This is a genomic window from Citrobacter sp. Cf072, assembly GCF_030334485.1.
In the GTDB taxonomy this organism is placed as follows: domain Bacteria; phylum Pseudomonadota; class Gammaproteobacteria; order Enterobacterales; family Enterobacteriaceae; genus Citrobacter; species Citrobacter freundii.
Map to the genome: position 1 here is coordinate 1 of NZ_JAOWDX010000020.1, position 55468 is coordinate 55468.

The window sequence follows — 55468 nt, forward strand, 5'->3', positions numbered from 1 at the left end:
TTGCAGAGAACCATACGTCCCGAACAATGCAGGGAAAAGTACGTTGTATAAAAAGCAGCTTAAATTCAGAAAACGTTTAGATTACTTTCCATTTCAGAGTGGAATTTATCAAATTACATACACATGCCTAATCATTACAGATAAAAAAAGGTGCGCCAGGAGACGCACCAGTTGTTGCAAAATCAGCACTGCGGGGAGACGTTTACCCCTTGCCTTTTACACTGCTGATAAAGGTGGATCGGGCAGATTTGGATCCCAGACGTTCAGCTTCATCAAGCAGCTTCAGCGCTTTATCGACATCGCCTTTCGCCACGGCATCCTTAATGCCCTGGTTAAAATAACTTTCCGTGTCATTTAACATCGGCTCACTTTTCTTCACCGGTTGTGGCGCTGGAGCAGCAACGGCTGCTGCCGGGGCCGCGTAGACCACCGCAGGCGCGGCGGTATTGCCAACCGTGACAGGGCCAGGGCCGGATGAGCCAAACAGCGGCCCTACCAGCACGCTGGAGGAGGAACTGGTTTTGACTTTCAGCTTCAGCAGACCGTCGGTGGTATGACGGGCGATCGGGTCAGGAATATCCGGAACAGCGTTACCTACACCCTTGGCATAGGCTTTTGCCGGGTCAAGCAGGGTCGTGGTCTGCTGGAGATCTTTATCTGTGGTAAAGACCAGAACATAGAGCTTTTGCTGGCCCAGCGCTGGCGTCAGACGCATTACGCCTTCCAGACGATCGGCACTCATCACGCCGGGTTCCTGGTAGGTGAAATAGCTGCTGGGGAAGAACGCAGATGGCGTCATGTTCTGATCAAGAATTAAAACGTTTGGTGCAAATACACTGGTTTGTTTGTTGACTTCACTGGTCAGCGTCAGAGTTAACTCACCAATATTCGCGGGTACGCTGTACGCAGCGACTGGGCCAGTAATACCAGCAACATCAAGACGCTGACCCGCTGTCGCTAGCTGTGTCGACTGGGTTTTGGATTGATCAACCGGCGTCCAGGTTAACTGTTGTAGCGCAGCAGTGGGGATAGTTGGAGCCGCGGTGGTGTTTTGCGGAACAATATTTACATCGGCCAGGCTGATGCCAGGCGCGCTGGCAAATAACCCTGCAGATAAACAAAGGGCAACGAGACTTTTCTTCATTTTCATTGTTATCACCTCAGATAGCATGGGTTCAGCGGTGGCCAGGCAATAGCGCGCTAAACCGTAATCAAGAGGGGCTGGCGCCCCTCTTTCGGTCTTTACGTCAGGTTAGTGCTGAATTACCACCAGATTTCCATCTGGGCACCGAAGGACCACTCATCGCTGTCGCCACGGCTGGTTGTGCTGATACCAGAGTTGGTTGCAGCGGCGTATTTGGTTACGTCGTTACCATTTTTAACGTAGCCCCACTCTTCATCCCATTTGGCATAGGTTGCAAAGACACGAATTGCCGGGCGGGACCAGATGCTGTCGCCAGCCTGCCACTGTTGCGCCAGGGTGATTTTGTACTGGCTGTTGCGATCGCCAGTCTGCTGAGATTTGACGTTGTCGTAACCGACTTCCAGCAGGGTGCTCATGATCGGTGTCCATTTGTACATCGGACGGATACCGACGGTGTACCATTCGGTCCCCAGGTCGTTATCCATATCGAGGTTCTGGTACATACCGACGTACATCAGATCCCATTTGTCGCCCAGGGAGATTGCACCGTGGTCAAGTACGCGGAACAGGCTACCGTTGTTATTAATAACGTTATTGGCGTAATTCGTTTTACTACCGTCTGGGTTAGTAACAGTGAAGGAGGATGAACCGTAAGACCCTTGGTTCAGACCTTTACCCTGAGTGGTCATAGAATCTGTCGCGTACTGAACAACAAACTTGTTGTAGCCCTTCAGCATGCTCTGGGTATGTTCAGCGGTGAACATCCAACCGTCTTTAGATGCGCCGTCTGCCAGGTGGTAATCATCGGTGGTATTCGCGCGACCATAGTCAACGCCCAGTTCCAACATCCCATCCGGGTTAGTTGCCAACTGCGCTAAACGAACGTCAAATACGTCGTTGGCGGTGTCTTTGGTACGATCATAGATATTCTGGCTGCTGAAAGCATATGAGCCACCCGCTTCCTGTGAACGGCTCGCGGCCAGAGACAGTTTACCGAAGCCCAGATCGATGTTTTCAATACCAGCACCAGGACCTGAAATATCCCAGTAGTAGAAGTCGATCATGTGAACATCATGACGCTGATAGAAGCGCTTACCTGCCCAGATAGTGGAGCCTGGCAGCCATTCAATCAGGTTTTTACCCTGCACGTTGGCTTCACGGAAGGCCGGGTCAGTCCCTTCCCAGTCATTCTGCTGTGCGACGGAATAGGCAACGTTAGTGTCGAAGTAGAAGCTCTTATCGCCCTCTTTCCACACTTCCTGACCTAATTTAATTTCCGCATAGGTTTCACATTCGTTACCAAGACGGTATTTACTTTGGGCGCCGGTTGCCTGGAAACACTGTTGTTCACCGCCGCTACCCGTCCAGCCAATACCGGAACGTGCATAGCCATGGAAATCCACAGCCATTGCCTGAACAGACATAATGCCTGCCGCCACAGCAACCGCCAGAGGGAGTTTGCGCAGAGTAATCATCGTTCTATCTCCTGAGATCATTGCTTTTCTTTAAACGCTTCACCTTGACGGTTTTGCGCTTTTTTTTAATGGGATACCTTAAACACCCGGCTCTTGATGCAACCGACGACATGCACTGCCATCCTCACGGAACAGATGGCAACGCTCTGGCGGCAGGCCGATAGCGAATGTGGCACCCTCTTCTACCAACACCACGTCGTTCTGGCGGTAAACCAGGTTTTGACGGATGGCGGGGATCTGGATATGAATTTGTGTTTCGTGACCAAGCTGCTCGACCACCTGCACTTCACCTTCGAGGGTGACATCGGCGATATCGCTGGGCAGCAGATGTTCCGGGCGGATACCTAAAGACATGTTGGCACCAACCTGCACCGCATGGCTGTCTACCGGGAGCCATATTTGCTGGCGGTTAGGCAGTTCAACCTGCACCTGATCGATGGCCGTCCCGGTGACTTTCACCGGCAGGAAGTTCATCTTCGGCGAGCCAATAAACCCGGCAACAAAGCGGTCAGCCGGGTAGTGGTATAGCTCCAGCGGTTTACCGACCTGCGCTACGCGACCGGCATCCAGCACCACAATTTTGTCAGCCAGGGTCATCGCTTCGACCTGATCGTGGGTGACGTAAATCATCGTGCGACCAAGACGTTTATGCAGGCGGGAGATTTCAATACGCATCTGCACGCGCAGCGCGGCGTCGAGGTTTGACAGCGGTTCGTCCAGCAGGAATACTCGCGGTTCGGCGACCAGCGTACGGCCAATCGCCACACGCTGACGTTGTCCGCCGGAAAGCGCTTTTGGTTTACGCTCCAGCAGGTGTGCCAGTTGCAGAACTTCCGCAACCTGGTTCACACGCTGGTTCATCACTTCTTTTTTCGCCCCGGCCAGTTTGAGGCCGAATGACATGTTTTCCGCGACAGATAAATGGGGGTATAACGCGTAGGACTGAAAGACCATGCCCACACCGCGTTCGGCGGGCGGAATGTCGTTCATCCGGGTCTCCCCGATAAACAAGTCACCACTGGTGATGGTTTCAAGCCCGGCGATCATACGCAGCAAGGTCGACTTACCGCAGCCTGACGGTCCGACAAACACCACGAATTCCCCTTCGTGAATGTCGAGATTAATATCTTTCGATACCACCACGTCACCCCAGGCTTTTGTTACATTTCGCAGCTGTACGCTCGCCATGCCCTTCTCCCTTCGTTACAACCTGTCATCGACAGCAACATTCATGATGGGCTGACTATGCGCGATCACTTGACTGCGTGAATCCTCCACCCCCCGGCTTTTTTATGGGGGAGGAGGCGGGAGGATGAGAGAGCAGCGTCTGAGACCCGGGCTACCCGCCGCAGAGGAATTTCGTGATGCAGCCTGCAAAAATCGGTGGGTTTTTATGTGCGCCAGTACGCAATACTCACATTTATGTAACACAGATCACATAAAGAGCGGGTGGGGCGTAGGGGTAAGGAGGATGGAAAGAGGTTGTCGTATAAAGAAACTAGTAACCGTTAAGCCACCTCTGCAAAATCACCAAACAGGATGGGAACTATGAAAATCAAAACTGGCGCACGCATCCTCGCATTGTCTGCATTAACGACGATGATGTTTTCCGCCTCGGCTCTCGCCAAGATTGAAGAAGGTAAGCTGGTTATCTGGATTAACGGCGACAAAGGCTATAACGGCCTCGCTGAAGTGGGCAAAAAATTCGAGAAAGACACCGGGATCAAAGTCACTATTGAGCACCCGGACAAACTGGAAGAGAAATTCCCGCAGGTTGCCGCGACCGGCGACGGCCCGGACATCATCTTCTGGGCTCATGACCGTTTTGGCGGTTACGCTCAGTCTGGCCTGCTGGCTGAAATCACGCCTGACAAAGCGTTCCAGGACAAACTCTATCCGTTCACCTGGGATGCCGTACGCTATAACGGCAAACTGATTGCCTACCCGATCGCGGTTGAAGCGCTATCGCTGATTTACAACAAAGACCTCGTGCCAAACCCACCGAAAACCTGGGAAGAAATTCCTGCACTGGATAAAGAACTGAAGGCGAAAGGTAAATCCGCGCTGATGTTCAACCTGCAAGAGCCGTACTTCACCTGGCCGCTGATTGCCGCCGACGGCGGTTACGCATTCAAGTTTGAAAACGGCAAGTACGATGTGAAAGACGTGGGCGTGGATAACGCCGGCGCGAAAGCGGGCCTGACCTTCCTGGTTGACCTGATCAAGAACAAACACATGAACGCGGATACCGATTACTCCATCGCCGAAGCGGCCTTTAACAAGGGCGATACCGCGATGACCATCAACGGTCCGTGGGCGTGGTCCAATATCGACAAGAGCAAAATCAACTACGGCGTCACGCTGCTGCCAACCTTCAAAGGCAAAGCGTCTAAACCATTTGTTGGCGTTCTGAGCGCCGGTATCAACGCCGCCAGCCCGAACAAAGAACTGGCGAAAGAGTTCCTCGAAAACTACCTGCTGACCGATCAGGGTCTGGATGAAGTGAACAAGGACAAGCCGCTGGGCGCCGTTGCGCTGAAATCCTTCCAGGATCAGTTAGCAAAAGACCCACGCATCGCCGCCACCATGGATAACGCCCAGAAAGGCGAAATCATGCCGAACATCCCACAGATGTCCGCATTCTGGTATGCCGTTCGTACCGCAGTGATCAACGCAGCCAGCGGCCGTCAGACCGTCGATGCCGCGCTGAAAGATGCACAAGGTCGTATCACCAAGTAATGCTGTAGCACACGTGCCGGATGGCGGCATAAATGCCTTATCCGGCCTACAACACACCGTAGGCCTGATAAGCGCAGCGCCATCAGGCACGCTGACCAACAGGTTTTCATTGTTGTTGAGGATTGAACCCCATGGATGTCATTAAAAAGAAACACTGGTGGCAAAGCGACACGCTGAAATGGTCAGTGATGGGTCTGCTTGGGCTGCTGGTCGGTTACCTTGTTGTTTTGATGTACGCTCAGGGGGAGTACCTGTTTGCCATCATGACGCTGATTTTAAGCTCTGCTGGCCTGTATATTTTCGCTAACCGTAAAGCCTATGCCTGGCGCTATGTTTACCCGGGCGTTGCCGGTATGGGGCTGTTTGTCCTGTTTCCGCTGATTTGTACGATCGCCATTGCCTTTACCAACTACAGCAGTACCAACCAACTGACCTTTGAACGCGCTCAGGAAGTCCTGATGGATCGTTCGTATCAGGCTGGGAAAACCTACAACTTTGGCCTGTATCCGGCGGGTGATGAGTGGCAACTGGCTCTCACCGACGGTGAAACCGGCAAGAATTATCTCTCCGACGCCTTTAAATTTGGCGGCGAACAGAAACTGCAGTTGAAAGAAGCCGAAGCGCTGCCAGCGGGCGAGCGTGCAACGCTGCGCATCATCACGCAAAATCGCCAGGCATTAACCCAATTGACCGCCATCCTGCCGGATGAAAGCAAAGTGATTATGAGTTCACTGCGCCAGTTTTCCGGCACGCAGCCACTTTATACACTCGCTGATGACGGTACGCTCACCAACAGCCAGAGCGGCGTAAAATACCGCGCCAATAACGATATTGGTTATTATCAGGCGATTAACGCTGACGGTAACTGGGGTAGCGAAAAACTCAGTCCAGGCTATACCGTTGCCATCGGCTGGGATAACTTCACTCGCGTGTTTACCGACGAAGGCATCCAGAAACCGTTCTTCGCCATCTTTGTCTGGACGGTGGTCTTCTCCGTTCTGACTGTGATCCTCACCGTTGCTGTGGGGATGGTGCTGGCCTGTCTCGTACAGTGGGAGTCACTCAAAGGCAAAGCGATTTACCGTGTGCTGTTGATTCTTCCGTATGCCGTACCGTCGTTTATCTCGATTCTGATTTTTAAGGGCTTATTCAACCAGAGCTTTGGTGAAATCAACATGATGCTGAGCGCACTGTTTGGTGTCAAACCGGCCTGGTTCAGCGACCCAACCACCGCGCGTTCGATGATTATTATCGTCAACACCTGGCTCGGTTATCCATACATGATGATCCTGTGCATGGGTCTGCTGAAAGCGATTCCTGACGATCTGTATGAAGCCTCGGCGATGGATGGTGCAGGTCCGTTCCAGAACTTCTTTAAGATAACGCTACCGCTGCTGATTAAGCCGCTGACACCGCTGATGATCGCCAGCTTCGCCTTTAACTTTAACAACTTCGTGCTGATTCAGCTGTTGACCAACGGTGGCCCGGACCGACTCGGCACCACCACGCCAGCCGGTTATACCGACCTGCTCGTGAGCTACACCTACCGTATCGCCTTTGAAGGCGGCGGTGGTCAGGACTTCGGTCTGGCGGCGGCGATTGCCACGCTGATCTTCCTGCTGGTGGGTGCGCTGGCGATTGTGAACCTGAAAGCCACACGTATGAAGTTTGATTAAGGGAGACAACGAACATGGCTATGGTACAACCCAAATCTCAGAAACTGCGTCTCTTAACAACGCACCTGCTGCTGCTGATTTTCATCGCGGCGATCATGTTCCCGTTGCTGATGGTTATCGCTATCTCGCTGCGCGAAGGTAACTTTGCCACCGGCAGTTTGATCCCGGAAAACATCTCCTGGGAACACTGGAAACTGGCACTGGGCTTTAGCGTTGAACACGCGGATGGCCGCGTGACGCCACCGCCATTCCCGGTATTGTTATGGCTGTGGAACTCGGTGAAAGTGGCCAGCATTACCGCGATCGGTATCGTGACGCTTTCCACCACCTGTGCTTACGCCTTTGCCCGTATGCGTTTCCCGGGCAAAGCAACCCTGCTGAAAGGGATGCTGATTTTCCAGATGTTCCCGGCGGTGCTGTCTCTGGTCGCGTTGTATGCTTTGTTTGACCGCCTGGGTCAGTACATTCCGTTTATCGGCCTGAACACGCACGGCGGCGTGATCTTCGCCTATCTTGGCGGTATTGCGCTGCATGTATGGACGATTAAGGGTTATTTCGAAACCATCGACGGTTCGCTGGAAGAAGCGGCCGCGCTGGATGGCGCAACGCCGTGGCAGGCATTCCGCCTGGTGCTGCTACCACTTTCCGTTCCGATTCTGGCGGTCGTGTTTATTTTGTCTTTCATTGCCGCTATTACCGAAGTACCGGTCGCGTCACTGCTGCTGCGTGATGTGAACAGCTATACCCTCGCGGTAGGTATGCAGCAGTACCTCAATCCACAGAACTATTTGTGGGGCGACTTTGCCGCCGCAGCTGTACTTTCAGCCATTCCGATCACTCTGGTGTTCTTGCTGGCGCAGCGCTGGCTGGTCAACGGACTGACGGCAGGTGGTGTGAAAGGTTAAGTTTTACCGAAGTAACTGCCCGGCAACGGGCAATGCCACTGCAACCCTCAACTTATGTTATCCCAACCTGTGACTGTTATTCGGCGCTCTACGGAGCGCCCTTTTTTTATGTAAATTACAGGCGGTTAAGCGATGTAAAACGTTTACACTCGCCGGATTATTTTTATTGACAGATAGTTAACATCTTTGTGATAAGCATCACATATGCAAATTTTCATAATGACGAAAACAAAATACAGAATAACACTTCCACCCTCGAAATATTACATTACTCTAAAGATGAAATCGGGCGAGTAACAAATATGAAAGTTTATAATTTTGATAAAGTTATTTCACGCGACGGAACCTATAGCGCTAAATATAATAACAAGGGGCGTGAAATCATCCCTCTATCTGTAGCTGATATGGATATCCCGGTAGCTGATTTTATGGTTTCTGAATTATCAGTCGCAAATCAGAAAGGTATCTACGGTTATACATTATTAAGTGATGACTGGCAGCAAGTGACAGCACAGTGGTATCAACGCCATTACTCGTGGAAGGTCAACCCTGAACACATTGTTTTTTGCCCACGAGTGGTACAAGCCGTTTCATTATATATCCAGAATTTTACCCAACCGTGAGATGCTATTGTCAGCCTGGCACCAGCCTATCATCCTATTAGCCATGCAGTTGAAGTCAACCATAGAGTATTGCTGGAAAGTGCGTTGCTTTATCGTGACCGCTCCTATGAAATAGACTTTGCGGATCTCGAAGATAAGTTTAAAACGGCTTGTTGTTTCATTCTAATATCGCCGCATAATCCAACAGGAACAATCTGGTCAGAAGATAATCTAAGAAAAATAGCTTCATTAGCAGAGAAATACAACGTTTTTATTATTTCTGATGATGTTCATGCAGACTTCAATTTCATCAAAAAACAACATCAAACAATTTCTTCGATAAGTTCATACGTTGCACAAAACTCGTTTATTTGTACATCTCCGGCAAAAACATTCAATATGGCCGGACTTGAAATCGCCAATATTGTTATTGCTAATAATAAGTATCGAGAAAAGTTTAAATCAGCTCTTATTGCAGCAGGTATCCATAATCCTGGTTATTTCTCTGTTCCTGCATTTCTCTGTGCTTACCGCCATGGTGATTCTTGGTTAGCAGCATTAAAAGATTATTTAGCCGAAAACAGGAGTTGGGTTCAATCCTTTTGCCAGACTCATTTTCCAGACTGGGTTTTAGCCTCTGGTGGCGGAACTTACATGTTGTGGATTGACTACCGAGCGATGAACATCAGCGAAGAGCAGCTACGCCATTGGTTTGTTTCGCTCGCAGGTGTTGAGATGAGTTGGGGATCAGATTTTGGCGATGAAGGACTTGGTTTTTTCCGTGTGAACATTGCCACGCCGAGAACCATTCTTAAAGAAGCATTTGAACGGATTTATCAGAGCATACCCTACACTAAAGGAGTTTCCCTCCATGAATAATAACAATACTCCAAGAACACCAACTCTGGTGGAATCAATGTTACCGATACTGGCGATGGTCTTATTGCTGGGGGTTGGTTATGCGGCTTTCGATCTACCACCTGAGCCATTAATGGTCCTTTCGACCGTCATTGCGGCACTATTGGTTAAGCGTTTGGGGTACGGCTACAACGCAATCCTTGAATCAATTTCGCAGAAAATCGCCAAAACGATGCCCGCTCTCTTAATTTTGATCAGCGTGGGTCTACTGATTGGGACATGGATGATAGGCGGTACTATTCCGCTGATGATTTATTACGGCCTTAATCTGATAAACCCTTCAATGATCTATGTGACAGCCCTGCTTGTCACTGCAGTCGTCTCTGTGTGCACAGGAACATCCTGGGGCTCAGCGGGCACAGTCGGTGTAGCGTTTATGGGCGTGGCCATCGGAATGGAGGCTAATCTGGCAGCAACTGCTGGCGCTATTGTGGCGGGAGCTTACTTCGGGGACAAACTGTCTCCCCTTTCTGGTGACACTAACCTGGCAGCGATGGCCGCCCAGATAGATCTCTATGAACATATCGCTCATTTACTTTACACAACCCTTCCTTCCTTGATCCTTTCTGCTGTTGTCATGACCCTCTATGGTATGAATGGCGATCTCGGCGGCTCAACCGTTCCCGATAAAGTTCAGTTAATTACAGAGGGATTAAAGGGAATTTACCATTTTAATTTGTTGTTACTGTTACCCATTGCTATTGTCCTGTACGGCTCGATTACCAAGAAACCAACCATTCCAATTATGTTAGTTTCGGCACTGGTTGCCATGATCAACGCCAGCGTCATTCAGGGTTTCACTCTGCACGATATTGTAAAAAGCGCCGTAGACGGATTTAACGTTTCAATGCTTGCCGATAAAGATGTTAATCCCCTATTGGGTAATTTGCTTAACCGTGGTGGCATGAACTCGATGATGAGTACGCTGCTGATTTGTTTCTGCGCCCTTTCATTTGCGGGAACATTGGCTCTGAGCGGTGCTTTAGAAGTCATTGTCCACAACCTACTTAAACTAGTTCATTCCACAGGAACCATGATTCTTGCGACTATTGCCTGTGGTTTAACAATGATTAGCGTGACCTGTAATGGTCAGATCTCAATCCTGATTCCGATTGAAATGCTACGAAGCGCTTATATTGAGCGTGGGCTACACCCAAAAAATCTGGCAAGGACAGTAGAAGACTCTGCCACCATATTCGAGCCGATTCTGCCCTGGACTGCGGCGGGAGCCTACATGGCAGGTACGCTTGGTGTTGCAACATTAAGCTATCTTCCGTGGGCGATTCTCTGCTGGAGTGGCATTTTCTTTGCGACGTTATGGGGTTTCACTGGTTTTGGCATTGCTCGCTTATCCAAAGAAAAGCAGCAACAGCTCATGATGGAAGCAGCAAATGAAAGCAAGTAGTACCAGCCTGATTAAGATATTTGCCAATAATTAACTACGTCTACACGCCGCAGCCCGATTGCGGCGTGTTGTCTTTTACTCTCGCTTCAGCCGTTTGGAATTACACAGCCACAGGGTGATCACCAGCAGCAGGATCGCTGCAGAATAGATCAGCACATCCATCGGCGCTTTATGATCGACGATGATCAACCGCACAATCGCGGTGATCCCGATATAGACAAAGTAGCGCAACGGAAAGTGAAACCCTGACTGAAAGTACTTCACAATCAACGCGATAAATTCAAAGTAGAGGAAGTAAACCACCAGCCCTTCCACCAGCTCATACTTGCTGGTTTGTTCCGGCGCGAACAGCACGTCCGCCAGATGCAGCGTTTCTTTCCCGAGGAATACAACCAGGATCAGGCCCAGACTCAGCAGTCCCAGATTCAACACGGTCTGTAAAATAGTGGAGATAAACTCCACGCGCGGACGAGATAGCGACGTCATAACAGCACCTCTTACTCAGTGGCGAGGTTCCTGTATAACGCAAAAATGTGACAGAGATCTACATTTTTTGTTTATGTTTTGTGCAGCTCAATAATAATGCAACAATGCTCCTGCCTCTAATATCCTGAACGGAATACGAAATGCTTAAAGTTCAAATGGCAACCGCTGATGATGCCGCTCTGTTAAGCTCGATGGGATATACCAGCTATCGACATCATTTTGCGCATCTATGGAAAAATCCGCTCGAACTGGATGCTTATCTTGAACAGGAGTATTCCTTGCCCACGATCGCCCGGAGTTTGGCAAGTATGGAAACCTTCTGGCTTATCGCTTTTGCCGACACGCCCGTTGGCTTTGCGAAATATAGCTTGCGGCAATCCATTGAACCCGAAGGCCAACCAGGAACGCTACTCCATAAGATCTACCTGATGCCAGGAGAAACCGGTAAGCAGTATGGCGAGCAGCTATTTTCCGAGGTTGTCCGCCAGGCCAAAGCGCAAAATGAGCAACGGCTCTGGCTTGACGTACTGGCTGAAAATCCCCGTGCACGGCAGTTTTATGAGCAGCAAGGTATGATATTTGTGAAAGAAATCGCTTTCACTACCGACTCTCAAACCAGCGTCTTGTACGTCATGGAAAAACAGCTTTAAGAGAATGAATATGGTGAATACTCGACAATCTGCTATCCGCAACGTTACCTGCGGTGAGAACGTGGTGATTTATGAACCCGCCAATCTCTACGATTGCACATTGGGAGACAACGTTTTTGTCGGACCATTTGTTGAAATCCAGGGCAGCACGCAGATTGGCGCAGACAGCAAAATTCAGTCGCACACCTTCATCTGCGAATATGTCACCATCGGTTCCCGCTGTTTTATCGGGCATGGCGTGATGTTCGCCAACGATATGTTCCGCGAAGGAAAACCCAACGCCGACCGCAACAGCTGGGGACGCATTACGATTGGCGACGATGTTTCGATCGGCAGCGGGGCGACCATTCTGGCGGTCACTGTCTGCGATGGCGCGGTCATCGGCGCAGGAAGCGTAGTGACCAAATCGATCACCGAGAAAGGCGTGTACGCGGGAAACCCGGCAAAATTATTGCGTCGCCTGTAACTTCCCTGATGACGGCGTAAATACCTTATCCGGCCTGCAATACAGGCTCTTTGTAGGCCGGATAAGCGTAGCGCCATCCGGCTGGCAAACGGCTCGATTACCGAAAATTCACGCTGCGATCGCTGGTCATATCGTACAGACCAAACTTACGCCCAAGCTGCTGACCGCCATCACGTGTTAACGGCGTCCAGCCAATCGCCGCACGGCTGCGGGTCGGACCAGACGAGAACAGATCCAGCGGCACGGAAACGTACACCCCTTTAGTAAAATCACCCTCGCCATACTCATCCGGCGAGGCGTTAGTGATAGTCGCATAACCACCCACCACGACACCGCTGTCGAAGCGTTTGGCGATCTCCAACGTTCCGCCCTTATCCCCGGCCAGATACTGACCCACGCTGGCTTTCACCAGCACATCCTGGGCGAAAGAAGGATTCCAGTACGCAGTCAAATGCCCGGTCTTCACGCTGTAGTCGGTGAATTTCATCATGTCCTGCGCGCTACGCCAGTCACGCTGTTTCACGTAGTTGGCATCAACACCAAACGCCCAGTTGCTGTCCAGCGGACGATAGAGCACTTCTGCCCCCGCGCCGCCGTACATGGTCTCCAGATAGCCGCCGTACACCTGTCCGTAAAAACCGTTGCCGAGTGACTGGAAGTAGTTGGCCTGCAGGTTATTCACGTAAACATCGTTTTGCACGTAGTCACGTACATGGGTACGCACACGCGGCAAATGCGAATCCTGCGGCGGGTTGGTGTAGTTAAACTTGTCATAGTTATTGGCGAGATTGGCGAACAAACTCCCGGTGGTCAGCAGATGATCGGTCACCCACCAATCCGCCGTACCCATCACGCCCAACTGATACATATAGAAGTTTTCCGGGCCGCCCACCGACTGGTTTAACACCGGATCGATATGGAAATCGAAGCGCGACTTATCGATATACCAGCCCTGCTCGGTCGTTTTCGGCACCACCGGCTCCACGCGTTTTTGCGCCAGTTGAGTCTCATGGCCCAACGGCTCGCCTTCCAGATGGCGCTTGAGGCTGGAAACCTCTGTTTCGGTCGTCACCTGCGGCAAGTTAAGGCGATTTTCCGTAATACGGATCGTGCGGATCCCGTCAGGAAGATCGTTCATCACGATCCGGTTGGCACGCTCGATCCCCTCGCGTGAATCACGGTATTTCACCTGTTCGCCTGTTACATACAGCGTATCGCCCTGCACCTGGATTTTAGGATCAGCCAGCCCGGCATTGTATTTCAGCAGCGTTAGCTGATTCGCCACCACCGAATGTTGCAGGATGGCATCCTGCGGCTGCGGCTGATACTTCGGACGGGCGTTATCGTTATAGTTTGGGCGCAAATCGTTGAAGTTAGTCCGCAGCGTGAACCCAAACATAAAGGTGTTCCCGCGCTCATAGCTGAGGTTAACGTCGGCCCAATCGGTGACGCGATAAATAGCGCCGACGTTAAACTTGCTCTTCTGATCCAGCTTGCCCGCGAAATCCTGCTGGTAATTATTACCCTCATACTCCAGTTTCAGACGCAGCGGCTGCCAGGGTGTCTGATATTCCACGCCGCCAAACAGCGACGCCGGGCCGTGGAACATCTGGCTGCCGTCAATGGAACCCGCCTGCTTGTAGCTGTTATCGCGATGACAGAATTTATCGCTGTATGAGCAAAACGGATTGCTGACGTTGCCGCTGGTCCCGAGGTATCCCCAGCCAAGACCGAGTGAGAAATCAAACGGTCCCCAGGCTTTGTTCGCCACAATATACTCCGCATCGAACAGGCCCGTTCCGCCAATATCGCGTGCACCTACCGCCACCTGCGGCATCCAGTAGCTCTCTTCCCACAGACGTAGTTTGAGATCAAAAGCTTTATCCTTGTAAGTCTGATCGCCAGAAAACGACTCCACGCTACTGTATTGTTTGGTACGCACATCGGTATAGCGCAGGGTCGTTTCCAACCACGGGAAGAGCTGCACCGACGCAGAGTAATAGCGGTACTGATCGTTATCGCGGTAGTTAAGGCTCATTTCGCCCTCACGCGCCATGCGTGCGGTTGGGGTTTGCAGCAGCCCCACGCCGCCAAAATCGGACTGGGAAGGACCAATCGGCGCAGGATACGTTTCACCGTGACAGGCCGCACTGATACCCAGCGCCAACAGGCTGAGCAGATAAGTTTTTCTCATTATTCGGGTATCCGCTGGGTCAGGGTGCGAAGAATGTCGGCATTGATTTCATCCGGGGTGCTGCTCCAGACAGAGTCCGACAACCCGACAAAAATGATGCTGCCGGGCATCGGCTCAATGTGACGTTTGTTCCAGTAGGCGACCGGTACTTTTTGTGTGCGTCCGTCGGGATAGACAACCCAGGCGTAGCTACGATCCGCGCCGCTGAGCCGATGCTGCCCATCGAGATAGCTGGCAACATCACGTCCGGGTATAAACGGCTGTTTACCTGTGTGGCTTAGCAAACCCAACAGCGTGATATCCGTGGGCTGCGGTCCGACCCACAGTGTGTAATTACCCTGCAACGGCGGGTTGCCTGGCTCACTGGTACGCACTACATCCGGGTCGAGATTAATCGTCTGTCTACCGGCCACCTTCAGCGCCTGAATTTGCTGGCGTAATGCGTTGATAGCGCCAGCATCCTCACCGCTTGCTTCAGCGCTCAACGTCGCCAGACGAGCCAGTAATGCCTGCTGCTGACGTTGTGCCTCAGTTGTTGCCCGCTCTTCGCTGATAACCGCGCCTGGCCACCAGCTATTGCTTAACCGCGGCTGTCCAACCAGGTCGAGCAGATGTTCAGCCCCGGTCAGCATTTTTGCTTCTGTGCTACCTGTCGTAATCACTTTTACGCTGCCCGCAGCAAAAACAGATGCCGCGCACAGGCTGAATGTCAGCGCAGTAATCATTTGTTTCATCATGGTTTTGCCGCCTTAATCAGCGTGGTTTTCACCGGGAAGAAACCTGCGCCAAGATACTGTTCCGACTGGCGAATCATGCCGTCACTGTCTACCCAGTAGCGGTTATGCCAGCGCGTTTGATCGGTGGTGACCTCTTCATCAAGGATCCGTACCGGCGTGTTATCGCTGCCGACTTTGATGGTGTCTGCGCCATCCCATGTGAAAACCGAGCGCGCGGTGGCATAGCGTACCTGCTGATGTTCAGTCCAGCCCATCGTGCGGGTCCACGTTGTGCCGTCGACTATCTGATTTGGCTTGATGAGCGGGTCTGTCGCCAGATTATTCACCTCGATTAGGTTGTCCCCGCCAAGGTGCGTTTTCACAATGCGCCCATGCTGCGTGACGAGAATAGCCCGATCCTGAGTCACCCATTTCTGCTGTCCGTTTTCTGCAAACGCGAGTACCACAAACAGTTGGGGACCGCCGTTGAGCTGCATGTACTGGCTGGCGTAAGGCATGTTTTGAATTTCATCGTCCGTCATCTGTACGCCGGGAGTACCAAACACGCTATCCCACAGCGAATGACCCAGCCCTTCGGTAGTGGCTGAGCACGCCTGCAGTAGCAGGCAAACCATTATGATCGCTGGTCGCTTCACGACGTTTCTCCGCATTATTGCCGGGTGGCGCGACGCTTACCCGGCCTACAAATCCCACAGACTTTTGGCAATTCCAAAATAACCACACCGAAGTGTGGTTAGAATTAAACGTACCTTTATTACTGGGTACTGGTGGTTGTGGTTGTGGTAGTTGTGGTTCCGGTATTAGAACCATCGCCGCCGCCGGTCGCCGCCAGGGCAACCCCCACCGCAGAACTTACGGTGCTCACGCTGGTTGCGGAGGAACTTCCTGCCGAAACCGACGCGGCAGCCGACCCTGCAGCCTCACCCACCTGAACGGGGGCGGCATAGACAGAGGTCGCCGCAAGCGCAGATATAGCCCAAAGGCCATACAGAACTTTTTTCATCACAAATTCCCTTCATTGTATGAATGGAGATTTACCCAAAAGAATTTCGGGCGAGATCGAGTATACACAAGCGAAGTATGCAAATTAGGTCGAGAGGGAATTTAGGACAATTAGATAACGAGAGAAAAAATGATTAACAGCAAATAATAAAAAACAAATTAATTCAAATAGTTAAAATATAATAGTAAAAACACAATATCCGGTAAATCTGAAAATATCAGAAACAGGGTAACGTTGAATAAATTATTTTAGGATTAAGCTCAATTAAAGGGTGAAGTAAAAACGTAGATATCCTGGAGTAATCTTATAAAAAAGCCGATATTAATATCGGCTTTTTTATTTCATTAATGCCGGATGGCGGCGAAACGCCTTATCCGGCCTACAGGATATGTGCCTGTAGGCCGGATAAGCGCAGCGCCATCAGGCGCGCCAGGCTTTGTAACGGTTAATCAACCCATTAGTAGAAACATCATGGGAAGAAACAGTTTTATCATCGTTCAGCTCTGGCAGAATGCGGTTCGCCAGCTGTTTGCCCAGCTCAACGCCCCACTGGTCAAAGGTGAAGATGTTCAGGATCGCGCCCTGAGTGAAGATTTTGTGTTCGTACAGCGCAATCAGCGCACCCAGGCTGAACGGCGTGATTTCGCGCAGCAGGATGGAGTTCGTTGGACGGTTACCTTCGAACACTTTGAACGGCACAACGTGCTCAAGCGTAGCCGGATCTTTACCCTGGTCGCGATATTCCTGCTCAACCACTTCACGAGATTTACCAAAAGCCAGCGCTTCGGTTTGCGCGAAGAAGTTAGACAGCAGTTTCGGATGGTGATCCGACAGCGGGTTGTGGGTGATTGCCGGCGCGATGAAATCGCACGGCACCATTTTGGTACCCTGGTGGATCAACTGGTAGAACGCATGCTGGCCGTTAGTACCCGGCTCACCCCAGATGATTGGGCCGGTCTGGTAATCCACCGCATTGCCGTTACGGTCAACGTATTTACCGTTGGATTCCATGTTGCCCTGCTGGAAGTAGGCCGCGAAACGGTGCATATACTGGTCATACGGCAGAATCGCTTCGGTTTCGGCACCGAAGAAGTTGTTGTACCAGATACCGATCAGCGCCAGCAGCACCGGCAGGTTTTTCTCAGCCGGGGTGGTGGAGAAGTGTTTGTCCATCGCATGCGCGCCGGAGAGTAGCTCAACAAAGTTGTCGAAGCCTACGGACAGGATGATGGACAGACCGATTGCAGACCACAGGGAGTAACGACCGCCAACCCAGTCCCAGAACTCGAACATATTGGCAGTATCAATACCAAACTCGCCAACCGCTTTACCGTTAGTGGAAAGCGCTGCGAAGTGTTTGGCTACGTGCTTGTTGTCGCCAGCGGTCGCCAGGAACCAGTCGCGCGCGCTGTGGGCGTTGGTCATGGTTTCCTGGGTGGTGAAGGTTTTGGAAGCGACCAGGAACAGTGTGGTTTCCGGGTTCACTTTTTTCAGCACTTCGGCAATGTGCGTACCATCGACGTTAGACACAAAGTGCATGTTCAGGTGATTTTTATACGGACGCAGCGCTTCGGTCACCATGAACGGGCCAAGGTCAGAACCGCCGATACCGATGTTTACTACATCAGTGATGGCTTTGCCGGTATAGCCTTTCCAGCTTCCGGAGATGATCGCTTCAGAGAAAGATTTCATCTTCTCCAGTACCGCATTCACTTCCGGCATCACATCTTTGCCGTCAACGATGATCGGCGTATTGCTACGGTTACGCAGCGCCACGTGCAGCACGGCACGGTCTTCAGTACGGTTGATTTTCTCACCGGAGAACATGGACTTGATGGCACCCGCCAAATCGGTTTCTTTCGCCAGATCCTGCAGTTTAGCCAGCGTCTCTTCAGTGATGCGGTTTTTGGAGAAATCCACCAGCATCAGATCGTCAAACGTCGCGGAAAACTTAGTGAAACGATCGCTATCTTTCGCGAAAAGATCCGCGATAGTAACGTCTTTCATTTCTTCAAAGTGTTTTTGTAGTGCCTGCCAGGCTGAGGTCTGCGTTGGATTGATGTTTTTCATTAGCAATACTCTTCTGATTTTGAGAATTGTGACTGAGATCGATTGTAACGCCAGTCACAGAAAAGTGTGATTGTTTTAATGCCATTGCCAGGGCATCCGCCAAACGTGGCTAAAAAGTATAGCGGTTATCAGCGTTGTTATTAGTACCGTTACTCAACGCAGTTGCAGCATGAAAAATCCGCATAATCCCAGCGTTGACAGTGCAAGCTACACATTTTATTTATAAATACGGTATTTGCATTTGCGCCTGCACCGGTTTTCGTTCTGCCTTATGTGCCATGGTCGCTCTATTCATTCCCTGACACGAGGTAGTTATGACTGATGTAGTTGTCTCCAAGTTTGGTGGTACCAGCGTGGCGGATTTTGATGCCATGAATCGCAGCGCTGATGTAGTGCTTTCTGATGCTAACGTCCGTGTGGTGGTACTTTCCGCTTCTGCGGGAATCACCAACCTGCTGGTCGCACTGGCTGAAGGGCTGGAGCCAACCGCGCGCTTCGAAAAACTCGATGCCATTCGTCAAATTCAGTTCAATATTCTGGAACGCCTGCGTTATCCAAACGTGATCCGTGAAGAGATCGAACGTCTGCTGGAAAACATCACCACACTGGCAGAAGCGGCGTCACTGGCGACCTCAACCGCGCTGACCGACGAACTGGTCAGCCACGGTGAACTGATGTCTACCCTGCTGTTCGTCGAGATCCTGCGTGAACGCAACGTGCAAGCGCAGTGGTTTGACGTGCGTAAAGTGATGCGCACTAACGATCGTTTTGGTCGTGCAGAACCCGACGTCACGGCGCTGGCTGAACTGGCAACGCTCCAGTTGGCCCCGCGTCTGAGCGAAGGTCTGGTGATTACTCAGGGCTTTATCGGCAGTGAAGGCAAGGGCCGCACCACCACGCTGGGACGTGGCGGCAGCGATTATACCGCCGCCTTACTGGCAGAAGCCCTACACGCAACGCGCGTTGATATCTGGACCGACGTTCCCGGCATTTACACGACCGATCCGCGCGTGGTTCCGGCTGCGCAGCGTATTGATGAAATTGCCTTTGAAGAGGCCGCGGAAATGGCGACCTTTGGCGCGAAAGTACTGCATCCGGCAACCCTGTTGCCAGCCGTACGTAGCGATATTCCGGTGTTTGTGGGCTCCAGTAAGGATCCAAAAGCAGGCGGTACGCTGGTATGTAATAAAACCGCGAATCCACCGCTGTTCCGGGCGCTGGCATTACGCCGTAAGCAGACGCTGCTGACGCTGCATAGCCTGAATATGCTGCACTCTCGCGGCTTTTTGGCGGAAGTGTTCGGCATCCTGGCACGCCACAATATCTCGGTCGATTTAATCACCACATCCGAAGTCAGCGTCGCGCTGACTCTGGATACCACCGGTTCAACGTCCACCGGCGATACACTGTTAACACAGTCTCTGCTGATGGAACTGTCTGCCCTGTGTCGGGTTGAAGTGGAAGAAGGCCTGGCGCTGGTGGCGTTGATTGGCAACGACCTGTCCAAAGCCTGCGGCGTGGGTAAAGAGGTGTTCGGCGTACTGGAGCCATTCAACATTCGAATGATTTGCTACGGCGCGTCCAGCCATAACCTGTGCTTCCTGGTACCCGGTACTGAAGCCGAGCAGGTTGTACAGAAGCTACACCATAACTTGTTTGAATAAGTAGACGTCAACGCCCGATGGTTCTTAGGCCATCGGGCATTTTCAGCGCATCACCGTTTCATATAACAATCTGTCCAGCTCCCTGACATCGCCTTCCCGGCAATCCGGTAACGCCGGTGGAATCTCTCCTCTTTCCAGCTCGGCGCGGATAAACGCATGCAACAGTGGACGGCGCGGGCCGTATTCCGCTTCACCCGCACACTGCTTGCGCTCCAACAGCTCATCAATTTCATGACGCAATGGCGCATCCAGTTCACCTCCCGCCAGCAGGTCGGCAAAACGCATCGGCGGTACGCCCTTGCCCGCCTCCACCCAACGTACCGCCAGCAGCGGCCGAATGACGTAGAAGTACTTCTTCAATCGCACGTCGTCACCTTGCAGATAGCCACGGAAGTTTTTCCGCGCCATCGAGTAGTAGTGCCAGCGGGCACGTAGCGGAGAAAACCATTTGGGCACCAACGCTTTCAGCGCCGAAACGGTCACTTCATCCTGCTGATAGACAACTGGCGAATCCAGCCATTCGATAAGCGTCGGGTTTGCGCCTTTGAGTAACCCCAGCGCCTTGCGCCATTCCCAGCCGCACACGTCCAGCTCATCATCTATCGGCAGCTCGATAACATCGCGTGGCGCTTCGACCCGCAGATACCATTCAGGGGGATGAACATAGAGAAATCGCACGTCGTAGTCGCTGTCCGGCGAGGCAAATCCCCAGCCACGGCTGCCGGATTCACAGGCATACAGCACCCTGACGCCATAACGCTGCTCAACCTCTTTTAGCTGGCGCAATACCCGTTCGCGCATTGCGCCGTCCACTGTGTTGTCGCTCATTATTCTTATCCTTTTATGTTCACAAGACCGTGCAGCACCTGATCCAGGCCCCCGAACACCGAGATTTTATCGATGCGCTCAGCAACTCTTTCGAGGGTTTCCAGTTCTTTTAAGCGCAGCGCTACCGGGTTGTTTTCCATCACTTTTGCCGTATTTAACAGCGATCGCGTGGCGGCAGTCTCTTCGCGACGTCGGATCACGTTGGCCTGGGCGGATTTTTCCGCTTCAACCAGTTGCGACAAAATAGCCTTCATATCGCCGGGCAGGACAATATCCTTCACCCCCAGTGAAGCCACCTCAATACCAAACGGCGTCATGCGGGCTTTCACCTGCGCGCTCACCACTTCATCGATCACCTGCTTATCTTCCAGCAATTCGTCCAGCGTGCGCGTTCCCACCGCTTCACGCAGCGCAAACTGCAATTCACGGTAAAGGTGATCCAGCGGTTTAGTCAGTTGACCGAATGCCAGCAACACATCGCTATAACGCCAGTTCGCCGCCAGGTTTAAACGCAGGTTGACCTTATCTTTGGTCAGTATCTCCTGGCCGCCAACCTCCAGCACCTGCAAACGGGTATCCACCACTTCCGCTTCAATCAGATGGTTTACCTTCCAGTATGCTGTTACCCCCGGCAGCAACAGCGCCTGAGTTTCACCATCAATTTTCAGTACACCGACGTGCCACGCCGGGACCTGCACCGTTAAGATAGCTTCGCGACCTTTCACCGCACCGCTGCGACGTGGCTGTAACACCGCGTTCATCACGTCAACAGGAACCAAAACCTGACGTGTATCCATCCGTACCAGCTTCAGCGCTTCATCGGCCTGCCAGTACAGACGGCGCGATGCCGGTGGCAGGATCTCCTGCAAAACGCCGTTGATATACAGCGCCGCGGCTTCGGTATCCGTTGTATCCGCGACCAGGCAGAAACGCGCCACCCACTCGGGCTGAAAGCGGCGTAAATACTCCGCTAATGCCTGCGGTACTTCGCCGCCATCCCTGTTGACGATCAGCACTTCCGGGGTGTTAAACCACGGTAAACGATGCTGACCCGCTTCCAACACCTGATAGTAATCACCCTCGCGGGATAAAAGACCTAACTGCGCTTTTTGGATAGTGATTTTCTTAGCCATTTTATATTCCTTAATATCGTTCAGGCGCGGGTGCAGGGGCGAAGCGGCAGGGGAATTCCCTTTTGCCTGCCGCACGGCATCTTTACCGGCAGCCTGTTCTGGAGCGTGCTAACTGCGCATCACTCCGCTTTATTTCTATGATTAACAACCAGTTTTCATTCGGGGATGAAATTGGGAATCGAACCCACTGTGTGTCATCAGCTGACGGAACACTCCCGGAAAACAGCCTGTGCCGTTCCTGACGTGCCGGCGGGGTTTAACCCCCTGCGCTTTCAGCGTGATTGACGCAAGTGTTATTGCCAGAAGCGTGCCAGGAATTAAAAAGGCATATTTAATTGTTAATTAATTGATTTTTATAATTTTAATTATTGATGCCAATAATGGCGGTTGTCTTGACGGGTTAATTTTTTTATCTTTTATTCTCTTATTTATCTTTTTGGATAAACCATGAAAAAACGGCGGGTAGTGATTGGCGTACTGGGAACGGTGCTCGATAAGCGCGGCAAGCGGGCCAATCGGTTTAAGAAGTGGCGACCCACGGTTGGGCTATGCCAACAACCCGATTTCCCTGTCGACAGGCTGGAACTCCTCCACCAGCCACGCGATGAGAGCATGGCGCAACGGTTGATTGAAGACGTCGCGCTGCTTTCGCCGCACACCCAGGTTCGCCCGCATGCCGTCACCATTAACGATCCGTGGGACTTTGAAGAGGTCTACGCCGCGTTTCTCGACTTTGCCACGCATTATGAATTTGATACGGAAAACGAAGAGTATCTGGTGCACATCACCACCGGCACTCACGTGGCACAAATCTGCTGGTTTTTGCTGACGGAAGCCCGCTACCTGCCCGCCAGCCTGCTGCAAACCAGCCCGGCGCCACGCGGTTCATCCGATGAGGCCATCGCCGCTGGCATCTGCTCGGTTATCGATCTCGATTTAAGCCGCTACGCCACGCTCACCAGTCGTTTTCAGCGCGAACAGCAGCAGTCGGTCTCTTTTCTGAAAGCCGGGATTGATACGCACAACGCCACCTTCAATAAACTGATCGATCGCATTGAGCGGGTCGCTCTGCGTTCGACCGACCCGATCCTGCTCACCGGCCCTACCGGCGCGGGCAAATCCTTCCTCGCGAAACGCATTTTCCAGCTACGCCAGTCGCGGCATCTGGTAGCGGGAAAACTGGTGGCGGTTAACTGCGCGACCCTGCGCGGCGACAATGCGATGTCCACGCTGTTCGGTCACGTGAAGGGGGCGTTTACCGGTGCGCTCACGGCGCGTAGCGGATTACTGCGAGAGGCCGATGGCGGCGTGCTGTTTCTCGATGAGATCGCCGAATTAGGGTTGGACGAGCAGGCCATGCTACTCAAAGCAATTGAAGAAAAAACCTTTTTCCCGTTTGGGTCAGACAAAGAAGTACGCAGCGATTTTCAGCTGATTGCCGGCACCCATCGCGACATGCGGCAATGGGTCGCTGAAGGCCGTTTTCGCGAGGATCTCTACGCGCGTATCAACATGTGGTGCTTCGCCCTGCCCGGTCTGGCGCAGCGGCGGGAAGATATCGCGCCGAACGTCGAGTATGAGCTGCAACGTTTCTCCAACAGCAAACAGACGCAAATCCGTTTCGATAAAGAAGCCCGCGCTTCCTATCTGGCATTTGCCTGCTCCCCACAGGCGCAATGGCGCGGCAACTTTCGCGAACTCAGTTCATCCATCGCGCGCATGGCGACGCTTGCCGAACAAGGTCGCATCACCTTATCCCTTGTCGAAGAAGAGATTGCGCTGCTAAAGGAGAGTTGGCAGATAGCAACTCCGCAGCCTGAAGTGAATATGGACATTGACCTGTTCGATCGCCGCCAGTTAGAAACGGTACTGGAAGTGTGCCGCCGCTGCGCGTCGCTGTCGGAAGCCGGACGCGAACTGTTTGCCGTCTCACGGCAGAAAAAAGCCAATCCTAACGATGCAGACCGCCTGCGCAAATATCTCGCTCGTTTCGGGCTAAGCTGGGAAAGCGCTCGCAGCGATCAGATACAATGAAACAATATCTAGATCTAATATTACCCAATCTGAACTGTTACTGGTTTTCCTAACTTCACCAGCATCATGACCAGCGCATCAAGGGTAAATTTGTTGGTTTTCTGATTAACAACATCTGAAACACGGGGCCGGGAAATATTCAGTTTCACAGCAGCTTCCGCTTGTTTCAGATGGTTTTCATGAATCCATCCGGAAATTTCTTGCATCAACTGCTGCTTCAGGAGAATGAGTTGTTCTACCTCGCATTCAGCATCATGCTTTAGGCTCTTCGCTTCCGCTTCTGCAAATCCCAGTTCGGCAAAAATATTGACATCCGGAGAGGTTACATGGCGAACCTTATTATCAACGGTATTGTTCATTTCTGATTCCTGTCTTCTTACAAAGCCGTTCGATATCTAACTTTAGCAATGTGGTTATCGTGCTCAGAAGTACGTTTTGTCTTTTTATTGAAGCAATGCAATACATAGACCGCGTTAGCATAGCGAGCAATGTAGATGATTCGGTATGCGCCAGATTCATACCTGAGCCTTACCTCCTCAACACCGCGACCTATCTCTGGCATCGGCTTCCAGTCAGCAGATTCTAATCCCGCCTGTAAACGATGTGAAAACCAGCGGTTTTACGTATATCTTCAGGAAAGCTTCGTAAATCATCAAATGAACTGCCAATCCAGACAATGGGCTTTAAGGCTCGCCTTATTGAAAGCATAACACATCCTTGTATAAAATTTTATACAAACAATAAAATGTGTAACCCACACGTTTTCCTGTCATTACGCTAAATCAGAATAGAAATTCCGTCACTTCAACAAGCTATATTTTGCGAGGCTCTTTCAGGATTAGTTTTATTCTGCACGAATTACCGTACACTGAGGATATCGGCTAACAGAGGGCACCCGTATGGCACTCCCCCGCATTACCCAAAAAGAGATGACCGAGCGCGAACAGCGTGAACTGAAAACGCTGCTTGACCGCGCGCGCATTGCACATGGTCGCCTGCTGACCAACGCTGAAACAAACAGCATCAAGAAAGAGTACATCGATAAACTGATGGCCTTGCGCGAAGCAGAAGCTAAAAAAGCCCGCCAATTGAAGAAAAAGCAGGCTTATAAACCGGATTCAGACGCGTCATTCTCCTGGTCGGCGAATACGCCAACGCGCGGCAGACGTTAACGTCCTTTCTTCTTACGCCCCGGCGAGGTAAAACGCTTGCCGTTTGCCGCCGGGCGCGATTTCTCTTTCTCCGCCGATTTTTCGATTTTCACTACCGGACGCTTGATGCCTGCTGTGGCGGCTTTTGGCTTCGCTTTCGCCTTCGGTTTAGCTTCTGAGGATGAATTCTCAATCAGCTTGAACAGATCGATCAGTTCGTCATCCGTCAGGTCACGCCATTCACCCAGTGGCAAGCCGGACAAACTCACGTTCATGATGCGTGTGCGCTCAAGCTTGGTAACTTCATAGCCAAAGTGTTCGCACATACGACGGATCTGACGGTTCAGCCCCTGAATCAGCGTGATGCGAAACACAAACGGCGCTTCTTTCTTCACCTTACATTTCTTGGTGACGGTGCCGAGGATTGGCACACCAGCCCCCATCCCACGGATAAAATCATCAGTGACCGGCTTATCTACCGTCACCAGATACTCTTTTTCGTGATCGTTACCGGCACGCAGGATTTTATTCACCAGGTCGCCGTGGTTGGTCAGAAAGATTAGCCCCTGGGAATCTTTATCCAGACGGCCAATAGGGAACACGCGCTTACTGTGATTCACGAAATCAACAATGTTGTCGCGTTCGCTGTCTTCGGTGGTGCTGACAATTCCTACCGGCTTGTTCAGCGCGATAAAAACCAGATCTTCCGCTTCACGCGGCTCAATCAACCGACCATTCACTTTTACGACGTCGCCAGGCATCACCTGATCGCCGATGGTGGCGCGTTTACCATTCAGGAAGACATTCCCTTGTTCGATAAAGCGATCCGCCTCGCGACGCGAGCAGATTCCGCTTTCACTGATGTATTTATTTAATCGGATGGATGAGTCGGGCAGCATAATTTCTCCTGTATACACTTCATCCTTCAAGCCGTCTCTGCGTTGGCTGCCCTCACTCACCCTGGTCACATAGTTATCTATGCTCCCAGGAATTCGTTCCCTTGCCGCCTTGATACAACTTGAATGCTTTTGTGTATTAAAAGCGAAATATACCCTACCTTGCGGACGATAAAAAATAATCGTGTTCGACTGCCCACGCGCTATTTGTGATCCGTCACACCTTTTGACACAAAAGTGTCAGCGATCCATCCCTGCAATTTTGTTGGGTGAAAACAAGCAGAATCAATACATTAGAGAGACAAGCACATATGTGCCGACAGCACGCCATCACCACATCAAATGTGCAACACAATCGGTCATTACAGGGCACTGAAATAAGTGAAAATAGCTTTGAGATGGAGAACAATTGGGGTTATATCAGATCAAGAAGACAATTTCGTGATTTGCACAAATGTGCAGGAGTCCAAAAATGGCGACGGAAAACAGCGATGATATCCGCCTGATCGTAAAGATAGCGCAGCTGTATTACGAACAGGATATGACACAAGCGCAAATCGCCCGCGAGCTGGGTATTTACCGCACCACGATCAGCCGTTTGCTAAAACGTGGACGCGAGCAGGGTATCGTCACCATCGCCATTAATTACGACTACAACGAAAATCTGTGGCTGGAACAGCAGCTAAAACAGAAATTTGGCCTGAAAGAAGCGGTGGTGGTCTCCTGCGACAGTGAACAGGAAGACGAACAACTCACCATGATGGGTGTGCACGGTGCACAGTTGCTGGAACGCTTACTGGAACCTGGGGACATTATCGGGTTCTCATGGGGCCGCGCGGTGCGGGGACTGGTGGAAGGGTTATCCCCTGCCAGCCAGTCGCGCCAGCTGATCTGCGTGCCGATTATCGGCGGACCGTCCGGCAAGCTTGAAAGCCGTTACCACGTCAATACGTTGACCTACGGCGCTGCGGCAAAGCTTAAAGGGGAATCACACCTGGCAGATTTCCCGGCACTGCTGGAAAACCCGCTGATCCGTAACGGGATCATGCAGTCACGACATTTTAAATCGATTTCCGCTTATTGGGATAATCTGGACATCGCGCTGGTTGGGATTGGATCTCCGGCAATACGTGATGGCGCCAACTGGCACGCTTTTTACGGCAGTGAAGAGAGTGATGACCTGCATGCTCGCCAGGTCGCCGGAGACATTTGCTCGCGCTTTTACGATATCAACGGTGCAACCGTAGAAACCAATATGAGTGAAAAGACGCTCTCCATCGAAACCAATAAATTAAAACAGACGCGTTATTCCATTGGCATTGCAATGGGTGAAGAAAAATACAGTGGGATATTAGGCGCATTACGTGGGAATTATATTAATTGTTTAGTCACCAACAGCCATACCGCTGAATTATTGTTGAAGTAAATAAATTCTAATTGGTCCTGCCATAATTAATTTTATGTGGGATCCCCTTATCTGAAATCGGGAGTTAATTATGCAAACGTGGTTAAACTTGCAGGGCAAAGTCATTATTGTTACCGGTGGTGCATCCGGTATTGGGCTGGCGATTGTTGAAGAGTTATTAGCGCAGGGCGCTAATGTGCAAATGGCAGATATTCACGGTGGTGACGGTAAATATGAAGGCCATAGAGGATATCATTTCTGGCCGACAGATATTTCCAGCGCCGAAGAAGTCAATCATACCGTTACCGAAATTATCCACCGCTATGGGCGTATCGATGGTTTGGTGAATAACGCAGGCGTTAATTTTCCGCGGCTACTGGTCGATGAAAAAGCCCCCGCCGGGCAATATGAACTCAACGAAGCCGCTTTTGAAAAAATGGTGAATATCAACCAGAAAGGTGTGTTCTTAATGTCGCAAGCAGCGGCACGCCAAATGGTAAAACAGCGTAACGGCGTGATTGTGAATGTCTCTTCAGAAAGCGGGCTGGAAGGTTCAGAGGGCCAAAGTTGCTATGCCGCCACCAAAGCCGCATTGAATAGCTTTACCCGTTCCTGGTCGAAAGAGTTGGGCAAACACGGCATTCGTGTGGTGGGCATTGCACCTGGCATTCTGGAAAAAACCGGACTGCGGACCCCCGAATATGAAGAAGCGCTGGCCTGGACTCGCAACATCACCGTCGAACAGCTGCGCGAGGGCTACACCAAGAACGCGATCCCAATTGGTCGCTCAGGACGCTTAAGCGAAGTCGCTGATTTTGTTTGTTATCTTTTGTCTGAGCGCGCCAGTTACATAACCGGAGTAACCACTAACATTGCGGGCGGAAAAACGCGCGGTTAAGGAGGTTTTATGGTCAATGCAATCTTCTGTGCTCACGGCAAACTGGCCTGCGCCATGCTGGAATCGGTACAGATGGTCTACGGTGATGCCAACGTTGAAGCCGTGGCATTTGTCCCCGGAGAGAACGCCAGCGACATCGTGGAAAAGCTGAAAAAGTTAGTAAGTATTCACACTGGCGATGAATGGCTGATTGCCGTCGATTTGCAGTGTGGCAGTCCCTGGAATGCTGCCGCGACGCTGGCAATGCACAATCCGGCGATACGGGTCATTAGCGGGTTATCACTGCCGTTGGCGCTGGAGCTGGTAGACAACCAAAGCAGCATGAATGTGGATGAACTGTGCGAACACCTGACGACCATTGCTCAACAAACCTGTGTCGTCTGGAAACATCTGGAAACGGCCGAAGAGGATTTCTGATGAACATTACCCTTGCTCGTATTGATGACCGCCTGATCCACGGTCAGGTCACCACCGTCTGGTCGAAGGTGGCAAATGCCCAACGGATTATTATCTGTAATGACGACGTTTATAACGATGAAGTACGTCGTACATTATTACGTCAGGCCGCCCCGCCGGGAATGAAAGTGAACGTTGTTAATATCGAAAAGGCGGTCGCAGTTTACCATAATCCGCAATACCAGAACGAAACCGTTTTTTATCTATTTACCCGCCCGCAGGATGCATTAGCAATGGTAAAACAAGGGGTAAAAATCACCACATTAAATATTGGCGGCATGGCCTGGCGACCAGGTAAAAAACAATTAACCAAAGCCGTTTCTTTAGATAACGACGATATTCATGCGTTTCGTGAGTTAGATAAACTGGGTGTCGCGCTGGATTTACGCGTCGTCGCATCCGATCCATCTATTAATATTCTCGAAAAAATAGAAGAACAATCGTTCGCTGAATAAATAAAAATGCCTGTGTACTTATGTTTTAACAGGCAGGGATGATCACATTCACAAGGTGACATATTATGGAAATAAGTACCCTACAAATTATCGCCATATTCCTATTTTCCTGTATTGCCGGGATGGGCAGCGTGCTGGATGAGTTCCAGACCCACCGTCCGCTAATTGCTTGTACCGTTATCGGCCTGATCCTCGGTGATTTAAAAACCGGGATTATGCTCGGCGGCACGCTGGAGTTAATCGCTCTTGGCTGGATGAACGTCGGCGCAGCGCAGTCTCCCGATTCGGCGCTCGCCAGTATTATCTCTGCCATTCTGGTTATCGTCGGTCAGCAAAGCATTGCTACCGGTATCGCCATCGCCCTGCCGGTGGCGGCGGCAGGCCAGGTACTGACGGTATTCGCCCGTACCATTACCGTGGTGTTCCAGCACGCGGCGGATAAAGCCGCCGAAGACGCCCGTTTTCGTACCATCGACATGCTGCACGTTTCCGCTCTCGGTGTACAGGCGCTGCGCGTTGCCATTCCCGCATTAATCGTCTCGCTGTTTGTCAGCGCCGATATGGTCAGCAATATGCTCAACGCCATTCCGGAATTCGTCACCCGCGGATTGCAGATTGCCGGTGGCTTTATCGTGGTGGTCGGCTACGCCATGGTGCTGCGCATGATGGGTGTGAAGTACCTGATGCCCTTCTTCTTCCTCGGGTTTATCGCTGGGGGTTATCTCGATTTGAGCCTGCTGGCTTTCGGTGGGGTTGGCGTGATTATCGCGCTGGTCTACATCCAGTTGAACCCACAGTGGCGTAAGACTGAACCGCAGGCGCAAGCCCCCTCTTCTCAAGCTCTTGATCAGCTTGAAGACTAACGGAGCCCATCATGGAACAGAAAAAACTGACCAAATCCGACCTGTTTAGCATGTTTGTTCGCTCCAACCTGCAACAGGCGTCATTCAACTTCGAACGCATTCATGGGCTGGGCTTTTGCTACGACATGATCCCCGCCATCAAGCGCTTGTATCCACTAAAAGAGGATCAGGTTGCCGCACTCAAACGCCACCTGGTGTTCTTCAATACCACCCCTGCCGTTTGCGGCCCAGTGATTGGCGTCACCGCCGCAATGGAGGAAGCACGCGCCAACGGTGCGGAAATTGACGATGGCGCAATCAACGGCATCAAAGTCGGCCTGATGGGTCCGCTGGCAGGCGTCGGCGATCCGCTGGTATGGGGAACGCTGCGCCCGATTACCGCCGCGCTCGGCGCATCGCTGGCGCTATCCGGTAACATTCTCGGCCCGCTATTGTTCTTCTTTATTTTCAATGTAGTACGTCTGGCAATGAAGTGGTACGGCTTACAGCTTGGCTTTCGTAAAGGGGTCAACATCGTCAGCGACATGGGCGGCAACCTGCTGCAGAAACTGACCGAAGGCGCATCGATTCTCGGCCTGTTTGTGATGGGAGTATTGGTCACCAAATGGACCAGCATCAACGTGCCGCTGGTGGTATCGCAAACGCCTGGCGCAGACGGCACCACCGTCACCATGACCATGCAGAACATTCTCGACCAACTCTGCCCCGGCCTGCTGGCGTTGGGTCTGACGCTGCTGATGGTGCGTCTGCTCAACAAGAAAATAAATCCGGTATGGCTAATCTTCGCCCTGTTTGCGCTGGGAATTATCGGTAACGCACTGGGCTTCCTGTCCTGATTTTTCGCTCCGGCAATGCCGGGGCAACTTCAACAAATAGTCCTCGAAAGAGGAAGAGGTGGTAACAATGCAAACAACAACAGCTTTACGTCTTTATGGTAAACGCGATCTGCGCCTGGAAACCTTCGACCTTCCTGAAATGCAGGACGATGAAATTCTGGCCTCAGTCGTAACCGACAGTCTGTGCCTTTCTTCCTGGAAAGAGGCTAACCAGGGCGAGAACCACAAAAAGGTGCCGGACGATGTGGCCACCAACCCGATCATCATCGGTCATGAGTTTTGCGGCGACATTATTGCCGTAGGCAAAAAATGGCAGCATAAGTTTCAACCCGGCCAGCGCTATGTCATTCAGGCTAACCTGCAACTGCCGGATCGCCCGGACTGTCCCGGCTACTCCTTCCCGTGGGTGGGCGGTGAAGCCACGCACGTCATCATTCCTGATGAAGTCATGGAGCAGGACTGCCTGTTGGCCTACGAAGGTGAAACCTATTTTGAAGGTTCGCTGGTTGAGCCGCTATCCTGCGTGATTGGCGCATTCAACGCCAACTATCACCTGCAGGAAGGCTCTTATAACCATAAGATGGGCATTCGTCCGCAGGGACGTACACTGATACTCGGCGGCACCGGGCCGATGGGACTGCTGGCGATCGACTATGCACTGCATGGCCCGGTTAACCCGGCGATGCTGGTGGTAACCGACACCAATAACGACAAGTTGAGCTACGCCCGCAAGCACTATCCATCAGAACCACAAACGTTGATCCATTATCTCCACGCCCAGGATGCGGCGTATGACACGTTGATGGCGCTGAGCGGCGGTCACGGATTCGACGACATCTTTGTGTTTGTGCCAAACGAACAGCTGGTTACGCTGGCCTCTTCCCTGCTGGCTGCCGATGGTTGCATGAACTTCTTTGCTGGTCCGCAGGATAAGCAATTTAGCGCGCCGATTAACTTCTACGACGTACACTACGCCTTCACCCATTATGTTGGGACGTCTGGCGGCAATACCGACGACATGCGCGCGGCGGTTAAACTTATCGAAGAGAAGAAGGTTCAGGCCGCAAAAGTGGTGACGCACATTCTGGGGCTGAATGCGGCAGGTGAAACCACGCTGGAACTGCCAACAGTCGGCGGCGGGAAAAAACTGGTTTACACCGGCAAAGCCTTACCATTAACCGCGCTCACCCAGATTGATGATCCAGCCTTGCGCGATATCCTGGAGCGTCATCAGGGGGTCTGGTCGCAGGAAGCCGAACAGTACATATTGTCTCACGCCGAGGAAATTTAACATGATTAACCGCGACACCCAGTTGTGCATGTCGCTTGCCGGTCGCCCTGGCAACTTTGGCACTCGCTTTCACAACTATCTGTATGAAAAATTAGGTTTAAATTTTATCTACAAAGCCTTTACCACGCAGGATATTGAGGCCGCAGTGAAAGGTGTTCGCGCACTCGGAATTCGCGGCTGTGCGGTCTCTATGCCGTTCAAAGAAAGCTGTATGCCGTTTCTGGATGCCATCGACCCTTCCGCAAAAGTGATTGATTCCGTCAACACCATCGTCAATGACAACGGTACGCTGACAGGATTTAACACCGACTACATTGCGGTAAAAAGCCTGATTGCCAGCCACCAGCTCAATAGCAGCGCACGCGTGATGATTCGCGGCAGCGGTGGAATGGGTAAAGCGGTTATCGCCGCGTTTCGCGATGCCGGTTTTCACGATGTGATCGTCGCCGCACGCAATCGCGAGAGCGGCCCGGCGCTGGCAAAACAGTACGGTTTCCAGTGGCAGCCCCAGTCGGAAGGGATTGCCTGCGATATTCTGGTCAACGTGACGCCCGTCGGCATGGCTGGCGGCAAAGAGAGTCATGAACTGGCCTACAGCGAAGCGATGGTCGCTGCCGCCAGCGTAGTGTTTGACGTCGTCGCCCTACCGCCGGAAACACCGGTGATTAAGCTGGCACAGCAGTTGGGTAAAAAGACCATCAGCGGTGCAGAGGTGATTGCCTTACAGGCCGTAGAGCAGTTCGCCATGTATACCGGCGTACGCCCGGATGACGCGCTAATCGCCGAAGCGGCAGAATTTGCGCGGGCGGGGTAACGAAGCAGGAACAGAGCGCCAGGGATGGGCGCTCTAATAGCCATTAATCAGAAAATCAATCGCATCTCGAAGTTCTGCCCTGTTTGCGGTCAGATCTCCCACAAAGTTACCCACATTCTTCACAGGTATGCCTGTCATCATGTACGTCATCACCACATAGGCTTGCCCACCAATGCTAACAACCGGGCAAATTTTAGCTGGCGGGACTTCGTTGGGAAACTGGCTTAGCGCTATAACGGGTGCGACCAGTACATGCTGCAAAACAGCGGCCACCGGATGCTGTAAGCTAATTAAAAACGGATAAACGCTTTTTCCACTGCCTGTATTCTCATAAGCGCAATACTGCTCCATCAGAATGTCCTTTGAAAATCACTGAACGAACCGTTTTCTTCCACCCATTGATTTAATGCCTCTATCGATTTTTTATTATCCCGCAGCCATTCTTCACGTTTGTTCTCGCGAAATTTTTCGATTAGGGCTTCGGTTAAAACCGCTGACAGATTGATTTTAAGCTTGCGCGCCTCTTCCAGTATCTCTGGAGCCAGAGAGACATTGACTGATTTTTTTACCTTAGACACAGTGCGCATGATAACCCCCATAGCAGTGCGCATGACATGCCTAAGATTAGCGTAATAAGCGAGCATTTCCTATTCCCCGACCAGCAAATCATCACGTCACACTAAGGTGGTTGCACAGGCCTGTCACGCCCCGAAGAAGAAGTCTGCGAGGCGCTTTCCAGATTAGTTTAGGGAGTCGCTAGCGAACAGTTGTTGATCGGCTTTCGCTTCCAACCGCGCCAGCGCGGGAATCAACTGGCTGATATTTACCAGACTGTGTCCTAACTGGCATACGCTCTCATGGGAAAAATGTCCCTGACTTTCACCTGACATAGTCAGCAGGCTCTCGCCCATAAAATTCAGCGTATGGTACAACCCTGCCAGCGCCTCTTCACAGCCAAACGATAGCGCCAGATTTTCTTCGGTGGTGAGATGGCGACAATCAAGATGGCGGAACGCCTCGGCGAGTGGAAAATAAAGCAGGTCAGCTTGCGGTATGAGAGAAGAAGACGCAAAACAGGCGTTAGTGGTACTATTAGCATCAGCCATAGCATTACCTCGTATAATGTTGTGGTAAGACGCCCTGATCGTGTTCCCGCACTTTCGGGGCGTTGTCATTTTTGGTGTGTGAGAGTAATGTGTCATCACACATACTCACACTACTCTTGTGTAATTAAGGTGTCAACACACATGAATGAAAGAAGAGGCAATCCCCCGTTTCAATTCCGTCTGGATCCGGAACTGCGCAAAGCGATGGAAGAAGCACAACGGCAGGATGGGGATGAATCGTTGGCAGCCTGGATTAAGCGCATTATCAGAAAAGAACTGAAGCACAAAGGGATTGAAGTCTAGTTGTCGGCATTATGTATCGTTTTCTGGAGGTCTGCTTAGAGCGAGGAGCGGACCTCAAAGCAGTAAGACAAGAACAAGATCTTCAGGTAATAAATAAATCTGACTTAAATAACATAATTACCGACCCGAAGGTCGGTAATTGTTAACACTGATAACCTTTTACCACGCGTAAGCTTCAGGTGCCTCACCGCCTGGTCCCGGCCAGATGGTATCCAGCCTTTTGAGCGTATCGTCTGAAAGAGACAGCGTCAGGGCATTGAGATTCTGACGGAGCTGTTCAACTGTACGCGGACCACTGAGCACGGCGCTAACCACCGGGTTCTGCAGCAGCCATGCCAGCGCGACGTCTGATGGTGTTTCCCCCAGCTCATCACACAGTATTTCCCAGGCCTCCAGTTGTGGCCGCAGGCGGTTGATTTGTGCCTGCAACTGCGGTGATGCCCGGCGGCCACCGGCAATTTTCTTCAGAACACCGCCCAGCATCCCCATCCCGACCGGGCTCCAGGGGATCAGGCCAATACCGTAATGACGCAGCGCCGGAATGACTTCCAGCTCAATCGTGCGCTGGGTCAGATTGTACAGGCTCTGTTCCGATGCCAGCCCCAGCAGGTTGCGCGCGTCAGCCTTGCACTGTGCAGTGGCAATATCCCAGCCAGCAAAGTTACTGCTGCCAACGTAGCTGATTTTACCCTCACGGATCAGCTGTTCCATGGCCTGCCAGATCTCCTCCCAGGGCGTGTTCCGGTCGATATGGTGCATCTGATAGAGATCGATATGGTCAGTTTTCAGCCTTTTCAGGCTGGCCTCACAGGCCCGGCGGATATGGTAGGCAGACAGGTATTTGTCGTTCGGACCCGTGTCCATCGGCTGGTAAACTTTCGTGGCCAGCACTACCCGGTCACGCTGACCACTGCGCGCTAACCAGTTACCGATGATTTCTTCGGATGTTCCGTAACCCTTTGCCATATCCGGCGACTGCGGCCCGCCATAGACGTCAGCGGTATCGAAAAAGTTGATACCTGCATCCACGGCTTCATCCATGATCCTGAAGCTGGCCGACTCATCCGTCAGCTCACCGAAATTCATGGTACCGAGACCGATGCGGCTCACCCGCAGACCGGTACGCCCCAGATGTTTGTAGTTCATGTCAGATACTCCTTAACTGAACGTGTTATTGCAGATTTTTACGGAAAAAGTCTTTCAGCTTGTCAAAAGGGATTACGTCGGTACGGTCATACAGATCGACATGCCCTGCGCCCGGTACGACATACAGTTCTTTAGGCTGACCGGCGCGTTTGAAAGCGTCCTCGCTGAACTCTTTTGAGTGAGCCTGATCGCCGGTAATAAACAGCATCGGGCGCGGCGAGATGATTTCAATATCGTTGAACGGATAGAAGTTCATAAACTTGCCAATACTGCTCAGCATCGGTTTCGTCGTCAGTTCTTCTTTCTGACCCTGTGGGGTGTAGCCGCCGCGTTCGGTGCGGTAGAAATCAAAGAACTCGCGCTGAATATCAGGCGTTGAAGCGTCCAGTGTATTCACGGTACCGGGAATGTAGGCCGTCTCGCCTCCCTGAAACTCTGCTAAACGCTGCTCTGTGGCTGACCGGATAAAGGCCTTTCGTTGTTCCGGCGTCTGGGAATGGTTGAGGCCGTTGCGAAATGCAGCCCCCATGTCATACATGCTGACGGTGGCAATGGCTTTCATACGCGGGTCAATCTTGGCAGCACTGATAACAAAACTTCCGCTGCCGCAGATACCTAATACACCGATGCTATCCGGATCGACAAACGGCTGTGTGCTTAGATAATCAACCGCCGCGCTGAAATCATCTGTGTAGATTTCCGGTGAAATCAGGTGCCCCGGTTTGCCCTCGCTTTCTCCCCAGAAAGAGAGATCGATAGCCAGCGTGACAAAACCCTGCTCCGCCAGCTTCTGCGCATAAAGATTTGAACTCTGTTCCTTAACGGCTCCCATCGGGTGACCAACGACGATCGCCGGGTGTCGGGTGTTCTGGCTCATCTTTTTCGGGATAAACAGGTTGCCGACCACGGCCATCTGATACTGGTTTTTAAAGGTGACTTTTTGCTGCGTCACCTTATCGCTTTTATAAAAATTATCGGCCCCACGGGACATATCCGCCGCAGAGGAAGCAAATGCACTGATCAACAGCCCCAGCGCCAGCGTAAATTTATTCATGATGGTCTCCTTATCATTAAGCCAGGGTGGCGTTATCAATGACAAACCGGTAATGCACATCGCCCCTGAGCATGCGCTCATAGGCATCGTTAATCTGGTCGGCGCGGATAAGCTCAATGTCGGCGACAATGCCGTGTTGGGCGCAGAAATCGAGCATCTCCTGCGTTTCAGAAATGCCGCCAATCATCGACCCGGCAATCGATCTGCGCTTCATGATGAGGCTGAACACTTCTGGCGAGCCATGCGGCGTGGCCGGCGCACCCACCAGGGTCATCGTGCCATCGCGTTTCAGCAGCGCAGTGAACACGTCGAGGTTATGCGGCGCAGCAACGGTGTTGAGGATAAAATCGAAGCTCTTTGCATGGGCTTCCATTTCGCTGGCATGACGGGAGACCACCACCTCATCTGCACCAAGCGCTATGGCGGCGTCACGTTTGGACTCAGACGTGGTAAAGGCCACGACATGCGCGCCCATGGCGTGCGCAAGCTTGATCCCCATATGTCCCAGTCCACCGATACCGACCACTCCGACCTTTTTGCCAGGGCCCGCCTGCCAGTGACGCAGTGGTGAGTACGTTGTGATCCCCGCGCACAGCAGCGGAGCCACGGCGGCCAGTTGCGCTTCCGGGTGAGTGACGCGCAGGACATAGCGCTCATGCACCACAATCTGCTGCGAATATCCGCCCAGCGTGTGGCCTGGCGCATCCAGCGTCGGGAAATTGTATGTCCCTGTCATATGGTCGCAGTAGTTCTCCAGTCCGTCGTCACAGTCACTGCAGTGCCGGCAGCTGTCGACAATGCAGCCGACCCCCACCAGGTCCCCTGCACAAAAACCGGAGACGTGATCGCCAACGGCCACTACACGACCGACAATTTCATGTCCCGGTACGCAGGGATAGAGCGTTCCAGCCCATTCAGCGCGTACCTGGTGGATATCCGAATGGCAGACTCCGCAGTACGCGATATTAATCTGCACATCATGGGCACCGGGGGCGCGACGGGTGATATCCATCGGCTCCAGCGGCAGTGTGCCCGCATGGGCACCGTAAGCTTTAACTGTCATGGCATTACTCCTGGGTTTATGAATGGTCTGCGGCAGAAGTGTCTGCCCGCGAGGTCAGGAAGATCAGTACGGTTGCGATAATCAGCATCGCGGCGCTGGCCAGGAAGGTGCTCTGGTAGCCGTGATGGTCGAAAAGCAGGCCGCCCACCGTCGAACCGAGAGCAATGGACAGCTGCACCATCGCCACCATCAGTCCGCCACCCGCTTCGGCATTCTGCGGGAAGGTACGCGGAACCCATGCCCACCATCCCACCGGTGCGGCAGTGGAAATCAGCCCCCACAGCCCAAGCAGCGCCGTCACGATGGCTACCTGACTGCCGAAGGCAATCAGTGCCAGCGCGGTGATGGCCATCAGTACCGGGATGGCCATCAGGGTCGGGTAGAACCCGCGTTTCAACACCCGGCCAATCAGCGTAGTGCCGATGAAACCCGCGACACCAATAACCAGCAGGACCAGGGTCACCGTTGCAGCATCCACCCGCGTCACCGTCTCAAGGAAAGGCCTGATGTAGGTAAAGAGCGTGAATTGCCCCATAAAGAAGATCCCCACACCCAGCATGCCCAGCGTGACCACCCGGCGACGAAACAACATGAATACGTTGCGGGAAGCCGCGGCCTGACGGGTGACCGGCATGGAAGGCAGACTGAGTAATTGCCAGACAAACGCGATGATGGCGACCGGCACCAGGCAGAAGAAGGCCCCCCGCCAGCCAACAACCGATCCGAGCCAGCTGCCCAGAGGGGCAGCCACGACGGTAGCCAGAGCATTGCCGCTGTTGAAAATAGCCAGCGCCAGCGGAACACGATGCACCGGGACCAGACGCATTGCCGTCGCGGCCGACATCGACCAGAACCCGCCGACCACAATGCCAATCAGGGCCCTGCCCGCCATATAGGTCAGGTAATTGGGTGCCATCGCAATAACAGCACCGGAAATTGCCATAATGCAGGTCAGGCCGAGCAGCAGCGTTTTCCGGTTAAGCGTGCCTGCCAGCACGGAAATAAACAGGCTGGTTACCACTGCAAATGCCCCGGAAATAGCGATGCCCTGTCCGGCCATGCCTTCGGTGACACGAAGGGTCTGCGCCATCGGTGTCAGCAGGCTGACCGGCATAAATTCGGAGGCGATCAGGGCGAAGACGCACAGCGTCATGGCAAAGACACCACTCCAGTGCGCAGGCTGTTTCCCGCTTCCGGTGTTTTTTTTTCTGTTTTCGTCTGTCTTATTACTCATTCAGGGATTTCTTTTCAGTAGATAACATGAAGTCTGTGCCCCGGAGTCTTCAGCGCTGCAGGAAGAGCTGAAACGGCATACGGGGACGGGATAAGAGGGATAATCGCGGTACGGAAGGTGCTGCGGGTCAGTTGGCGACCCTGATCTGTACCGCAAGAGGTCCGTGGCGCTGCAGGACCGGCAGTCCGGAATCCACTTTCCCTAACGGGATCAGTGAACGGGCGTAAGCCCTGCCCCGGGCAAAAATCGCCAGGTTGCCCCAGGGCGCGTAGTAAGTGATATCTCCGGCTTCCGGCGTCATGCCGTCCGGTGCCTGCACCGTGGAAAGCCTGCGCGGCAGGTCGCTTATACGCTCAATATCGTCATAGTCTTCCAGCGTCAGGCTGAGGGGAAGCAAAGACGCAAAGTCCCGGCCTGTCGGCGTATCAAAGAGGGTGGCGGTGGCGGTTTCTCCCTCCACAATGATCTCAATTTTCATTAGCGTCTCCTGTGCCACTCCCCGGTCGTTGCCACCCGCCATAACGGACTGCGTGACGAAAAGCAGGCTGGCAAGGAGCAGCAACAGTGACGTTCTGCGGTAAGCGTTTTGCATAAGGGTTAGCGTTGACTTTTTCATCGCATTATTGTTACCAATATGCAGCGGGTTAACTAGCTAATGAATACTTAATACCCTTATAAGCAAAATTTATAAATGGACCGGAAACGAGCATGGCCAGACGCAATCTCAACGACTTACTCTCTTTCGTCACCGTGGCGCGTGAGGGCAGCTTTACGCGCGCTGCCGCCCAGCTCGGCGTGACCCAGCCCGCACTGAGCCAGGCGATTTCCGGGCTGGAAGAACGGATGCAAATCCGCCTGCTGACAAGGACCACGCGCAGTGTGTCAGTGACGGCAGCCGGGGAGCGCCTGCTGCAGTCTGTGGGACATCGTATTGATGAGATTGAAGCCGAGCTGGACATGCTGACGGCACTACGTGATAAACCTGCCGGGACCGTCCGTATTACATGTGGACCTAATGTTCTGAAGACCACGCTGCTGCCAAAGCTGACGCCACTGTTACGCGAATATCCTGATATTCATATTGAGTTTGATGCCAACCACGGGTTCCGGGATATCGTTGCGGATCGTTTTGATGCCGGCGTGCGGCTCGGAGACACTATTGACAAAGATATGATAGCTGTACCCATTGGCCCGAAACTGCGCATGGCGGCTGTAGCTTCCCCAGAGTATTTCGCCCGGTGCGCCGCCCCTCAGACGCCACGCGATCTGATGCAACACTGCTGTATTAATGAGCGCATGGTTCAATCGGGGAAAATTTACGCCTGGGAGTTTGAGCAGGAAAACGGCAAATTTCACGTTCGGGTTGAAGGTCAATTGACGTTTAACACATCGGAACACGTTGTTGATGCAGCTCTGGCCGGACTGGGCATTGCCTTTTTACCTGAAGAGGAGTTCGGCACACATCTGCAGGAAGGAAAACTGATTCGTGTGCTTGAAGAATGGTGCCGTCCTTTTCCCGGCTACTATCTTTATTATCCCAGCCGTAAACAGCCTTCCCCAGCGTTTTCACTCGTTGTGGATGCGTTGCGTATTAACCGGAAAATTTAACGCTGAATTATCGGGCCAATATTTGAAGAACGGACGTGAACGTCCGCTTCTGGCACAAAGCAGCCCCTCTCCCCTGTTATCGTTTCGCGTATCAACCGCAGCATCCTGGAAAATTACACATTACTGCGAGGCGCTTTCCTGTTTATGTCCACCAGCATTTCCTCTTACATCCCTGTTTTTTATTCTCTACTTTCAACTTGTCAATTCATAATGTAGTTTATAAAATACATTGAACGTAATCATGGAAATTCTTCAGACCACGGTTTTCCAACGCTGGGAACAGAATCTTCGGGATCGCAGGGCCAAAACGCTCATTGCCGCACGACTTTTTCGACTGCCGAATGGTTTAGCTGGTGATGTTAAACCTATTGGAGAATGCTCGCCCGTTCACTGGACTATCAGGAGACCTTCCGCCATGAATAAACTTACTCACTACGATCCCGCTGCTGCGCTAGTTGATGATGAAGAAATTGCTGTATTTATGGCGGATGCCCTCGAAACAGGCGATGCAACGTACATTGCAAAAGCACTGGGCGTGGTGGCTCGCGCTAAGGGAATGGCGAGCATCGCGGCAGAAACGGGATTATCCCGCGAACAACTCTACCGCTCGTTTAGTGAGAAAGGAAACCCGACGCTGAAAACCACGCTGGCGGTGATGAAGGCGCTCGGTATTGGATTGACACTTAAAAAATAGCCACAGCTTCTGTCCCCCTTCCAACATCGTGAGCCATATCAGTAAGGCGTCAGGCTGATAGTGGTAGCATTAGCGCGGTTTGTAATTTTCTGATTACATGGAGAAATGATGGAACTGCTTTTATTGAGTAACTCGACGCTGCCGGGCAAAGGCTGGATGGAACATGCGCTGCCGCTGATCGCAGAGCAACTGAATGGTCGCCGCACGGCGGTGTTTATTCCGTTCGCTGGCGTGACGCAAACCTGGGATGAGTACACGGCGAAAACGGCAGCCATCTTTGCGCCAATGGGCGTCAACGTTACGGGTATTCATACCGTTGCCGATCCGATTGCCGCCATTGAAAACGCCGAGCTGGTGATTGTCGGCGGCGGGAATACCTTCCAGTTGCTGAAAGAGAGTCGTGAGCGCGGGTTGCTGGCGCCGATCGTGGATGTCGTCAAACGCGGTGCGCTGTACATCGGCTGGAGCGCGGGTTCCAACCTTGCCTGCCAGACCATCCGCACCACCAACGACATGCCGATTGTCGATCCCAAAGGTTTTGATGCGCTGGGTCTGTTCCCGCTGCAGATTAACCCACATTTCACCAACGCGCTGCCGGAAGGCCACAAAGGCGAAACGCGTGAACAGCGTATCCGCGAACTGCTGGTTGTGGCACCGGAGCTGACGGTGATTGGCTTGCCGGAAGGTAACTGGATCAAGGTGAGTAACGGTAAGTCCGTGCTCGGCGGCCCGAACACCACGTATATCTTTAAAGCGGGTGAAGAGGCGGTTGCTGTTGAAGCAGGCCACTGCTTTTAGTTGATTTGTTGTCTGATGCCGGATGGCGGCATAAATGCCTTATCCGGCCTACCGCTTCAGCTCACTCAATAATCATCCCGCTCATCGTCTTCATCCGGTTGTTCCAGCACGCTGTAGGCCACGGAGCAAAACAGCGAGTTCAGACGCTGCATATCGCCCAACAGCGCCAGGTGTAGGGAACTGGTCTCGATGCTTTGCACGTTCTGCTGATGCAGACGGTCGACGTGCGCATGCGAATAACGACGGTTGAGAATACGAAAACGGTGCTTGCTGCGGCGTAGACGACGGGCACTGGTCACATCGCCTGAGAAGAACACCGACATCGCCAGCTGCAGATTGCTGAGCAGCTGATCGTAAAGTGCATCCAGCTCTTTCAGCCCTTCTACCGAGAATGCCCGACGGGCGGCCAGCGACTTATCGGCAATCTCGCTGCCCATACGTTCAACGATATCGGAAGCCTGTTCGAGGTTGAGCGACATTTCGATAATCTCCGCCCAACGGCGTGATTCCTCTTCCGCCAGTTCATCCTTTGGCATCCGCGCCAGATAGAGCTTAATCGCCGTATACAGCACGTTGATGTCATCCGCCATCCTGCGCAACTCTTTCTCTTCGCGCGGCTCGCCGTGCATCACCTTCTTCAACCCGTCCATCATCTGCTCCATCGCATCGCCAATACGCAGCGCTTCGCGGGCGGCATTAGCCAGAGCGAGCGTCGGCGTATCCAGCGCACTGACGTCCAGATGTTTGGGCTTCAGATGCGCATCCAGCTCCGGCTCATCGCGGATGATGCGTTTACAAAAACGCGCCATCGGTTCGGCGAACGGCACCATCGCCACGCAGCGCACCAGGTTGTAGAAGACGTGGAAGTAGATAACCAGTTCAGATTTCGGCAGCGGTAGTTCATCCATCAGATTGGCCAGCGGATGAACAAACGGCAGGATAATCAGGCTGCCCACCAGCTTAAACAGCAGGCTGCCGAGCGCCACACGACGAGCAGCAGCATTCGCAGCACTGTTGTTGAGCATCGCCAACAGACCAGAGCCGAGGTTGGCGCCAATCACCAGACACAACGCTACCGGGAACGAGATAATGCCCGCCGCGGTCAGCGTTGCCGTCAACAGTACCGCCGCCAGGCTGGAGTAACTGATAATCGCAAACATGGCGCCAATCAGCGCATCCAGCATGATATCGCCGGTAAGTGAAGCGAAAATAACCTGTACGCCATTAGCCTGAGTGATCGGCGTTACTGCCTGCACAATCAGCTCCAGCGCCAGTAAAATCAGCCCCAGTCCAATACCGACCCGCCCCAGTTGCCCCACACGGGACTGCTTACGGCCGAGAAAGAAGATCACGCCGATAAAAATCAGCAGTGGCGACAGCCAGGAGAGATCGAAGGTCAGGATACGCGCCATCAGCGCGGTCCCCACGTCGGCACCAAGCACAATCACCAGCGCAGGAGTCAGCGCCACGAGATCTTGTGCAACAAACGAGGTCACCAGCATGGTGGTGGCGTTGCTACTTTGCACCAGCGCCGTCACGCCGATACCCGCACAAAAGGCGAGCGGTTTCTTTTCAACGCTACGGCTGAGCACGGTGCGTAAACGCGCGCCAAAGACGCGCATCACACCAGTACGCACAATATGCGTACCCCAAACCAGCATCGCGACGGCAGAAAGCAGGTGTAACAGAGTTAACACGGAATCAGGTACTCCTTATCGTTATATGTTCCTGGGCTCGGCGCAGATAGCGTGCCTGATAAGGCGTTTACGCCGCCATCCGGCAAACAGCGCTCGCGAACCTTCTTTCAGTATAAGGGTTTAAACGTAATAAAGAGACAGGGCACTCATTGAGCGCCCTGTTTGTTGTAAAGAAAGATGACAGTTTTGTGAATCAGTCGGCGTCGTAGCCGAGGTTCGGCGCTAACCAGCGCTCCACTTCTGCCACGCTCATCCCTTTACGGAAGGCATAATCTTCAACCTGATCGCGCTGGATTTGCGCCACGGCGTAGTACTTGCTGTCCGGATGACTGAAATACCAGCCGGAAACCGACGCACCTGGCCACATGGCGAAGGATTCGGTGAGCTTCATCCCGGTATGCGCCTCCACGTCCAGCAGTTCCCAAATGGTGGCTTTTTCGGTGTGTTCCGGACACGCCGGATAGCCCGGTGCCGGGCGAATCCCCTGGTAGTTTTCGCGGATCAGCTCCTCGTTACTGAGATTCTCATTCGCCGCATAGCCCCAGTAGACTTTACGTACGCGCTCATGCAGATATTCTGCGAACGCTTCCGCCAGACGGTCAGCGATCGCTTTCACCATGATCTTGTTGTAGTCGTCATGCTGGGCTTCGAAGGCGTCCGCCAGCGCATCTTCTTCCAGACCACCAGTGACCGCAAAAGCACCGATGTAATCCGCTTTACCGCTCAATTTCGGCGCAACAAAGTCAGACAAGCAGTAGTTGGCGAAACCGACTTTTTCCGTCTGCTGGCGCAGGTGATGACTCACGTTGATGACGTGCGTACGCGTCTCGTCACGGTAAATCTCGATGTCGTCACCCACGCGGTTGGCCGGGAATAAACCCACCACGCCACGCGGATTCAGCGTCTTCTCAGCGCTGAGTTTATCCAGCATGTCGTTGGCATCTTTGAACAGTCGCTTCGCCTCTTCGCCCACTACTTCATCTTCGAGGATTCGAGGATATTTCCCGGCCAACGACCAGGTCATAAAGAACGGCGTCCAGTCGATGTAGTTGCGCAGGGTTTCGATGCTGGCTTCCACTTCCTGTACGCCCAGACGGTGCGCCACCGGCGGGGTGTAGTTTTCCCAGTCAAAGGCCACATCGTTGTCGCGGGCAGCCTGTAACGTTACGGGCGGAGTACGCGGTTTCTTACGCGCATGCTGGATACGCACGGTTTCATACTCTTTACGCGTACGGGCGACAAAGTCATCACGCTGGGTGTCAGAGAGCAGCGCAGCGACGACGCCAACGGTACGCGAGGCGTTCTGCACGTACACCGTCGGGCCGCTGTAGTTCTGCTCAATTTTCACTGCGGTGTGCGCTTTCGAGGTGGTCGCGCCGCCAATCAGCAGCGGAATAGTGAAGCCCTGACGCTCCATCTCTTTCGCCACGTTGACCATTTCGTCCAGCGATGGGGTAATCAGCCCGGAAAGGCCAATCAGATCGGCATTCACTTCACGCGCCGTTCTGAGGATTTTCTCCGCGGGCACCATCACGCCAAGATCGACGATTTCGTAGTTGTTACATTGCAGCACCACGCCGACGATATTTTTACCGATATCGTGCACGTCGCCCTTCACGGTTGCGATGACCATTTTGCCATTGCTGGAACCTTTCTCTTTGCTGGCCTCAATGTACGGTTCAAGGTATGCCACCGCCTGCTTCATCACGCGGGCGGATTTCACCACCTGCGGCAGGAACATTTTGCCCTCGCCGAACAGGTCGCCAACCACGTTCATGCCGTCCATCAGCGGTCCTTCAATAACCTCGATCGGGCGCGCGGCCTGCTGGCGAGCTTCTTCGGTATCCAGCTCAATAAACTCGGTTATGCCTTTCACCAGCGAGTATTCGAGGCGCTTTTTCACGTCCCAACTGCGCCACTCCGCCATCTGGGCATTCGCCGTGTCGTCGGTTTTACTGCCGCGATACTTCTCAGCAAGCTCCAGCAGTCGTTCGGTGCCATCGTCACGGCGGTTGAGGATCACATCTTCAACGGCATCGCGCAGCTCGGCGGGCAGGTCGTCGTAAATTGCCAGTTGTCCGGCGTTGACGATCCCCATGTCCATACCGTTGCGAATGGCGTAGTAGAGGAATACTGCGTGAATGGCTTCACGTACTGGGTCGTTGCCACGGAACGAGAATGAAACGTTAGAAACGCCGCCGGAGATCAGCGCGTGCGGCAGTTCGCGTTTGATATCTTCACAGGCCCCGATAAAGTCCTGCGCGTAGTTGTTGTGTTCATCAATCCCGGTCGCCACCGCAAAGATGTTCGGGTCAAAGATAATATCTTCCGGCGGGAAGCCCACCTCTTCGGTAAGAATCTTGTACGCCCGACGGCAGATCTCAATTTTGCGCGCGCGAGTGTCGGCCTGGCCCTGCTCGTCAAAGGCCATCACCACCACTGCAGCACCGTAGCGACGCAGCAGCTTCGCGTGATGGATAAAGGTCTCAACCCCCTCTTTCATCGAGATGGAGTTAACGATGCCTTTACCCTGAATGCACTTCAGCCCTTTTTCGATTACTTCCCATTTCGAGGAGTCGATCATAATCGGCACGCGGGCGATATCCGGTTCACCGGCAATCAGGTTGAGGAAACGAACCATCGCCGCTTCGGCGTCGAGCATCCCCTCATCCATGTTGATATCGATGATCTGCGCGCCGCTTTCTACCTGCTGGCGGGCGACGTCCAGCGCCTCGCTGTATTTCTCTTCTTTGATCAGGCGCTTAAACTTCGCCGAACCGGTAACGTTGGTACGCTCGCCGACGTTCACAAACAGGCTGTCGTCGCCGATGTTCAGCGGCTCAAGGCCAGACAGACGGCAGGCAACCGGGATTTCCGGCAAGCGGCGTGGCGGCAGTCCGTCCACCGCGCGGCTCATGGCAGCGATGTGTTCCGGCGTGGTGCCGCAGCAGCCGCCAACAATATTCAGGAAGCCCGCTTCGGCCCATTCGCGGATTTGCGCCGCCATGGTGTCGGCATCGAGATCGTACTCACCAAAGGCGTTCGGCAGCCCGGCGTTCGGGTGTGCGGTAACGTAGCATTCGGCAATACGCGACAGTTCCTGCACGTACTGGCGCAGCTCGTCCGGACCTAAGGCACAGTTCAGACCAAAAGTCAGCGCATCGGCGTGGCGCAGGGAGTTGTAGAATGCTTCAGTGGTCTGGCCGGAGAGCGTACGCCCGGAAGCGTCGGTGATGGTGCCGGAGAGCATAATCGGCAGCTCAACGCCCAGCGCTTCGAATTCAGTTTTAACCGCGAAAATAGCGGCTTTGGCGTTGAGGGTATCGAAAACGGTTTCAATCAGGATCAGGTCACTGCCGCCTTCCACCAGCGCTTTGGTGGATTCGCGGTAGGCGGCCACCAGCTGATCAAAGGTAATATTGCGGTAAGCCGGGTCGTTGACGTCGGGCGAGATAGACGCCGTACGGTTGGTTGGGCCAAGCACGCCCGCGACGTAGCGCGGTTTGTTCGGCGTGCGCGCCGTCCATTCGTCTGCCGCCACGCGCGCCAGTTTGGCTGCCGCAAAGTTGATTTCCGCCGACAGGGATTCCATCTGGTAATCCGCCATGGCAATAGTCGTGGAGTTGAAGGTGTTGGTTTCGATGATGTCCGCGCCCGCCTCGAAGTAGGCGTTGTGAATCGCGGCGATCACCTCCGGTTTGCTGAGCACCAACAGGTCGTTGTTGCCTTTCAGATCGCACGGCCATTCGGCAAAGCGTTCGCCGCGGAAATCCTCTTCGCTCAGACGATATCCCTGGATCATGGTGCCCATACCGCCGTCCAGCACCAGAATACGTTCATTTAACTGCTGACGTAATTGTTCTACTTTGCTGCTCACACTCGCTCCCGACAACGCTCAACCAGACCGAAAAAAACTCAACAGGCCATACTGGCACAAACCTGAGAGGCGGAAAAGAGAACAACGGCCAACATGAGACATGTTCAGCTTCACTCATCCGATCAGTACAGGAATTCTTGCATTATAATTGAATAAAACGAAAATGATTTCCACGATACAGAAAAGGAGTCTGCCATGGTTGCCCCCGTTCCCGCGAAACGCGGTAGAAAACCCGCCGCTACTACTGCGCCCGCAACCGGGCAGGTTCAATCCCTGACGCGCGGCCTGAAGCTACTGGAGTGGATTGCGGAATCCAACGGCAGCGTGGCGCTGACCGAGCTGGCGCAGCAGGCCGGCCTGCCAAACTCCACGACTCACCGATTATTGACCACCATGCAGCAGCAGGGATTTGTTCGTCAGGTCGGTGAATTAGGGCACTGGGCCGTGGGCGCACACGCGTTTATCGTCGGCAGCAGCTTTTTGCAAAGCCGTAATCTGCTGGCGATTGTGCATCCGATCCTGCGCAAGCTGATGGAAGACTCCGGTGAGACGGTAAACCTCGCCGTGCTGGATCAAAGCGATCATCAGGCCATTATTATCGACCAGGTGCAGTGCACCCAACTGATGCGCATGTCCGCGCCTATCGGCGGCAAACTGCCGATGCATGCTTCCGGGGCGGGTAAGGCGTTTTTATCCCAACTGAGCGAAGAACAGGTGACTGGGCTGCTGCACCGCAAAGGACTACACGCTTATACCCACGCCACGCTGGTGTCGCCAGTGCATCTGAAAGAGGATTTGGCTCAGACGCGCAAGCGCGGCTATTCCTTTGATGATGAGGAACATGCGCTGGGTCTGCGCTGCGTGGCGTCGTGCATTTATGACGAGCACCGCGAGCCGTTCGCCGCGATTTCCATTTCCGGGCCAATCTCACGCATTACCGATGACCGTGTGACCGAGTTTGGCGCAATGGCAATCAAAGCAGCGAAAGAAGTGACGCTGGCGTACGGCGGATTTCGCTAAGATGGGGTTGCCGGGTGGCGGTTACGCCTTACCCGGCCTACGGTCGGTTTCATAACGCACGCTGAAACGCTGTTTGCGTCGGTAGGCGTAAACATCTTCCACATGCCCGTTTTTAATCCGCGTTTGCAGACCACGCCAGTAGTCGGCGCTGAACAGCTCAGCGTGCATCTCTTCAAACAGCGGCCCGATACGCGGGTCGGCACATAGCCAGTGGCGAAACTCTTCCGGGAAGACATCTCCAGGCGATACGCTGTACCACGGCTCAGCGCTCATCTCATCTTCCGGGTAGCGTGGCGGCGGGATATGACGGAAATTAACCTCCGTCATGTAGCAGATTTCATCGTAATCGTAGAACACCACGCGCCCGTGACGGGTGACGCCGAAGTTCTTAAACAGCATATCGCCGGGGAAAATATTGGCGGCGGCCAGCTGACGAATCGCGTTGCCGTACTCTTCAATGGCATCGCGCAGTTGTTGACCTTCGACTTGCTCCAGCCAGATATTCAGCGGCACCATCCGTCGTTCGATATACAGATGGCGAATGACAATCTGATCGCCAAGATCGGTAATTTTTTCCGGGGCTTCCTGCAATAACAGCGCCATCAGCGCCGGATCGATTTGCCGTTTATCCAGCACAAAATTCTCGAACTCCTGGGTGTCAGCCATCCGCCCCACACGATCGTGCTCTTTGACCAGTTGATAACAGGCGCGGACGTGGGCGGCAGACATCTCTTTTTGCGGCGCAAATTTGTCTTTAATGATTTTAAACACCCGGTCAAAGCCCGGCAGGGTAAACACCAGCATCACCATACCGCGGATCCCCGGCGCTTCAATAAACTGCTCATCACAGTTGGCCAGGTAGAGCAGATACTCCCGATAACTTTCCGTTTTTGCATGCTTCTGACAGCCAATCGCCATATACAATTCAGCGGTGGTTTTACCGGGCAGGATCTCGCGCAACCACTCCACCAGTGCCGCGGGCAGCGGGGCATACACCATAAAGTAGGAGCGGGCGAAGCCAAACACAATGCTCGCCTCCGCCGTCGTGGTCAGGCAGGTATCGACAAACAACTCACCTTCGTCTGTCCGGTGGATTGGCAGTAAAAACGGCAGCGTTCCAGAAGGGGTAATCAGCTTACCGACCAGCCAGGCTGCCTTGTTACGATAAAACAGTTCATTCGCCACCTGTAAATGGCAGCCTGGCAACACATCCGCTCCCAAGGTTTCGGTCAGGTGTTCGATGATGTAGTGGATATCACGATGTTTATTCTGCCACGGAAGACGCAGGGGCAGATCGCTAAGGACGCGAGTTAGCAGCCACTCCCAGCCGGTATCAGGAAAAAAGTCTTTCGCCAACGGGCGTGGGATCGTGCGGAAACGACGCTCTGGCTGAGAACTGAAAATAAACAGCCGCTCGGGAGTCAGCGAGCGGTGGTCAAATAACCGACAGTAAACGGAGTTAAAAAAGCTCTCCGCAATCTCGAAGCGCGGGTAATCCGGCAGTAGCCGGGTGTAATGCTCTTTCACGCGAAGTAAAAAATCCGCGTCGGTACTTTTGCCGTCTGTAATGCAGCGCAACTGCTCCACCACCAGACCGACGTGATGATCGTAAAGGTGAATACGGCTTTTCATTGCCTGCTGAACCGCATGCCAGTCGGCATGTTCAAAACGCTGCTGCGCGCCGGAGGTGACTTCCAGAAAACGCCCGTACTGGGCGTCGAAACCTTGCAAAATCGTCTGAGCAATCAGTAATTCCAGGCCACGCGTCATCGACTTCTCCCATTCGGCACAACGTCATGCCGGATGGCGCGTTCGCTAATCCGGCCTACATCCCTTCGTAGGCCCGGTAAGCACAGCGCCACCGGGCATTAATCAAAACTGCGATTCTTCGGTCGAGCCGGTCAGCGCGGTCACCGAGGAAGCGCCGCCCTGAATGATAGTAGTGACTTTGTCGAAGTAGCCTGTACCCACTTCCTGCTGATGGGACACGAAGGTGTAACCGTCTTTAGCCGCCGCAAATTCTGGCTGCTGAACCTTCTCAACATAGTGGCGCATGCCTTCACCCTGCGCATAGGAGTGTGCGAGGTCGAACATGTTGAACCACATGCTGTGGATGCCCGCCAGGGTAATGAACTGGTATTTGTAACCCATATCCGACAGTTGCTGCTGGAAGCTGGCAATGGTTTTGTCATCCAGGTTTTTCTGCCAGTTAAATGACGGCGAACAGTTGTAGGCCAGCAGTTTGCCGGGGAATTTCGCGTGAATCGCATCGGCAAAGCGCTTCGCCAGTTCGAGATCCGGCGTGGAGGTTTCACACCACACCAGATCCGCATAAGGTGCATAGGCCAGACCACGGCTGATCGCCTGCTCAATACCCGCATGCGTACGGTAGAACCCTTCGCTGGTACGTTCGCCGGTGATGAACTCGCTGTCGTATGGGTCGCAGTCAGACGTTATCAGATCGGCTGCGTCAGCATCAGTACGCGCAATAACCAGCGTCGGAACACCCATGACGTCGGCTGCCAGACGGGCGGCCACCAGTTTCTGGATAGCTTCCTGAGTCGGCACCAGAACTTTGCCGCCCATGTGACCACATTTTTTTACCGATGCGAGCTGATCTTCGAAGTGAACGGCCGCTGCACCAGCCTCAATCATCGATTTCATCAGTTCAAACGCGTTCAGGACGCCGCCAAAACCCGCTTCTGCATCGGCGACGATCGGCAGGAAGTAATCCACATAGCGCGGATCGTTCGGTTCAATACCTGTTGACCATTGGATCTGATCGGCGCGACGGAATGTGTTGTTGATCCGATCCACCACTGCCGGGACGGAGTTCGCCGGATACAGCGATTGGTCCGGGTACATGCTGGATGCCAGGTTGGCATCTGCCGCCACCTGCCAGCCTGAAAGGTAGACCGCTTCAATACCGGCTTTCGCCTGCTGCAGCGCCTGACCGCCAGTCAGCGCGCCGAGGCTGTTGATATAACCTTTCTTCGATTCACCGTGCAGCAGACGCCACATTTTCGCCGCGCCAAGCTGAGCCAGCGTGCATTCCGGGTTGACCGAGCCACGTAATTTCACCACTTCCTCCGCGCTATATGGACGGGTGATGCCTTCCCAGCGCGGTTGAGTCCATTCTTTCTGTAATTCTTCGATTTGTTGAGTACGGGTTTTCATGTGCAGATGCTCCATATTGTTATGTGGTGGATTACGCCAGCAGGCGGTAGCCTGGCAGGGTCAAGAAATCGATCAATTCATCAGAGGTAGTGATTTGCTCCATCAGGCGCGCGGCATCGTCAAAACGCCCGCTGCTGTAGCGGTGTTCGCCCAGCTCGTCCTGAATCACCAGCATCTCTTCGGCCAGCATCTGACGGAACAGCGGTTTGGTAACCGGCTTGCCGTTGCTGAGCGTCTTCTGGTGGTGGATCCACTGCCAGATGGAGGTACGGGAGATTTCGGCAGTGGCCGCATCTTCCATCAGACCGTAAATCGGTACGCAGCCGTTACCGGAGATCCACGCTTCGATGTACTGCACCGCAACACGAATGTTGGCGCGCATGCCTTCTTCAGTACGCTCACCTTCACAAGGCGCCAGCAGTTGTTCTGCAGTAATCGGCGCATCTTCTTCACGGGTCACGAACAGCTGATTTTTGTTTTCACCGAGCACGTCGTTGAACACCGTCATTGCGGTATCTGCCAGTCCCGGATGGGCAATCCATGTGCCGTCATGACCGTTATTGGCTTCCAGCGCTTTGTCCGCTTTTACCTTGGTCAGAACCTGGTTGTTACGTTCCGCATCTTTGCTGGGAATGAACGCTGCCATGCCGCCCATCGCGAATGCGCCACGTTTATGACAGGTTTTAATCAGCAGACGCGAATAGGCGCTGAGGAATGGCTTATCCATCGTCACCACCTGACGGTCCGGCAGCACGCGATCCGGATGGTTCTTCAGCGTTTTGATATAGCTGAAAATGTAGTCCCAGCGACCGCAGTTCAGACCGACAATATGGTCACGCAGGGCGTGCAGAATTTCGTCCATCTGGAAGACGGCCGGCAGCGTTTCAATCAGCAGAGTCGCTTTGATGGTGCCGCGCGGCAGATTAAAGCGATCTTCTGCATAGCTGAACACTTCGCTCCACCATGCTGCTTCTTGCCAGGCCTGCGTTTTTGGCAGGTAGAAGTAAGGGCCGCTGCCTTTTGCCAGCAACGTTTTGTAGTTGTGGAAGAAATAGAGGGCAAAATCGAACAGGCTGCCCGGGATGGATTCGCCACGCCAGGTGACGTGTTTTTCCGGCAGATGCAGGCCACGAACGCGGCATACCAACAGAGCCGGATTAGGTTTGAGCTGGTAAATTTTACCCGCTTCGTTGGTATAGCTAATGGTGCCATTGACCGCATCGCGCAGGTTTATCTGCCCGTCGATAACTTTGCTCCACTCAGGAGCCAGCGAATCTTCGAAGTCAGCCATAAAGACTTTGACGTTCGCGTTCAGCGCGTTGATAACCATCTTGCGCTCAACGGGTCCGGTTATCTCTACGCGGCGATCCAGTAAATCATCAGGAATACCGCGAACCTTCCAGTCACCCTCACGAATGGAAGCTGTTTCCGAAATAAAATCAGGCAACTTACCGTCATCAATATCCTGCTGCTGCTGAATACGTGCAGCCAGAAGTTTATTGCGTTTTGGCGTAAATCTTGTCACCAGTTCAGTCAGAAACTCTACTGCTTCAGCGGTCAGAATTTGTTGCTCCTGTTCGCCACGCGGCCTGGTGAAGACCAGTTCATCGGTTGTCGTTGCCTGTTGATTCATTGCGTAGTTCCTCGTCATTGATCCAAACACATCCCCAATGCGAACGAAGGATCGTTGTGCGCTTTTCGTTCAGCACAACTAAGACTACTCATTTAAATTTCAAAATCAAAAACAATTTCCATTTTTAATTTAATTATCAATTAACCTATTGATAACAATATAAATAAAATTTAATTACACCGTGAGGTGCGTTTCGGAAATAAAAAAGGCACCCGAAGGTGCCTGATTCAATATGCTGAAACGCTTAAGGATCGTCTGCTACAGAAGATTAATCCAGCGTTGGATTCATGTGACGCAGATCATATGGCGTGATCTGGTAGACGTAATAGTTGAGCCAGTTGGTAAACAACAGATTACCGTGGCTACGCCAGGTTGCCCGCGGTTTGTTTTGCGGGTCATCTTTCGGGAAATAGTTATAGGGCACTTCCGGCGTTAGGCCCGCTTCGACGTCACGAAAATACTCACTGCCGAGCGTATGGGCATCATATTCCGGATGGCCCGTCACAAAGGCAATTCGTTTATCTTTGCTGGCAAACAGGTAGGCATCTCCCTCTTCGGTTTCAGCAAAAATCTCGAGATCGGTGTAGTCGCGAATAAGCGCAGCAGGAAAATCGGCATAGCGCGAATGCGGAGCCAGGAACGCATCATCGAATCCACGCGTCAGCAGCGCATGAGGATGCAGAATATGGTGCTCATAGACGCCTGAAAGTTTGTCCGTACGGGTTTGCTTAGGAATTCCGTACAGGATATTCAGCGCGGCCTGCACCGCCCAACAAACAAATAGCGTTGAGGTAACGTGATCTTTCGCCCATTCAAGCACTTGTTGAATCTGCGGCCAGTAAGCCACGTCATTAAATTCAACCAGACCCAACGGCGCGCCGGTCACGATCAGTCCGTCAAAGTTCTGATCGCAGATATCCTCGAAATTACAGTAAAAGTTATTCAGATGCTCCGTAGGGGTGTTACGTGACTCGCGGGCATCGATGCGCAATAGCTGAACATCTACCTGTAGCGGTGAGTTAGACAGTAAGCGCAGGAACTGGTTTTCCGTTTCAATCTTCTTGGGCATCAGGTTGAGGATGAGCACCTTCAGTGGTCGAATTTCCTGACCGGAAGCGCGGGATGTCGTCATCACAAAGACGTTTTCCTCACGCAAGAAATTGACGGCGGGTAGCTCGTCCTGCACGCGAATTGGCATAACCTGATAACCTCACTACATACGTTTAAACGTTTAGACATCCAGATAGCTGAAGATACCCAGGAATCATGCGAATGTCGAGCGTGTATGTTGAAGGTGAGAAAGTTTCACGTCATAACCAATAGTCACAGCGTGTTCAGGAGTGCCGACTATTGCGGAAATCAGTTTCCCCCTGGAGAAAAGTGCTCCGCACCCCGGCATCGCTCAGAGGCACCTTACCAGAGATAACCTGAGGACACTTAGCCCTACCGTCTGCGGCACCAAAGGTCACTTCAAGGATAGCTCGCTCTTCAACCTGCGACAGTCCACCTTCGTTCATCTCCAGCGCATGGGCCAGAAGCCCAAAAGAGTTCCGCCAAAAAAGCTGACGCCACTTAGAGCGTGGCATCAGTTGATCGACAAGGTCTTGTATCAGTTTTTCTGCTTCGAAGAACTCGGCAATCAGGAGTCGCTGATTGCTGAAGGTTCGGAATCCGGAAACTTCTTGCTGAGTGGTAGTATTGCGTACAACTACACGGTTTTTATATAGTTGAACGTAGAGAATGACCATCGGAATTTCCTTTATCAGTCCGTGATAAAATCGGAAACGCAAAAAAGCCCATCCGTCAGGATGGGCTTCTTCACTTTATTTGATGCCTGGCAGTTCCCTACTCTCGCATGGGGAGA

52 protein-coding genes and 1 pseudogene are annotated in these 55468 nt (G+C 52.8%); 24 read left to right on the forward strand and 29 right to left on the reverse strand.

The window, feature by feature from the left end; translation table 11 throughout:
• Positions 1-202: 202 nt before the first annotated feature.
• The 3 genes from malM to malK form a co-directional block, all read right to left on the reverse strand.
• On the reverse strand, positions 203-1150 hold the full coding sequence (gene malM / locus OGX66_RS01390; protein WP_088902842.1) for a maltose operon protein MalM: 948 nt from the start codon (positions 1148-1150) through the stop codon (positions 203-205).
• 113 nt (positions 1151-1263) lie between these two features.
• Positions 1264-2619 (reverse strand): maltoporin, encoded by a 1356-nt coding sequence (locus OGX66_RS01395; protein ID WP_003031683.1) that lies wholly within the window; start codon positions 2617-2619, stop codon positions 1264-1266.
• 78 nt (positions 2620-2697) lie between these two features.
• A complete protein-coding gene (malK, locus tag OGX66_RS01400; RefSeq protein WP_003031682.1) occupies positions 2698-3807 on the reverse strand; it encodes a maltose/maltodextrin ABC transporter ATP-binding protein MalK in 1110 nt (369 codons plus the stop codon).
• Positions 3808-4167: 360 nt separating this feature from the next.
• On the opposite strand from malK, the gene malE reads away from it, so the two are divergent.
• The 6 genes from malE (at position 4168) to nhaC (ending at position 10864) form a co-directional block, all read left to right on the forward strand.
• Positions 4168-5358, forward strand: coding sequence for a maltose/maltodextrin ABC transporter substrate-binding protein MalE (gene malE / locus OGX66_RS01405; protein WP_003031680.1), 1191 nt, complete (start codon positions 4168-4170; stop codon positions 5356-5358).
• 131 nt (positions 5359-5489) lie between these two features.
• Positions 5490-7034 (forward strand): maltose ABC transporter permease MalF, encoded by a 1545-nt coding sequence (gene malF, locus OGX66_RS01410; RefSeq protein ID WP_270939459.1) that lies wholly within the window; start codon positions 5490-5492, stop codon positions 7032-7034.
• A gap of 14 nt (positions 7035-7048) precedes the next feature.
• A complete protein-coding gene (gene malG, locus OGX66_RS01415; RefSeq protein ID WP_003031677.1) occupies positions 7049-7939 on the forward strand; it encodes a maltose ABC transporter permease MalG in 891 nt (296 codons plus the stop codon).
• A gap of 302 nt (positions 7940-8241) precedes the next feature.
• A complete protein-coding gene (locus OGX66_RS01420) occupies positions 8242-8562 on the forward strand; it encodes a beta C-S lyase family protein (protein WP_270939460.1) in 321 nt (106 codons plus the stop codon).
• A gap of 36 nt (positions 8563-8598) precedes the next feature.
• Complete coding sequence (locus OGX66_RS01425; protein WP_270939468.1) at positions 8599-9420, forward strand: MalY/PatB family protein; 822 nt, start codon at positions 8599-8601, stop codon at positions 9418-9420.
• Positions 9413-10864 carry a Na+/H+ antiporter NhaC gene (nhaC, locus tag OGX66_RS01430; protein ID WP_032938203.1) on the forward strand — a complete coding sequence of 484 codons (1452 nt, stop codon included), beginning with the start codon at positions 9413-9415 and terminating at the stop codon, positions 10862-10864. Before OGX66_RS01425 ends, nhaC begins: the two co-directional genes overlap by 8 nt.
• A gap of 75 nt (positions 10865-10939) precedes the next feature.
• Here the strand turns inward: nhaC and psiE are convergent, their stop codons facing one another.
• Positions 10940-11350, reverse strand: a complete 411-nt coding sequence (psiE, locus tag OGX66_RS01435) for a phosphate-starvation-inducible protein PsiE (protein ID WP_003031674.1) — start codon at positions 11348-11350, stop codon at positions 10940-10942.
• A 140-nt stretch (positions 11351-11490) separates the two neighbouring features.
• Here psiE and OGX66_RS01440 point away from each other — a divergent pair, with 140 nt between their 5' ends.
• The gene (locus OGX66_RS01440) at positions 11491-12000 is read left to right on the forward strand and encodes a GNAT family N-acetyltransferase (RefSeq protein WP_049003152.1); all 510 of its coding nucleotides are present in this window, start codon (positions 11491-11493) and stop codon (positions 11998-12000) included.
• Positions 12001-12010: 10 nt separating this feature from the next.
• Positions 12011-12466, forward strand: a complete 456-nt coding sequence (locus OGX66_RS01445; RefSeq protein ID WP_171862864.1) for an acyltransferase — start codon at positions 12011-12013, stop codon at positions 12464-12466.
• 97 nt (positions 12467-12563) lie between these two features.
• Here the strand turns inward: OGX66_RS01445 and OGX66_RS01450 are convergent, their stop codons facing one another.
• From OGX66_RS01450 to pgi, 5 genes are all read right to left on the reverse strand, one after another.
• Positions 12564-14660: a YjbH domain-containing protein gene (locus OGX66_RS01450; RefSeq protein WP_057102304.1), complete on the reverse strand. Its 2097-nt coding sequence runs from the start codon at positions 14658-14660 to the stop codon at positions 12564-12566.
• On the reverse strand, positions 14660-15397 hold the full coding sequence (locus OGX66_RS01455) for a capsule biosynthesis GfcC family protein (protein WP_032938208.1): 738 nt from the start codon (positions 15395-15397) through the stop codon (positions 14660-14662). The genes OGX66_RS01450 and OGX66_RS01455 overlap by 1 nt, the downstream gene beginning before the upstream one ends.
• On the reverse strand, positions 15394-16032 hold the full coding sequence (locus tag OGX66_RS01460) for a YjbF family lipoprotein (protein ID WP_032938210.1): 639 nt from the start codon (positions 16030-16032) through the stop codon (positions 15394-15396). The genes OGX66_RS01455 and OGX66_RS01460 overlap by 4 nt, the downstream gene beginning before the upstream one ends.
• A 119-nt stretch (positions 16033-16151) precedes the next feature.
• Positions 16152-16400 (reverse strand): exopolysaccharide production protein YjbE, encoded by a 249-nt coding sequence (gene yjbE / locus OGX66_RS01465; protein ID WP_164563243.1) that lies wholly within the window; start codon positions 16398-16400, stop codon positions 16152-16154.
• Between the two features lie 420 nt (positions 16401-16820).
• Positions 16821-18470 carry a glucose-6-phosphate isomerase gene (gene pgi / locus OGX66_RS01470; protein WP_003031668.1) on the reverse strand — a complete coding sequence of 550 codons (1650 nt, stop codon included), beginning with the start codon at positions 18468-18470 and terminating at the stop codon, positions 16821-16823.
• Between the two features lie 314 nt (positions 18471-18784).
• On the opposite strand from pgi, the gene lysC reads away from it, so the two are divergent.
• Positions 18785-20134 carry a lysine-sensitive aspartokinase 3 gene (gene lysC / locus OGX66_RS01475; RefSeq protein ID WP_003031667.1) on the forward strand — a complete coding sequence of 450 codons (1350 nt, stop codon included), beginning with the start codon at positions 18785-18787 and terminating at the stop codon, positions 20132-20134.
• 42 nt (positions 20135-20176) lie between these two features.
• Here lysC and OGX66_RS01480 read toward each other — a convergent pair whose 3' ends face one another.
• The gene (locus tag OGX66_RS01480) at positions 20177-20962 is read right to left on the reverse strand and encodes a nucleotidyltransferase domain-containing protein (protein WP_270939461.1); all 786 of its coding nucleotides are present in this window, start codon (positions 20960-20962) and stop codon (positions 20177-20179) included.
• 5 nt (positions 20963-20967) lie between these two features.
• Complete coding sequence (locus tag OGX66_RS01485) at positions 20968-22095, reverse strand: slipin family protein (protein WP_044702279.1); 1128 nt, start codon at positions 22093-22095, stop codon at positions 20968-20970.
• A gap of 447 nt (positions 22096-22542) precedes the next feature.
• Here OGX66_RS01485 and rtcR point away from each other — a divergent pair, with 447 nt between their 5' ends.
• Positions 22543-24129 carry an RNA repair transcriptional activator RtcR gene (gene rtcR, locus OGX66_RS01490; protein ID WP_270939462.1) on the forward strand — a complete coding sequence of 529 codons (1587 nt, stop codon included), beginning with the start codon at positions 22543-22545 and terminating at the stop codon, positions 24127-24129.
• 20 nt (positions 24130-24149) lie between these two features.
• Here rtcR and OGX66_RS01495 read toward each other — a convergent pair whose 3' ends face one another.
• Together OGX66_RS01495 and OGX66_RS01500 are read right to left on the reverse strand one after the other, a co-directional pair.
• Complete coding sequence (locus OGX66_RS01495) at positions 24150-24488, reverse strand: helix-turn-helix domain-containing protein (protein WP_003841397.1); 339 nt, start codon at positions 24486-24488, stop codon at positions 24150-24152.
• 17 nt (positions 24489-24505) lie between these two features.
• A pseudogene (locus tag OGX66_RS01500) lies at positions 24506-24837 on the reverse strand (type II toxin-antitoxin system RelE/ParE family toxin).
• Positions 24838-25028: 191 nt separating this feature from the next.
• On the opposite strand from OGX66_RS01500, the gene OGX66_RS01505 reads away from it, so the two are divergent.
• Positions 25029-25301: a YjbD family protein gene (locus OGX66_RS01505; protein WP_032948299.1), complete on the forward strand. Its 273-nt coding sequence runs from the start codon at positions 25029-25031 to the stop codon at positions 25299-25301.
• On the opposite strand, the gene rluF is transcribed toward OGX66_RS01505, so the two are convergent.
• On the reverse strand, positions 25298-26179 hold the full coding sequence (gene rluF / locus OGX66_RS01510) for a 23S rRNA pseudouridine(2604) synthase RluF (protein WP_032948298.1): 882 nt from the start codon (positions 26177-26179) through the stop codon (positions 25298-25300). The two genes, OGX66_RS01505 and rluF, sit on opposite strands and share 4 nt — an antisense overlap.
• A 469-nt stretch (positions 26180-26648) precedes the next feature.
• Between rluF and OGX66_RS01515 the strand changes: the two genes are divergently transcribed.
• The 8 genes from OGX66_RS01515 to OGX66_RS01550 all read left to right on the forward strand — a co-directional run bounded on the left by OGX66_RS01515 (position 26649) and on the right by OGX66_RS01550 (position 33194).
• The gene (locus tag OGX66_RS01515; RefSeq protein WP_003844696.1) at positions 26649-27602 is read left to right on the forward strand and encodes a sugar-binding transcriptional regulator; all 954 of its coding nucleotides are present in this window, start codon (positions 26649-26651) and stop codon (positions 27600-27602) included.
• 70 nt (positions 27603-27672) lie between these two features.
• On the forward strand, positions 27673-28479 hold the full coding sequence (locus OGX66_RS01520) for an SDR family oxidoreductase (RefSeq protein WP_088902849.1): 807 nt from the start codon (positions 27673-27675) through the stop codon (positions 28477-28479).
• A gap of 9 nt (positions 28480-28488) precedes the next feature.
• A complete protein-coding gene (locus OGX66_RS01525) occupies positions 28489-28896 on the forward strand; it encodes a mannose/fructose/sorbose PTS transporter subunit IIA (protein ID WP_003031647.1) in 408 nt (135 codons plus the stop codon).
• The gene (locus OGX66_RS01530; RefSeq protein ID WP_003844693.1) at positions 28896-29390 is read left to right on the forward strand and encodes a PTS sugar transporter subunit IIB; all 495 of its coding nucleotides are present in this window, start codon (positions 28896-28898) and stop codon (positions 29388-29390) included. The genes OGX66_RS01525 and OGX66_RS01530 overlap by 1 nt, the downstream gene beginning before the upstream one ends.
• A gap of 65 nt (positions 29391-29455) precedes the next feature.
• Positions 29456-30253: a PTS mannose/fructose/sorbose transporter subunit IIC gene (locus OGX66_RS01535; RefSeq protein ID WP_044715019.1), complete on the forward strand. Its 798-nt coding sequence runs from the start codon at positions 29456-29458 to the stop codon at positions 30251-30253.
• An 11-nt stretch (positions 30254-30264) separates the two neighbouring features.
• Entirely contained in the window at positions 30265-31089 is an 825-nt protein-coding gene (locus OGX66_RS01540; RefSeq protein WP_088902850.1) for a PTS system mannose/fructose/sorbose family transporter subunit IID, read from the forward strand.
• A gap of 67 nt (positions 31090-31156) precedes the next feature.
• The gene (gene sorE / locus OGX66_RS01545) at positions 31157-32380 is read left to right on the forward strand and encodes an L-sorbose 1-phosphate reductase (RefSeq protein ID WP_044715020.1); all 1224 of its coding nucleotides are present in this window, start codon (positions 31157-31159) and stop codon (positions 32378-32380) included.
• 1 nt (position 32381) lies between these two features.
• A complete protein-coding gene (locus OGX66_RS01550; RefSeq protein ID WP_003844691.1) occupies positions 32382-33194 on the forward strand; it encodes a shikimate 5-dehydrogenase in 813 nt (270 codons plus the stop codon).
• A gap of 33 nt (positions 33195-33227) precedes the next feature.
• Here the strand turns inward: OGX66_RS01550 and OGX66_RS01555 are convergent, their stop codons facing one another.
• The 3 genes from OGX66_RS01555 to OGX66_RS01565 all read right to left on the reverse strand — a co-directional run bounded on the left by OGX66_RS01555 (position 33228) and on the right by OGX66_RS01565 (position 34300).
• On the reverse strand, positions 33228-33545 hold the full coding sequence (locus OGX66_RS01555; protein WP_003841409.1) for a CcdB family protein: 318 nt from the start codon (positions 33543-33545) through the stop codon (positions 33228-33230).
• On the reverse strand, positions 33545-33838 hold the full coding sequence (locus OGX66_RS01560) for a type II toxin-antitoxin system CcdA family antitoxin (protein ID WP_003844689.1): 294 nt from the start codon (positions 33836-33838) through the stop codon (positions 33545-33547). Before OGX66_RS01560 ends, OGX66_RS01555 begins: the two co-directional genes overlap by 1 nt.
• Before the next feature lie 96 nt (positions 33839-33934).
• Positions 33935-34300, reverse strand: a complete 366-nt coding sequence (locus OGX66_RS01565) for a hypothetical protein (protein WP_270939463.1) — start codon at positions 34298-34300, stop codon at positions 33935-33937.
• 141 nt (positions 34301-34441) lie between these two features.
• Between OGX66_RS01565 and OGX66_RS01570 the strand changes: the two genes are divergently transcribed.
• Complete coding sequence (locus OGX66_RS01570) at positions 34442-34603, forward strand: hypothetical protein (RefSeq protein ID WP_049003129.1); 162 nt, start codon at positions 34442-34444, stop codon at positions 34601-34603.
• A 159-nt stretch (positions 34604-34762) separates the two neighbouring features.
• Here OGX66_RS01570 and OGX66_RS01575 read toward each other — a convergent pair whose 3' ends face one another.
• From OGX66_RS01575 to OGX66_RS01595, 5 genes are all read right to left on the reverse strand, one after another.
• Positions 34763-35749: an aldo/keto reductase gene (locus tag OGX66_RS01575; RefSeq protein ID WP_270939464.1), complete on the reverse strand. Its 987-nt coding sequence runs from the start codon at positions 35747-35749 to the stop codon at positions 34763-34765.
• Between the two features lie 25 nt (positions 35750-35774).
• A complete protein-coding gene (locus OGX66_RS01580) occupies positions 35775-36803 on the reverse strand; it encodes an alpha/beta hydrolase (protein WP_270939465.1) in 1029 nt (342 codons plus the stop codon).
• A gap of 16 nt (positions 36804-36819) precedes the next feature.
• Positions 36820-37866, reverse strand: coding sequence for an NAD(P)-dependent alcohol dehydrogenase (locus OGX66_RS01585; RefSeq protein ID WP_200019071.1), 1047 nt, complete (start codon positions 37864-37866; stop codon positions 36820-36822).
• 16 nt (positions 37867-37882) lie between these two features.
• Positions 37883-39100, reverse strand: a complete 1218-nt coding sequence (locus tag OGX66_RS01590) for an MFS transporter (RefSeq protein ID WP_270939466.1) — start codon at positions 39098-39100, stop codon at positions 37883-37885.
• A gap of 127 nt (positions 39101-39227) precedes the next feature.
• Positions 39228-39692, reverse strand: coding sequence for a cyclophilin-like fold protein (locus OGX66_RS01595; RefSeq protein ID WP_247752157.1), 465 nt, complete (start codon positions 39690-39692; stop codon positions 39228-39230).
• Between the two features lie 116 nt (positions 39693-39808).
• On the opposite strand from OGX66_RS01595, the gene OGX66_RS01600 reads away from it, so the two are divergent.
• The 3 genes from OGX66_RS01600 (at position 39809) to pepE (ending at position 42200) form a co-directional block, all read left to right on the forward strand.
• Positions 39809-40708, forward strand: a complete 900-nt coding sequence (locus OGX66_RS01600; protein ID WP_035897671.1) for a LysR family transcriptional regulator — start codon at positions 39809-39811, stop codon at positions 40706-40708.
• Between the two features lie 415 nt (positions 40709-41123).
• Positions 41124-41402, forward strand: coding sequence for an addiction module antidote protein (locus OGX66_RS01605; RefSeq protein WP_136397903.1), 279 nt, complete (start codon positions 41124-41126; stop codon positions 41400-41402).
• Between the two features lie 108 nt (positions 41403-41510).
• Positions 41511-42200 carry a dipeptidase PepE gene (pepE, locus tag OGX66_RS01610; protein ID WP_003841421.1) on the forward strand — a complete coding sequence of 230 codons (690 nt, stop codon included), beginning with the start codon at positions 41511-41513 and terminating at the stop codon, positions 42198-42200.
• A gap of 65 nt (positions 42201-42265) precedes the next feature.
• On the opposite strand, the gene OGX66_RS01615 is transcribed toward pepE, so the two are convergent.
• Complete coding sequence (locus OGX66_RS01615) at positions 42266-43897, reverse strand: Na/Pi cotransporter family protein (RefSeq protein ID WP_003031618.1); 1632 nt, start codon at positions 43895-43897, stop codon at positions 42266-42268.
• A gap of 193 nt (positions 43898-44090) precedes the next feature.
• Positions 44091-47774, reverse strand: coding sequence for a methionine synthase (gene metH / locus OGX66_RS01620; RefSeq protein ID WP_193339389.1), 3684 nt, complete (start codon positions 47772-47774; stop codon positions 44091-44093).
• Positions 47775-47969: 195 nt separating this feature from the next.
• Between metH and iclR the strand changes: the two genes are divergently transcribed.
• Positions 47970-48794: a glyoxylate bypass operon transcriptional repressor IclR gene (gene iclR / locus OGX66_RS01625; RefSeq protein ID WP_003844677.1), complete on the forward strand. Its 825-nt coding sequence runs from the start codon at positions 47970-47972 to the stop codon at positions 48792-48794.
• A 21-nt stretch (positions 48795-48815) separates the two neighbouring features.
• On the opposite strand, the gene aceK is transcribed toward iclR, so the two are convergent.
• The 5 genes from aceK to OGX66_RS01650 all read right to left on the reverse strand — a co-directional run bounded on the left by aceK (position 48816) and on the right by OGX66_RS01650 (position 55352).
• The gene (aceK, locus tag OGX66_RS01630; RefSeq protein WP_049016187.1) at positions 48816-50564 is read right to left on the reverse strand and encodes a bifunctional isocitrate dehydrogenase kinase/phosphatase; all 1749 of its coding nucleotides are present in this window, start codon (positions 50562-50564) and stop codon (positions 48816-48818) included.
• Between the two features lie 102 nt (positions 50565-50666).
• Complete coding sequence (aceA, locus tag OGX66_RS01635; protein WP_003031609.1) at positions 50667-51971, reverse strand: isocitrate lyase; 1305 nt, start codon at positions 51969-51971, stop codon at positions 50667-50669.
• Positions 51972-52002: 31 nt separating this feature from the next.
• Complete coding sequence (aceB, locus tag OGX66_RS01640) at positions 52003-53604, reverse strand: malate synthase A (protein ID WP_270939467.1); 1602 nt, start codon at positions 53602-53604, stop codon at positions 52003-52005.
• A 268-nt stretch (positions 53605-53872) separates the two neighbouring features.
• Positions 53873-54802: a homoserine O-acetyltransferase MetA gene (gene metA, locus OGX66_RS01645; protein ID WP_003841431.1), complete on the reverse strand. Its 930-nt coding sequence runs from the start codon at positions 54800-54802 to the stop codon at positions 53873-53875.
• A gap of 136 nt (positions 54803-54938) precedes the next feature.
• Positions 54939-55352, reverse strand: a complete 414-nt coding sequence (locus tag OGX66_RS01650; protein ID WP_138828092.1) for a YjaA family stress response protein — start codon at positions 55350-55352, stop codon at positions 54939-54941.
• Positions 55353-55468: the final 116 nt, after the last annotated feature.

What these genes read in the sequence shown, in the direction of transcription:
- OGX66_RS01535 (WP_044715019.1), top strand. Translation starts at nt 29,456, where the DNA reads ATGGAAATAAGTACCCTACAAATTATCGCCATATTCCTATTTTCCTGT.
- iclR (WP_003844677.1), top strand. Translation starts at nt 47,970, where the DNA reads ATGGTTGCCCCCGTTCCCGCGAAACGCGGTAGAAAACCCGCCGCTACT.
- pepE (WP_003841421.1), top strand. Translation starts at nt 41,511, where the DNA reads ATGGAACTGCTTTTATTGAGTAACTCGACGCTGCCGGGCAAAGGCTGG.
- OGX66_RS01485 (WP_044702279.1), bottom strand. Translation starts at nt 22,095, where the DNA reads ATGGCTAAGAAAATCACTATCCAAAAAGCGCAGTTAGGTCTTTTATCC.
- OGX66_RS01525 (WP_003031647.1), top strand. Translation starts at nt 28,489, where the DNA reads ATGGTCAATGCAATCTTCTGTGCTCACGGCAAACTGGCCTGCGCCATG.
- malK (WP_003031682.1), bottom strand. Translation starts at nt 3,807, where the DNA reads ATGGCGAGCGTACAGCTGCGAAATGTAACAAAAGCCTGGGGTGACGTG.
- rtcR (WP_270939462.1), top strand. Translation starts at nt 22,543, where the DNA reads ATGAAAAAACGGCGGGTAGTGATTGGCGTACTGGGAACGGTGCTCGAT.
- OGX66_RS01555 (WP_003841409.1), bottom strand. Translation starts at nt 33,545, where the DNA reads ATGGAGCAGTATTGCGCTTATGAGAATACAGGCAGTGGAAAAAGCGTT.
- OGX66_RS01445 (WP_171862864.1), top strand. Translation starts at nt 12,011, where the DNA reads ATGGTGAATACTCGACAATCTGCTATCCGCAACGTTACCTGCGGTGAG.
- OGX66_RS01515 (WP_003844696.1), top strand. Translation starts at nt 26,649, where the DNA reads ATGGCGACGGAAAACAGCGATGATATCCGCCTGATCGTAAAGATAGCG.
- OGX66_RS01575 (WP_270939464.1), bottom strand. Translation starts at nt 35,749, where the DNA reads ATGAACTACAAACATCTGGGGCGTACCGGTCTGCGGGTGAGCCGCATC.
- OGX66_RS01450 (WP_057102304.1), bottom strand. Translation starts at nt 14,660, where the DNA reads ATGAGAAAAACTTATCTGCTCAGCCTGTTGGCGCTGGGTATCAGTGCG.
- OGX66_RS01440 (WP_049003152.1), top strand. Translation starts at nt 11,491, where the DNA reads ATGCTTAAAGTTCAAATGGCAACCGCTGATGATGCCGCTCTGTTAAGC.
- malM (WP_088902842.1), bottom strand. Translation starts at nt 1,150, where the DNA reads ATGAAAATGAAGAAAAGTCTCGTTGCCCTTTGTTTATCTGCAGGGTTA.
- aceA (WP_003031609.1), bottom strand. Translation starts at nt 51,971, where the DNA reads ATGAAAACCCGTACTCAACAAATCGAAGAATTACAGAAAGAATGGACT.
- OGX66_RS01600 (WP_035897671.1), top strand. Translation starts at nt 39,809, where the DNA reads ATGGCCAGACGCAATCTCAACGACTTACTCTCTTTCGTCACCGTGGCG.
- sorE (WP_044715020.1), top strand. Translation starts at nt 31,157, where the DNA reads ATGCAAACAACAACAGCTTTACGTCTTTATGGTAAACGCGATCTGCGC.
- OGX66_RS01580 (WP_270939465.1), bottom strand. Translation starts at nt 36,803, where the DNA reads ATGAATAAATTTACGCTGGCGCTGGGGCTGTTGATCAGTGCATTTGCT.
- rluF (WP_032948298.1), bottom strand. Translation starts at nt 26,179, where the DNA reads ATGCTGCCCGACTCATCCATCCGATTAAATAAATACATCAGTGAAAGC.
- OGX66_RS01455 (WP_032938208.1), bottom strand. Translation starts at nt 15,397, where the DNA reads ATGATGAAACAAATGATTACTGCGCTGACATTCAGCCTGTGCGCGGCA.
- OGX66_RS01505 (WP_032948299.1), top strand. Translation starts at nt 25,029, where the DNA reads ATGGCACTCCCCCGCATTACCCAAAAAGAGATGACCGAGCGCGAACAG.
- yjbE (WP_164563243.1), bottom strand. Translation starts at nt 16,400, where the DNA reads ATGAAAAAAGTTCTGTATGGCCTTTGGGCTATATCTGCGCTTGCGGCG.
- malE (WP_003031680.1), top strand. Translation starts at nt 4,168, where the DNA reads ATGAAAATCAAAACTGGCGCACGCATCCTCGCATTGTCTGCATTAACG.
- lysC (WP_003031667.1), top strand. Translation starts at nt 18,785, where the DNA reads ATGACTGATGTAGTTGTCTCCAAGTTTGGTGGTACCAGCGTGGCGGAT.
- OGX66_RS01550 (WP_003844691.1), top strand. Translation starts at nt 32,382, where the DNA reads ATGATTAACCGCGACACCCAGTTGTGCATGTCGCTTGCCGGTCGCCCT.
- psiE (WP_003031674.1), bottom strand. Translation starts at nt 11,350, where the DNA reads ATGACGTCGCTATCTCGTCCGCGCGTGGAGTTTATCTCCACTATTTTA.
- OGX66_RS01560 (WP_003844689.1), bottom strand. Translation starts at nt 33,838, where the DNA reads ATGCTCGCTTATTACGCTAATCTTAGGCATGTCATGCGCACTGCTATG.
- OGX66_RS01530 (WP_003844693.1), top strand. Translation starts at nt 28,896, where the DNA reads ATGAACATTACCCTTGCTCGTATTGATGACCGCCTGATCCACGGTCAG.
- OGX66_RS01590 (WP_270939466.1), bottom strand. Translation starts at nt 39,100, where the DNA reads ATGAGTAATAAGACAGACGAAAACAGAAAAAAAAACACCGGAAGCGGG.
- aceB (WP_270939467.1), bottom strand. Translation starts at nt 53,604, where the DNA reads ATGAATCAACAGGCAACGACAACCGATGAACTGGTCTTCACCAGGCCG.
- malG (WP_003031677.1), top strand. Translation starts at nt 7,049, where the DNA reads ATGGCTATGGTACAACCCAAATCTCAGAAACTGCGTCTCTTAACAACG.
- metA (WP_003841431.1), bottom strand. Translation starts at nt 54,802, where the DNA reads ATGCCAATTCGCGTGCAGGACGAGCTACCCGCCGTCAATTTCTTGCGT.
- OGX66_RS01480 (WP_270939461.1), bottom strand. Translation starts at nt 20,962, where the DNA reads ATGAGCGACAACACAGTGGACGGCGCAATGCGCGAACGGGTATTGCGC.
- OGX66_RS01495 (WP_003841397.1), bottom strand. Translation starts at nt 24,488, where the DNA reads ATGAACAATACCGTTGATAATAAGGTTCGCCATGTAACCTCTCCGGAT.
- OGX66_RS01565 (WP_270939463.1), bottom strand. Translation starts at nt 34,300, where the DNA reads ATGGCTGATGCTAATAGTACCACTAACGCCTGTTTTGCGTCTTCTTCT.
- pgi (WP_003031668.1), bottom strand. Translation starts at nt 18,470, where the DNA reads ATGAAAAACATCAATCCAACGCAGACCTCAGCCTGGCAGGCACTACAA.
- OGX66_RS01520 (WP_088902849.1), top strand. Translation starts at nt 27,673, where the DNA reads ATGCAAACGTGGTTAAACTTGCAGGGCAAAGTCATTATTGTTACCGGT.
- OGX66_RS01420 (WP_270939460.1), top strand. Translation starts at nt 8,242, where the DNA reads ATGAAAGTTTATAATTTTGATAAAGTTATTTCACGCGACGGAACCTAT.
- OGX66_RS01585 (WP_200019071.1), bottom strand. Translation starts at nt 37,866, where the DNA reads ATGACAGTTAAAGCTTACGGTGCCCATGCGGGCACACTGCCGCTGGAG.
- malF (WP_270939459.1), top strand. Translation starts at nt 5,490, where the DNA reads ATGGATGTCATTAAAAAGAAACACTGGTGGCAAAGCGACACGCTGAAA.
- OGX66_RS01605 (WP_136397903.1), top strand. Translation starts at nt 41,124, where the DNA reads ATGAATAAACTTACTCACTACGATCCCGCTGCTGCGCTAGTTGATGAT.
- OGX66_RS01595 (WP_247752157.1), bottom strand. Translation starts at nt 39,692, where the DNA reads ATGCAAAACGCTTACCGCAGAACGTCACTGTTGCTGCTCCTTGCCAGC.
- OGX66_RS01570 (WP_049003129.1), top strand. Translation starts at nt 34,442, where the DNA reads ATGAATGAAAGAAGAGGCAATCCCCCGTTTCAATTCCGTCTGGATCCG.
- OGX66_RS01650 (WP_138828092.1), bottom strand. Translation starts at nt 55,352, where the DNA reads ATGGTCATTCTCTACGTTCAACTATATAAAAACCGTGTAGTTGTACGC.
- nhaC (WP_032938203.1), top strand. Translation starts at nt 9,413, where the DNA reads ATGAATAATAACAATACTCCAAGAACACCAACTCTGGTGGAATCAATG.
- OGX66_RS01540 (WP_088902850.1), top strand. Translation starts at nt 30,265, where the DNA reads ATGGAACAGAAAAAACTGACCAAATCCGACCTGTTTAGCATGTTTGTT.
- OGX66_RS01395 (WP_003031683.1), bottom strand. Translation starts at nt 2,619, where the DNA reads ATGATTACTCTGCGCAAACTCCCTCTGGCGGTTGCTGTGGCGGCAGGC.
- aceK (WP_049016187.1), bottom strand. Translation starts at nt 50,564, where the DNA reads ATGACGCGTGGCCTGGAATTACTGATTGCTCAGACGATTTTGCAAGGT.